Annotated in this window: 48 protein-coding genes and 1 pseudogene (1 of these 49 cut by a window edge); 26 read left to right on the top strand and 23 right to left on the bottom strand. The window is 67.6% G+C overall.

Going from position 1 to position 56,707, the window contains the following annotated elements; translation table 11 throughout:
- The 8 genes from PHP91_RS07420 to PHP91_RS07385 form a co-directional block, all read right to left on the bottom strand.
- Window positions 1-475, bottom strand: partial view of a hypothetical protein gene (locus tag PHP91_RS07420; RefSeq protein WP_300139128.1) — the start only. 1,001 nt of this gene lie to the left of the window's left edge; the window shows 475 of its 1,476 coding nt (coding positions 1-475); it begins with the start codon at window positions 473-475; its stop codon lies off the left edge, out of view.
- 72 nt (window positions 476-547) lie between these two features.
- Window positions 548-943 (bottom strand): cytochrome c3 family protein, encoded by a 396-nt coding sequence (locus PHP91_RS07415; protein ID WP_300139126.1) that lies wholly within the window; start codon window positions 941-943, stop codon window positions 548-550.
- Window positions 944-1,085: 142 nt separating this feature from the next.
- The gene (gene cobJ, locus PHP91_RS07410) at window positions 1,086-1,856 is read right to left on the bottom strand and encodes a precorrin-3B C(17)-methyltransferase (RefSeq protein ID WP_300139124.1); all 771 of its coding nucleotides are present in this window, start codon (window positions 1,854-1,856) and stop codon (window positions 1,086-1,088) included.
- Complete coding sequence (locus tag PHP91_RS07405; RefSeq protein ID WP_300139122.1) at window positions 1,857-2,891, bottom strand: cobalt-precorrin 5A hydrolase; 1,035 nt, start codon at window positions 2,889-2,891, stop codon at window positions 1,857-1,859.
- Window positions 2,892-2,945: 54 nt separating this feature from the next.
- Complete coding sequence (cbiD, locus tag PHP91_RS07400) at window positions 2,946-4,067, bottom strand: cobalt-precorrin-5B (C(1))-methyltransferase CbiD (protein ID WP_300139120.1); 1,122 nt, start codon at window positions 4,065-4,067, stop codon at window positions 2,946-2,948.
- Window positions 4,064-5,575 (bottom strand): SDR family oxidoreductase, encoded by a 1,512-nt coding sequence (locus PHP91_RS07395; protein WP_300139119.1) that lies wholly within the window; start codon window positions 5,573-5,575, stop codon window positions 4,064-4,066. The genes cbiD and PHP91_RS07395 overlap by 4 nt, the downstream gene beginning before the upstream one ends.
- Before the next feature lie 32 nt (window positions 5,576-5,607).
- Window positions 5,608-5,865: a hypothetical protein gene (locus PHP91_RS07390; protein ID WP_300139117.1), complete on the bottom strand. Its 258-nt coding sequence runs from the start codon at window positions 5,863-5,865 to the stop codon at window positions 5,608-5,610.
- A 19-nt stretch (window positions 5,866-5,884) separates the two neighbouring features.
- On the bottom strand, window positions 5,885-6,877 hold the full coding sequence (locus PHP91_RS07385; RefSeq protein ID WP_300139115.1) for an NAD(P)H-dependent glycerol-3-phosphate dehydrogenase: 993 nt from the start codon (window positions 6,875-6,877) through the stop codon (window positions 5,885-5,887).
- Window positions 6,878-7,009: 132 nt separating this feature from the next.
- On the opposite strand from PHP91_RS07385, the gene PHP91_RS07380 reads away from it, so the two are divergent.
- The 3 genes from PHP91_RS07380 to PHP91_RS07370 all read left to right on the top strand — a co-directional run bounded on the left by PHP91_RS07380 (window position 7,010) and on the right by PHP91_RS07370 (window position 11,408).
- Window positions 7,010-7,486, top strand: coding sequence for an Lrp/AsnC family transcriptional regulator (locus tag PHP91_RS07380; protein ID WP_300139113.1), 477 nt, complete (start codon window positions 7,010-7,012; stop codon window positions 7,484-7,486).
- 13 nt (window positions 7,487-7,499) lie between these two features.
- The gene (hemL, locus tag PHP91_RS07375) at window positions 7,500-8,759 is read left to right on the top strand and encodes a glutamate-1-semialdehyde 2,1-aminomutase (protein WP_300139111.1); all 1,260 of its coding nucleotides are present in this window, start codon (window positions 7,500-7,502) and stop codon (window positions 8,757-8,759) included.
- 216 nt (window positions 8,760-8,975) lie between these two features.
- Complete coding sequence (locus tag PHP91_RS07370) at window positions 8,976-11,408, top strand: hypothetical protein (RefSeq protein WP_300139108.1); 2,433 nt, start codon at window positions 8,976-8,978, stop codon at window positions 11,406-11,408.
- Between the two features lie 74 nt (window positions 11,409-11,482).
- Here the strand turns inward: PHP91_RS07370 and PHP91_RS07365 are convergent, their stop codons facing one another.
- From PHP91_RS07365 to PHP91_RS07355, 3 genes are all read right to left on the bottom strand, one after another.
- Window positions 11,483-22,030, bottom strand: coding sequence for a FecR domain-containing protein (locus PHP91_RS07365; protein WP_300139105.1), 10,548 nt, complete (start codon window positions 22,028-22,030; stop codon window positions 11,483-11,485).
- Window positions 22,031-22,144: 114 nt separating this feature from the next.
- Window positions 22,145-22,552, bottom strand: a complete 408-nt coding sequence (locus PHP91_RS07360) for a hypothetical protein (RefSeq protein WP_300139103.1) — start codon at window positions 22,550-22,552, stop codon at window positions 22,145-22,147.
- Window positions 22,549-23,826: a terminase family protein gene (locus tag PHP91_RS07355; RefSeq protein WP_300139100.1), complete on the bottom strand. Its 1,278-nt coding sequence runs from the start codon at window positions 23,824-23,826 to the stop codon at window positions 22,549-22,551. The genes PHP91_RS07360 and PHP91_RS07355 overlap by 4 nt, the downstream gene beginning before the upstream one ends.
- 53 nt (window positions 23,827-23,879) lie before the next feature.
- Here PHP91_RS07355 and PHP91_RS07350 point away from each other — a divergent pair, with 53 nt between their 5' ends.
- Window positions 23,880-24,962, top strand: a complete 1,083-nt coding sequence (locus PHP91_RS07350) for a tetratricopeptide repeat protein (RefSeq protein ID WP_300139097.1) — start codon at window positions 23,880-23,882, stop codon at window positions 24,960-24,962.
- 2 nt (window positions 24,963-24,964) lie between these two features.
- Here PHP91_RS07350 and PHP91_RS07345 read toward each other — a convergent pair whose 3' ends face one another.
- Window positions 24,965-25,180 (bottom strand): hypothetical protein, encoded by a 216-nt coding sequence (locus PHP91_RS07345; protein ID WP_300139094.1) that lies wholly within the window; start codon window positions 25,178-25,180, stop codon window positions 24,965-24,967.
- Entirely contained in the window at window positions 25,177-25,581 is a 405-nt protein-coding gene (locus tag PHP91_RS07340; protein WP_300139091.1) for a hypothetical protein, read from the bottom strand. The genes PHP91_RS07345 and PHP91_RS07340 overlap by 4 nt, the downstream gene beginning before the upstream one ends.
- A gap of 269 nt (window positions 25,582-25,850) precedes the next feature.
- Here PHP91_RS07340 and PHP91_RS07335 point away from each other — a divergent pair, with 269 nt between their 5' ends.
- The 6 genes from PHP91_RS07335 to PHP91_RS07310 all read left to right on the top strand — a co-directional run bounded on the left by PHP91_RS07335 (window position 25,851) and on the right by PHP91_RS07310 (window position 32,663).
- Window positions 25,851-27,839, top strand: a complete 1,989-nt coding sequence (locus PHP91_RS07335) for a methyl-accepting chemotaxis protein (RefSeq protein ID WP_300139088.1) — start codon at window positions 25,851-25,853, stop codon at window positions 27,837-27,839.
- 88 nt (window positions 27,840-27,927) lie between these two features.
- Window positions 27,928-28,623, top strand: coding sequence for an Mbeg1-like protein (locus PHP91_RS07330; protein WP_300139085.1), 696 nt, complete (start codon window positions 27,928-27,930; stop codon window positions 28,621-28,623).
- A 1-nt stretch (window position 28,624) separates the two neighbouring features.
- Window positions 28,625-29,683, top strand: coding sequence for a hypothetical protein (locus tag PHP91_RS07325; RefSeq protein ID WP_300139082.1), 1,059 nt, complete (start codon window positions 28,625-28,627; stop codon window positions 29,681-29,683).
- Window positions 29,684-29,820: 137 nt separating this feature from the next.
- A complete protein-coding gene (locus tag PHP91_RS07320; protein WP_300139079.1) occupies window positions 29,821-30,393 on the top strand; it encodes a flavin reductase family protein in 573 nt (190 codons plus the stop codon).
- A 7-nt stretch (window positions 30,394-30,400) separates the two neighbouring features.
- A complete protein-coding gene (locus tag PHP91_RS07315) occupies window positions 30,401-31,777 on the top strand; it encodes an NlpC/P60 family N-terminal domain-containing protein (RefSeq protein ID WP_300139076.1) in 1,377 nt (458 codons plus the stop codon).
- A gap of 109 nt (window positions 31,778-31,886) precedes the next feature.
- On the top strand, window positions 31,887-32,663 hold the full coding sequence (locus PHP91_RS07310; protein ID WP_300139073.1) for a hypothetical protein: 777 nt from the start codon (window positions 31,887-31,889) through the stop codon (window positions 32,661-32,663).
- A gap of 41 nt (window positions 32,664-32,704) precedes the next feature.
- Here the strand turns inward: PHP91_RS07310 and PHP91_RS07305 are convergent, their stop codons facing one another.
- Both PHP91_RS07305 and PHP91_RS07300 read right to left on the bottom strand, forming a co-directional pair.
- Window positions 32,705-32,911 (bottom strand): helix-turn-helix domain-containing protein, encoded by a 207-nt coding sequence (locus PHP91_RS07305; protein ID WP_300139071.1) that lies wholly within the window; start codon window positions 32,909-32,911, stop codon window positions 32,705-32,707.
- Window positions 32,890-33,324, bottom strand: a complete 435-nt coding sequence (locus tag PHP91_RS07300; RefSeq protein WP_300139068.1) for a DUF5675 family protein — start codon at window positions 33,322-33,324, stop codon at window positions 32,890-32,892. Before PHP91_RS07300 ends, PHP91_RS07305 begins: the two co-directional genes overlap by 22 nt.
- A 151-nt stretch (window positions 33,325-33,475) precedes the next feature.
- Between PHP91_RS07300 and PHP91_RS07295 the strand changes: the two genes are divergently transcribed.
- The 9 genes from PHP91_RS07295 to PHP91_RS07255 all read left to right on the top strand — a co-directional run bounded on the left by PHP91_RS07295 (window position 33,476) and on the right by PHP91_RS07255 (window position 39,548).
- Window positions 33,476-34,213 (top strand): S24/S26 family peptidase, encoded by a 738-nt coding sequence (locus PHP91_RS07295; RefSeq protein ID WP_300139065.1) that lies wholly within the window; start codon window positions 33,476-33,478, stop codon window positions 34,211-34,213.
- 33 nt (window positions 34,214-34,246) lie between these two features.
- Window positions 34,247-35,215, top strand: coding sequence for a HEAT repeat domain-containing protein (locus PHP91_RS07290; RefSeq protein WP_300139062.1), 969 nt, complete (start codon window positions 34,247-34,249; stop codon window positions 35,213-35,215).
- A 177-nt stretch (window positions 35,216-35,392) separates the two neighbouring features.
- On the top strand, window positions 35,393-35,794 hold the full coding sequence (locus tag PHP91_RS07285; protein ID WP_300139059.1) for a hypothetical protein: 402 nt from the start codon (window positions 35,393-35,395) through the stop codon (window positions 35,792-35,794).
- Window positions 35,795-36,099: 305 nt separating this feature from the next.
- Window positions 36,100-36,285, top strand: a complete 186-nt coding sequence (locus PHP91_RS07280) for a hypothetical protein (protein WP_300139056.1) — start codon at window positions 36,100-36,102, stop codon at window positions 36,283-36,285.
- Between the two features lie 177 nt (window positions 36,286-36,462).
- On the top strand, window positions 36,463-37,392 hold the full coding sequence (locus PHP91_RS07275) for an RHS repeat-associated core domain-containing protein (protein WP_300139053.1): 930 nt from the start codon (window positions 36,463-36,465) through the stop codon (window positions 37,390-37,392).
- A 52-nt stretch (window positions 37,393-37,444) separates the two neighbouring features.
- Window positions 37,445-37,795, top strand: coding sequence for a hypothetical protein (locus PHP91_RS07270; protein WP_300139047.1), 351 nt, complete (start codon window positions 37,445-37,447; stop codon window positions 37,793-37,795).
- A gap of 18 nt (window positions 37,796-37,813) precedes the next feature.
- The gene (locus tag PHP91_RS07265) at window positions 37,814-38,446 is read left to right on the top strand and encodes an RHS repeat-associated core domain-containing protein (protein WP_300139050.1); all 633 of its coding nucleotides are present in this window, start codon (window positions 37,814-37,816) and stop codon (window positions 38,444-38,446) included.
- A gap of 52 nt (window positions 38,447-38,498) precedes the next feature.
- Window positions 38,499-38,849 carry a hypothetical protein gene (locus PHP91_RS07260; RefSeq protein ID WP_300139047.1) on the top strand — a complete coding sequence of 117 codons (351 nt, stop codon included), beginning with the start codon at window positions 38,499-38,501 and terminating at the stop codon, window positions 38,847-38,849.
- Between the two features lie 18 nt (window positions 38,850-38,867).
- Window positions 38,868-39,548, top strand: a complete 681-nt coding sequence (locus tag PHP91_RS07255) for an RHS repeat-associated core domain-containing protein (protein WP_300139044.1) — start codon at window positions 38,868-38,870, stop codon at window positions 39,546-39,548.
- A 295-nt stretch (window positions 39,549-39,843) separates the two neighbouring features.
- Here the strand turns inward: PHP91_RS07255 and PHP91_RS07250 are convergent, their stop codons facing one another.
- From PHP91_RS07250 to PHP91_RS07240, 3 genes are all read right to left on the bottom strand, one after another.
- A complete protein-coding gene (locus PHP91_RS07250; RefSeq protein WP_300139041.1) occupies window positions 39,844-41,181 on the bottom strand; it encodes a histone deacetylase in 1,338 nt (445 codons plus the stop codon).
- A gap of 3 nt (window positions 41,182-41,184) precedes the next feature.
- Complete coding sequence (locus PHP91_RS07245) at window positions 41,185-42,885, bottom strand: hydantoinase/oxoprolinase family protein (RefSeq protein WP_300139038.1); 1,701 nt, start codon at window positions 42,883-42,885, stop codon at window positions 41,185-41,187.
- Window positions 42,886-43,063: 178 nt separating this feature from the next.
- Window positions 43,064-43,960, bottom strand: a complete 897-nt coding sequence (locus tag PHP91_RS07240) for a hypothetical protein (protein ID WP_300139036.1) — start codon at window positions 43,958-43,960, stop codon at window positions 43,064-43,066.
- Between the two features lie 165 nt (window positions 43,961-44,125).
- On the opposite strand from PHP91_RS07240, the gene PHP91_RS07235 reads away from it, so the two are divergent.
- Together PHP91_RS07235 and PHP91_RS07230 are read left to right on the top strand one after the other, a co-directional pair.
- Entirely contained in the window at window positions 44,126-46,606 is a 2,481-nt protein-coding gene (locus PHP91_RS07235) for a heavy metal translocating P-type ATPase (protein WP_300139034.1), read from the top strand.
- Between the two features lie 24 nt (window positions 46,607-46,630).
- On the top strand, window positions 46,631-46,828 hold the full coding sequence (locus PHP91_RS07230) for a cation transporter (RefSeq protein WP_300139032.1): 198 nt from the start codon (window positions 46,631-46,633) through the stop codon (window positions 46,826-46,828).
- An 89-nt stretch (window positions 46,829-46,917) separates the two neighbouring features.
- Here PHP91_RS07230 and PHP91_RS07225 read toward each other — a convergent pair whose 3' ends face one another.
- Window positions 46,918-47,340: a hypothetical protein gene (locus PHP91_RS07225; RefSeq protein ID WP_300139029.1), complete on the bottom strand. Its 423-nt coding sequence runs from the start codon at window positions 47,338-47,340 to the stop codon at window positions 46,918-46,920.
- Window positions 47,341-47,680: 340 nt separating this feature from the next.
- On the opposite strand from PHP91_RS07225, the gene PHP91_RS07220 reads away from it, so the two are divergent.
- Window positions 47,681-48,529 (top strand): sulfide/dihydroorotate dehydrogenase-like FAD/NAD-binding protein, encoded by an 849-nt coding sequence (locus PHP91_RS07220; protein ID WP_300139027.1) that lies wholly within the window; start codon window positions 47,681-47,683, stop codon window positions 48,527-48,529.
- Window positions 48,519-49,934: an NADPH-dependent glutamate synthase gene (gene gltA / locus PHP91_RS07215; protein ID WP_300139025.1), complete on the top strand. Its 1,416-nt coding sequence runs from the start codon at window positions 48,519-48,521 to the stop codon at window positions 49,932-49,934. The genes PHP91_RS07220 and gltA overlap by 11 nt, the downstream gene beginning before the upstream one ends.
- A 76-nt stretch (window positions 49,935-50,010) precedes the next feature.
- Here the strand turns inward: gltA and PHP91_RS07210 are convergent, their stop codons facing one another.
- From PHP91_RS07210 to PHP91_RS07195, 4 genes are all read right to left on the bottom strand, one after another.
- A complete protein-coding gene (locus PHP91_RS07210) occupies window positions 50,011-51,327 on the bottom strand; it encodes a TAXI family TRAP transporter solute-binding subunit (protein ID WP_300139022.1) in 1,317 nt (438 codons plus the stop codon).
- A gap of 7 nt (window positions 51,328-51,334) precedes the next feature.
- Window positions 51,335-52,108 (bottom strand): tetratricopeptide repeat protein, encoded by a 774-nt coding sequence (locus tag PHP91_RS07205; RefSeq protein ID WP_300139019.1) that lies wholly within the window; start codon window positions 52,106-52,108, stop codon window positions 51,335-51,337.
- A 167-nt stretch (window positions 52,109-52,275) separates the two neighbouring features.
- Complete coding sequence (locus PHP91_RS07200; protein ID WP_300139016.1) at window positions 52,276-53,592, bottom strand: malic enzyme-like NAD(P)-binding protein; 1,317 nt, start codon at window positions 53,590-53,592, stop codon at window positions 52,276-52,278.
- A 204-nt stretch (window positions 53,593-53,796) separates the two neighbouring features.
- On the bottom strand, window positions 53,797-54,840 hold the full coding sequence (locus PHP91_RS07195; protein ID WP_300139013.1) for a TAXI family TRAP transporter solute-binding subunit: 1,044 nt from the start codon (window positions 54,838-54,840) through the stop codon (window positions 53,797-53,799).
- Between the two features lie 293 nt (window positions 54,841-55,133).
- Here PHP91_RS07195 and PHP91_RS07190 point away from each other — a divergent pair, with 293 nt between their 5' ends.
- From PHP91_RS07190 to PHP91_RS07180, 3 genes and pseudogenes are all read left to right on the top strand, one after another.
- Window positions 55,134-55,886 carry an RNA methyltransferase gene (locus PHP91_RS07190; protein WP_300139010.1) on the top strand — a complete coding sequence of 251 codons (753 nt, stop codon included), beginning with the start codon at window positions 55,134-55,136 and terminating at the stop codon, window positions 55,884-55,886.
- A 13-nt stretch (window positions 55,887-55,899) separates the two neighbouring features.
- Window positions 55,900-56,382, top strand: coding sequence for an NAD(P)H-dependent oxidoreductase (locus PHP91_RS07185; RefSeq protein ID WP_300139007.1), 483 nt, complete (start codon window positions 55,900-55,902; stop codon window positions 56,380-56,382).
- A pseudogene (locus tag PHP91_RS07180) lies at window positions 56,343-56,707 on the top strand (IS110 family transposase); the annotation flags it as partial. The gene PHP91_RS07185 and the pseudogene PHP91_RS07180, both read left to right, overlap by 40 nt.

Here is a 56,707-nt window from a genome sequence, read left to right as displayed (position 1 = left end):
CGTCGGCCGTCGCATCGGGCTCGGGCAGGAGCTCGTTGTCCTCGGCGATGTCGTCCACCATGGCGGCGACCTCGTCGGCGTCCGGCTCCACGGCGGGTTCTTCGGCCACCACGTCGTCCAGGATCAGCAGGTCGTCGTCCGCCTCGCCCCCGATCTCGTCGTCGAGCGTCAGCAGGTCGTCGTCGGCCGCCTCATCCGCGGCCTCGTCGTCCAGAACCAGCAGGTCGTCATCCTGCGCGCCCCCGTCATCGGCCATGAGGTCGTCCAGAACGATGGGCTCGTCCGCGACGTCGTCCGATTCGTCGGCGGCCGCCTGCTCCTCCTCCAGATCGTCGGAGAAGAGGTCTTCGAGCTCCTGCTCGAAATCGGCGTCGAGATTGTCGGTGTCCAGCGCCTCGTTTTCAGGGGCTTCGCTGAACAGGTCGTTGACATCGACGGTATCGTCTTTGGGCGGAGGCGGCGGGGCCGGGGTCATGGATTCCTCCCTGGAAGCGGTTGGAAAAAAGGGGGGCTGTGTGACAGCCCCCCCTCGAATCACCCTATGGAACTACTTCTTGGGGTGGCAGTCCTTGCAGCCCTTGGGACCCTTGCCCTTGGCCTTGTGGCAGCCCAGGCAGGAGTTGGCGGCATCCTTGTTGTGCCAAGCCTGGTAGAAGCCCTTGGGATCCTTCTTGGCGGCGGCGGCGGCGTCAGCATGGCAGCCTTCGGCCACACAGCCCTTGATGGCGGCCTTGTCCTTGGCCTTGTGGTGGCAGACCAGACAGTCGGCAACGGCTTCGTGCTTCTTGTGCGGGAAGGTCACCGCGGTCTTGGTGGCCTTGGCGCCGGCGGGCACGGCCAGCGTCATGGTGTCAGCCGGGGCGTTGCCGGCGATGACGGACGGCAGCGCGAAAGCACAGACCAGAGCCGCGACCATCAGGCCAATCATCAGAGATTTTTTCATGAACCTACTTCCTCCTGTTGCAAAAAAATGAACAATCACACTCTCTACTTATGCGGGATAAATAAGTATCCCCCCCCTGTCAAGCAGGGGGTGGCATCGTAGACGCTTGCTTTTACCTGAAAAAGCCCTTCCTAGGCAAGGATTATTCCTGGGAGCCCGGGTCTGCGGCGAGGTCGTACTTGCGGTCGTAACCGCGCGGGGTCAGTAGAAAATCACCCGCCCGGCGGGTGGCGGAATTGCCGATGACCAGCACGGTCTGCATGTCCACGACGCCCGGGTCCACCCCACCCAGGGTGGTCAGGGTTACGGCCTGGCCCGTGCGGTAGGCCCGCTCCACGATGCCCACAGGCGTCTCCGGGGCTCGGTGTTCGCCGACAACGGCCAGGGCGCGCGCCAAGTGGTCCCGCCGCTTCTTCGAGCGGGGGTTGTAGACCGCGAGGACGAAATCGGCCTCGGCCGCCAGCCTGAGCCGCTTCTCGATGACCTCCCAGGGCGTGAGCAGGTCGCTCAGGCTCACGGAGGCGAAATCGTGCATCAGCGGCGCGCCGAGCAGGGCCGAGGCGGCCACGAAGGCGGGCACGCCCGGCACCACGGCGAAGGGCACGGCCCCGAGCAGCCCCTCGGCCTCCAGGACCTCCAGGAGCAGCCCGGCCATGGCGTAGACGCCCGCGTCGCCGCTGCAGACCATGACGGTGCGGCGGCCCTCCCGGGCGCATGCCACGGCCCGGCGCACCCGCTCCACCTCGCCGGTCATGCCGGTGGAGATGACGGTCTTGCCCTCAAGCAGCACCGGGTCCACCAGCTCCACATAGCCCTTGTATCCGGCCACCACCTCGGCCGCCTCGATGGCCTCGCGGGCCGCCGGGGCGAGCAGCGAGTGATCGCCGGGGCCGAGGCTCACGGCTGTCAGCATCTATGCCTGCCTTTTCACCTTGGCCACGGCCAGGGTCACGGTTTCGGTCTTGGTCTTGAGCACCAGCAGCTCCCCGCCGTCGGACAGGAGCAGGGCCGCCGCCTCGGAGACCGAGCCGACGCCCATGTGCTGGCGTACAATGGATGACGGACTGGGCACGTTCACGGAGTCCAGCCGCTCCGGGGAAAAGAAGACGGGGGTCACGCCCAGGCGGGCGGCGGCCTCCAGGATGCCCGGCTCGTTCGCCTTGACCTCGGCGCTGCCAAGCCCGCCCACGGCCGACAGGGGGAAGTGGTTGTTCCGCATCACGGTCTGGATATGGCTGAAGATCTCGTCCACCCCGGTCCCCCGGCGGCAGCCCACGCCGAGCATCAGCGCCCTCGGATAGAGGCGCAGGGCCCCGTCGTCCGGGCAATCCTCGCGCACCGAGACCCAGACGCCGGGCTCGCCCGGCCACCAGTCCGCCGAGGAATCCACGGTCGCGGCCCAGTGCTCGCCCCTGGCGCCCAGCCAGTTGTCGGGATCGAAGACCTGCACGGCCCGGCCGTCCAGGATGGCCCCGTTGACCGTCTTGACCCGGTCCAGGTTGCCGATGGACAGCCCTCGTGCCACGGCCAGCATGTCCAGGGAGGGCAGTCCGGCCGAATCCGTGGCCGTGGTGATGACGGCCTGGCCCCCGACGATGTTCGCGCAGCGCTCGGCCAGCTCGTTGCCCCCGCCCAGGTGGCCGGAAAGCAGGCTGATGGCGAACCGGCCGTACTGGTCCAGGCAGACCACGGCCGGGTCCACGTCCTTGCCCCGCAGGTGGGGCGCGATGCACCGGACCGCGATGCCGGAGGCGGCCACGAAGACATGGGCGCGGTAACGGGGAAAGGTTTCGGCCACCAGTTCGGAAAGGGAGTCGAAGGCGTGGGCGGCCATGTCGCCACGGAAGCGGCGCGGGGCGAAAACCTCGCCCCCGAGGCGCTGGGCGAGGCGCACGGCGAGTTCGAGCCCCCGGCGGGTCAGGGCGTAGCAGGCGACGGTTGCTGACATGGTACCCCCGTTGGTACCAGTTCCCGGCCCGATGCGGAAGAGGAAAAAGGCGGGCTATCCCAGCCGGGCGCCGTCGAAGTCGAAGACCGCGTAGCCCACGGCCAGAGCGGGGCCGCCGAAGGCGTTGGCGGACTCCCTGGCGCGCTCCACCAGGAGGCGGACCAGGGCGGGCCGGGCCGGGTCGTCGGCCAGGAGGTCCAGGACCTGGCGGGCGGTGTTGGCCCCGCGCGTCGCCTCGACGCGGCGCGGGTCGCAGCCCGCCTCGGCGCACCAGTCGGCCAGCCGGGCGAAATCCACGGGGTCGGACTTGGCGTGGGTGTACTCCATGCCCTGGGCCTGCTTGGCCAGCTTGCCGAAGAACAGGGACCAGGTGACGCGGGCGAAGCCCCGGCGGGCCGCCGCGCGCAGGGAAAAGGCGAAGAAGTCCGCCGCCTGGACCAGGGCCTGGGGCGGGGTTCCGGGATGCGCGTCCAGGAAGAGCCGCTCGGACCGGCGGCCCGTGGTCAGGACCACGTGGTCGAGCCCCAGGGCCAGGGCCACGTCCATGCCTTCCTCGATGGTGGCGGTCCAGGCGTCGTGCGAATAGGGCCGGACGATGCCCTGGGTGCCCAGGATGGAGATGCCGCCCAGGATGCCCAGGCGCGGGTTCATGGTCTTTTTCGCGATGGCCTCTCCCTCCGGGACCTCGACCAGCACGCGGACCCGGCCCGAGCCGAGCCCGGACGCGGCCATGCGCACCCCGGCCTCGATCTGGCGCAGGGGGTCCGGGTTGATGGCCGCCGCGCCCACGGGCACCGGCAGCCCCGGCAGGGTGGCCCGCCCCACGCCCCGGCCGCCGTCGACGGCGACCGCGAGCGGCCCGTCGCCGGGCTCCAGGGCAACCAGCGCCTGAATCTCGCAGCCGTGGGTGGCGTCCGGGTCGTCGCCGCCGTCCTTGAGGACCGTTGCGCGCACCGCCGCTCCCTCGCGCTCGATGCGGGCCACGGGCACGGTCAGGACGCCGCCCGCGGGGAGGGGAGCGGACATGGCGGCCCGCCGCTCGCCCGTGAGCAGGCAGCGCAGCGCGGCCATGGCCGCGGCCGTGGCGCAGGTGCCGGTGGTCCGCCCGGCGCGCAGCTCGCGGGTCGTCTCCCCGGCCAGCACGTCGGTGACGTTTTCAGTAGTATTTCCGGTCACTTCTTTGACTCGATCCGCTCCGGCGGCTCGTAGAGGAAAGTGCCCGCCCGGCGGGAGATGTTCTCGATCATGTTGCTGAAAAGCAGGAGATGGAAGGGGTACATGGCCTTCCAGTAGAGGATGCCGAAAAGCCCCTTGGGCAGGAACTTGGCGGTCATGGACAGATCCACGGCGTTGTCCCACTGGGACTTGAGCCTGAACTCCAGCAACGCCTCGCCCGGCAGCCGCATCTCGGCCAGCAGGAGCAGCCTGCGGCCGGGATCGCTGGCGATGACGCGCCAGAAGTCCAGGGCGTCGCCCACCCTGGGCACGCCGTCGCCGTGGGGCCGCCCGCGCCGGGTGCCGGGCCCGGCCAGGAGCCGGTCGATGAAGCCCCGGAGCTGCCACAGGGGATCGCCGTAGTACCACCCCCTCTCGCCGCCGATTCGGGCCACGGTCTGCCAGACCTGCTCGGGATCGCCCTGGAGCCGGGCGCGGTAGCCCATCTCGTAGCGCGTGCCGCCCGCATAGTCCGGGTCGTTCACCCCGGCCCACTCCGGCATGCAGGCGCTGCCCACGTCGAAGAGGCAGGTCTCCACCTGCTGCTGGGCGGTCTTGTCCACGGCGCGGCGGATGGCCTCGCGGCAGGTCAGGAGCTTCTGGGGCACCAGCTCGCGGATGGCGTTGTCGCGGCAGACCACCTCGTTGCGCAGCCCCTCCACCAGGGAGCGGACCAGAGACATGGGCACGGGCGTGAACATGGACACCCAGAACGAGGAGAGCCGGGGCGTCAGAAAGGGCGCGGGGATGATCCGCCGCCGGGGCAGCCCGGCCACCTCGGCGTAGAGGTGGAAAAGCTCGGTGTAGGACAGGACGTCCGGGCCGCCGATGTCCAGGGTCAGCCCGGCGGTGGCGTCGTTCTCCAGGCAGCCCGCCAGGTAGCCAAGGACGTTGCGGATGGCGATGGGCTGGGTCCGGGTGCGCACCCACTCGGGCGTGAGCATGACCGGCAGCCGGTCGCCCAGGTAGCGGATGAGTTCAAATGAGGAGGAACCCGCGCCGATGATCTGGGCGGCGCGCAGGGTGGTCACCCGCGCCGGGGAAAGGGCCAGGATGCGGGCCACCTCGGCACGGGAGCGCAAATGCTTGGAGAGCGGCCGGTCCTTGTGGTCCTCGCCCAGGCCGCCCAGGTAGATGATCCGCTCCAGGCCGGAGCCCGAGGCGGCGCGGACCATGTTGTAGGCCGCGTCCCGCTCCTCGGCCGCGAAGTCGCGGCTGGGGCGGCTCATGGAGTGGACCAGGTAGAAGGCCGCCCGGCATCCCTTTGCGGCGGCCAGCAGGGAGGCCGCGTCGTGCATGTCCGCGCGCACGACCTCGACCATGGGGTTGTCGGCCCAGGGGCGCGAGCGGATTTTCTCCACGCTGCGCCCGGCCGCGCGGACCCGATGGCCCCGCTCCAGCAGGAGCGGCACCAGCCGTCCACCCACGTAGCCGGTGGAGCCGAGCACGAGCACGGGCCGTTCGTCCATGGGATCATCCCTCCCCTGAGGCCGCAGGGCCGTTAATGCCTGCCGAAACGGATTTCGGCCTCCTTGCGCGCCCAGCCCCGGTCCTCCATGCACTGGTCGTAGACCTCAAGCTGGCGGCGCTTGTCCAGGGGGAACCGCTCGCCGGCCTTGACGTCGCAGTCCAGGGAGTCCTGCTTGAACTTGGCCTCGGACTGGCGCTTGTCCCCGGATTCGGGGTTGGACCACTGCTTGGAGCAGCTCGCGGCCAGCAGCAGGGAGAGCAGGAGGCAGATCAGGAGAAACGGGCGCATGGCGGCTCCTCGGGGTTGGCTATTCGTCCTTGAGGTCCCGGCTCATCAGGTCCTTGACGGCCCGGGCCGGGTCCTTGTCCTCATACAGGATACTATAGACCTGCTCGGTGATGGGCAACTCCACTTCGAGCTTCTGCGAAAGATTATAAAGGGCGCGGGTGGTCTTGACGCCCTCGGCCACGGCCCGCATCTCGCCGATGATGGCGTCGAGCTTCATGCCGGAACCGAGCTTGAGGCCCACCTGGCGGTTGCGCGACAGGTCGCCCGTGCAGGTCAGGACCAGGTCGCCCATGCCGGAAAGGCCCATGAAGGTCCGCTGCTGGCCGCCCATGGCCATGCCCAGGCGGGACATCTCGGACAGCCCGCGCGTGATCAGCGCGGCCCGGGCGTCGTGGCCGAAGCCCAGGCCGTCGGCGATGCCCGCCGCGATGGCGATGACGTTCTTGACCGCGCCGCCCAGCTCCACGCCCCGGTAGTCCGGGGTGAAGTAGACCCGGAAGAACGGGGTGGAGAACGCGGCCTGGAGCTCGCGCCCAAGCTCGTGGTCCTCGCAGCCCAGGGACACGGAAGTGGGCATCTCCCGGCTGACCTCGGCCGCGAAGGACGGGCCGGAAAGCGAGGCGTAGCGCGGCCGCTTGCCCTCCAGGGCCTCGGCCACCACCCGGCTCATGGGGGCCAGGGAGTCCAGCTCGATGCCCTTGGAGGCGCAGACCATGACCGGCCGGTCGGGCAGCGCGTCGCGAAAGCCCGCCAGGGCGGGCCGGATGAACTGGCTGGGGATGACCAGCAGGAAATAGTCGGCCCCGGCAAAGGCCCTGGCCGGGTCGCTCTCGGCCCGGAGCCGGTCGGTCAGGGTCACGCCCGGCAGGAAGGCGGCGTTCTCGTGGCGCTCGTTGACGTCCGCCACGACATCCGCCTCGCGCGCCCAGAGCACGGTCTCGATCTCGGTCTTGGCCAGCATGTCGGCCAGGGTGGTGCCCCAGGCTCCGGCCCCGAGTACGGCTATTTTCATGGATCTCTCCTTGGATGTTGCATTGGGGACGCAACGTTACGTGCCGCGCCCTCCGCTGGCAAGGGTCAATGCGCCGGATTCGGGACGCGCACCGGTTGCATCCCGCCTCCCGGAACGGTATAGACCACAGCCATGGCCATACAATTCACCGAGACCGAACAGAAGATCCTGGCGCTGGCGGGCACCGACCTGCCGGATACCGAGCGGCCGTTCCTGACCATCGCCGAGGCGGCGGGCGTGGACGAGCAGACCGTCATCGACCTCATCGCGGACCTCAAGCGGCGCAAGATCATCCGCCGCTTCGGGGCCACGCTCCGGCACCAGAAGGCGGGCTACGGCCACAACGCCATGGTGGCCTGGCGCGTGCCGACCGAGCGGCGCGACGAGGTGGGCGAGATATTCAGCTCCCGGCCTGAGATTTCCCACTGCTACATCCGCCGCACCTATCCGGAGTGGACCTACAACTTCTACACCATGATTCACGGCGAGCGCCCCGGCCACGCCGAGGAGGTGGTGGCCGTGCTGGAGAAGCTGACCGGCCTGACCGACAACTGCGTGCTCAACTCCCTCAAGGAACTCAAGAAGACCTCCATGGTCTACTTCAAATAAAAGGACATCACCCATGGATTCGAAAGCCCTCTACGCCAAGGCCCAGACCCTCATGCCCGGCGGCGTCAACTCGCCCCTGCGCGCCTGCCGCTACGTCAACAGCGAGCCCGTGTTCATCGAAAACGCCAAGGGCGCGTACCTCTACGACGTGGAGGGCCGCAAGTACGTGGACTACGTCTACTCCTGGGGCCCGCAGATCCTGGGCCACCAGGACCCGGCCGTGTCCGCCGCCGCCCACGCGGCCATCGACCACGGCTCCAGCTACGGCGCGCCCTGCCTGGGCGAGGTCACCCTGGCCGAGGCCATCACGAAGCTCGTCCCGTCCATGGAGATGCTGCGCATGGTCTCCTCGGGCACCGAGGCCACCATGTCCGCCCTGCGGCTGGCGCGCGGCTGCACCGGGCGCAAGAAGTTCGTCAAGTTCATCGGCAACTACCACGGCCATGCCGACGCCTTCCTGGCCGCCGCGGGCTCCGCCGCCGCCACCGTGCCCGGCACGCCCGGCGTGCCCGAGGAAGTGACCATGCACACCCTGCTCGCCCAGTACAACGACCTGGACGCGGTGCGCGCCCACTTCGAGGCCTGCGGCGACGAGATCGCCTGCGTCATCGTGGAGCCCGTGGCGGGCAACATGGGGCTGGTCCTGCCCAGGGACGGCTTCCTCCAGGGCCTCCGGGACCTGTGCACGAAGTACGGGGCCCTGCTCATCTTCGACGAGGTCATCACCGGCTTCCGCGTGGCCCCCGGCGGGGCGCAGCAGCGCTTCGGCATCACCCCGGACCTGACCACCATGGGCAAGATCATCGGCGGCGGCTTCCCGGTGGGCTGCTACGGCGGCAGGCGCGAGATCATGGAGCACATGGCCCCGGTGGGCGGCGTGTTCCAGGCCGGGACCCTCTCCGGCAACCCCGTGGCCATGGCCGCCGGGCTGGCCACCCTGAACCGGCTGGCCGAGTGCGACTACGACGCCCTGGAGGCCAAAACCAAGGCCCTCACCGACGAACTGGCCGCCATCCTCGCGTCCAAGGGCCACCCGGTCTGCGTCCAGCAGATCGCCTCGGCCTTCACCCTCTATTTCACCGACCAGCCGGTCACCGACATGGCCAGCTCGGCCAAGGCGGACCAGAAGACCTTCGCCACGTACTGGCGGCAGATGATGGACCAGGGCATCTACCTGGCCCCGGCCGGGTTCGAGTGCGCCTTCACCTCCTTCGCCCACGCGGACGAGGACTTCGAGAAGACCATCGAGGCGGCGAAGAACGTCAAGTTCTAACCTGCCGGGATCATTCGATTCCGAATCGGGGAGGCCGTCCGGACGGGCGGCCTCCCTTTTTTGCGCCGCCCGGCCCGCCGCTCCGCCAAGCGGTCGGCCGGGGACCGGGAATCCCGGACTTGACGCGGTTTTTTGCGGGCGTATACTATACGTGCGCCAATTGCCCCCGCGGCATCGCGCCGACCAAGGACGGTCGGCTTGGCAGGGAGTTTCCCAGTGTCCACCAGCTTCACCGACTTCATCGTGGCCGGTCCTCCCGGCCAGGTGACGGCGGGCCCGCCCGGCTCCTTCATGGCCGGCGGCCCTGGACACGTCATAACCGGCGAGCCCGGTCACGTCCCCATCGACACCACCCCGGCCCATGTGCCCATCGACACGTCTCCGGCGCGCATTCCCTATGCCCCGGCCGCTGGCCTGAGCAGCCAGGGCGGGTCCCTGGCCGGTCCCGGCTACACCGGCGGCGGGGGCGGCGGTGGCGGCGGTGGCGGCGGCTCCGGCTCCGGCGTGGGCGGCGGCGCGGGCATGATCGGCGGCGGGGGCGGCGGCATCTCGGCGGGCGGCGGAGGCGGCTCCGGCGCGGGCATGATCGAGGGCGGCGGCTCCGGCTCCTCCGGCAATACGGGCGGCGGCGCATCGGCCATCCAGGGCGGCGGCGCGGGCTCCTCCCTGGCGGGCGGCGCGGGCGCGCCCTCGGTCAACAGCGGCGGAGGCGGCGGGGACAGGAGTTCGGGCGGCGGCTCCGCAGGCCAGAGCGGCGGGGGCGGCGCGATCTCCCCCAGCACCGGCGGGGGCTCCACCGGGAGCGGCGGCGGAAGCGGCCCCAACGAGCAATCCCTCATCAAGCCCGACAAGAGCACCGGCGACGTGCCCATCGCGCCGCCCATGGGCATCCAGCCCATCTCCCCTGCCGGGCACGTGCCCTTCGTTCCGGGCGTGGGCGTCTCCATGCCCACCCTGACCGGCGTGGTGCCCATCCCGCCCGCGGGCAAGGTCCAGGCCTTCCGCTCTACCCATCCCCACGGCACCTTTTTCGGCCACACCCAGAACTGGCCCAGCGACACCTTCAACCACCTGGTCCACTCCACCGCCTTCACCCCGGCCAGGCAGCAGACGCCCCCGTGGATTCCCACGGCGGACGGCTACGTGGAGCCCTTCCGCCGCCCCGAGATCAACGTGGACTACCCGGACGCGCCCGCCAGGCAGTTCGACTACGCGCCGCGCAACACCTACAACATCGACATGAGCGCCACCCAGGAGGTCAACAGCTCCCTGACCTATCCCTCGAACGTGGACAAGCACATCGACCAGTCCATGGAGATGATCGCCTACAACAACCGCACCCAGTCGAGCCAGTTCTCCATGGACAACTCCTCCAGCCACAGCCAGACCCTGAGCTACGACCGCACCCTGGAGAACTCGCAGTCCGACAGCCAGACCACCAACCTGCAGACCGTGGTCCGCGAGGAGCGGACCGTGACCAACGCCCAGGAGACCAGCAACACGGTCAACCTGCCCGAGCGCACCAGCGTCGCCAACGACAACGGCGTCACCGAGAACCATGCCGTGGACGCCCGGACCTCCGTCAGCGAGGAGCACCCCGTGGACGCGAGCGAGACGCGCAACCAGTCCGTGGAGAACGTGGAGCGGTCGAACACCACCGTGGTCAACGACAACTCGGTCAACCGGACCGAGGACTACTCCCAGGACTACCGCCAGGAAAACGAAATCAACTTCTCGAACGAGGACCGCTCCGTGCACGAGCAGACCTTCGTGCGTGAAAGCAACGTGGACAACTCGCGCGACGCGGAGCTGTCCATGAGCGACACCTGGGTCAACCAGAGCGACAACTCCGTGACCTGGAACGCCGACTACGCCTTCCCCACCGAGAACCTGAACCTGGCCACCTACACCACGGTCTCGGACAACGACGTCAGCCAGGAGTCCACCCACACCCTGAATTTCGACGGCTCCCAGAGCTACTTCAGCCAGGCCTCCTACTCCACCACCCTGGAGAACAACACCGAATTCCGGTACGTGGACCAGGACCTGAGCCGCTCCACCCAGGTGGAGAACCACACCACCAACGTCAGCGACGAGACCAACCTCTCGTTCTCGGACACGCACTCGGTCCAGAACAACTTCGACCAGTCGCGGATCATCGACCAGTCCTCCACCTACAACTTCCGCCAGGAGGACAACTCGGTCCACACCAGCCAGACCAACCACACCACCAACCTTGTGGAGAACACCGCGCTCTCGTTCTCGGACACCCGGGCCGTGGAGAACAACTTCGACCAGTCGCGGATCATCGACCAGTCCACCACCTTCACCACGGTGAACCAGGACCAGAGCAAGGTCACCTACGTGGACGACAGCGACACCAACCTGGTGGAGAACCGCTCCGTGACCTTCGCCACCACCCAGGAGCGGTACGTGGACAACGACAACTCCACCCGCATCAACCTGGACAACGACTTCAACCACGTCACCCAGGACAACTCGGTGACCAACATCGTGGACGGCCGCGAGATCAACTTCATCACCGTGGAGCAGGTGACCAACGTCTTCGACAACGCCCGCAACGTCAGCATCGAGGCTCTCCAGGCCCCGGAGCGGACCGGCGGGACCATCATCGTGGGCCACGCCTAGACCCGAAGCGAAAAAGAAAAGGCGCGCCTCCCCGGCCGGGGAGGCGCGCCCTTTTTGTTCGGAATGCGCCGCGCCTAGAAGGCGGGCACGTCGACCACCTCGACACAGGCGGCGGTCAGGTCGTTGTCCTGCACTATGCCGCCGTTCATCTCCGTGACGGTGGCGAGAATCTGCTCGTTGCCGCCCACCGTCGCGCAGTCCGGGTCATAGTAGAGGATGCCGGTGCTCGCCCCGGTGGCGCTCACGTAGACCAGCCCCGCGCCGGTGGCGCCCGAGATGGAGCCGGTATAGGTGGCGCTTTCCACATTGTGGAACTTGGACGGATCGAAGCCGTCGGGCAGCAGGCTCGCGAAGTGGCTGCTGGAGCTGTTGATGCCGAGGATGTCCTCCCCGGCGTCGAAGTCGTTGAAGGCCTGGGCGTCGGCGGAGGTGCCGTAGATGGCGAAGGTGTCGCTGCCCGAGCCGCCGCAGAGGATGTTCGCCCCGTTCTGGCCGCCGTAGATGAAGTCGTCGCCCGCCAGGCCGGAGATGAAGTTGGACGAGTTGTTGCCGCCCAGGATGTCGCCGTAGGCCGATCCGAAGACGTTCTCCACGTTCTGGATGACCTCGATGTGGCCCTCGCCGTCGATGGCGCTCTGGCCGCCCTGCAGGCCGCCCAAGCCGCCCGCGCCGTAAAGGTCCACGGTGACGCCGTCGTCGTCGTGGCAGAAGGACACCGTATCCTCGCCGTCTCCGCCGTAAAAGGAATCAGCGCCCTTGCCGCCGATGAGCAAGTCCATGCCCGTGCCGCCGATCAGGGCGTCGTCCCCGTCGTAGCCGAAGAGGACGTTGAAGTTGCCGTCGGGCGCGGAGAGCTCGTCGTTGCCGATGGTTCCGGCGGTGGCGGTGTTGCCCATCTGGCCGGTAATGGTTCCGCCCTCGGAGAAGACGGTGCCGAAGATGATCTCCGAGCCCAGGGACGAGGTGGCGATGATCCCGTCGTCGCCGGCGGCGGTGACGTCCGCGTCGTGCCACAGGGAGTGGGTGGTGAAGTCGTAGACCAGCCCGGTCACGGCGGAGCCGCCGTCCTGACCGGTGTAGGACGAGGTCTCCAGCCAGAGGTAGTCCTGGGAGCCCAGGTCGCCGGAGAGCCAGATGTAGTCATGATCGAGGTCGAAGTCGGTGATGGTCTCGCCGTCGGCCGACATCTGCACGGCCGAGCCGTACTGGTACAGGAACTGGTCGGCCCCCTCGCCGCCGGTCAGGGTGTCGTCGCCGTCCCCGCCCCAGAGGGTGTCGTTGCCCGAGCCGCCGATCAGGACGTCGTCGCCGTATTCGCCGCCGAGGAAGTCGTTGCCCTCGCCGCCCTCCAGGTGGTCGGCCACGTCGCCCGCCAGGAGCGTGCCGTCGCCGCCCCAGAGCGTGTCGTCGCCGTCGCCGCCCAGGAGGGAGTCGGCCCCCAGGCCGCCCATGAGACTGTCGTCGCCCTCGTAGCCGATGAGGGTGTCGTCGTAGGAGGCGCCGGTCAGGGTGTCGTCGTTGGCCGTGCCCTCGATGAGCTGGCCGACGCCGCCCGCCCCGCCTGCGCCGTCCACGATGGTCCCGTCTTCCAGGATCAGGTCATCCAGGACCAGGGAATTCGAGCCCAGGTTGGCGACTACGCCTTCCCCGGCGGAGTCGGCCACCGTGGCGTCGGCGTCGTACCAGAGCTTGTGGTTGGCGCTGTCCCAGACCACGGCTCCGCTGTTGTTGGACGCTCCGGCGATGACGCCGTCGTAGTTGTCCTCCATGTACCAGGTCAGGTTGCCGAAGTCGGCATTGAACCAGATGGAGTCCGTACCGCTGATGAAGTCGGTGATCTGGTCGCCGCTCGCGCCGGTGACCAGCACGTCCGAGGAGGACATGTAGCCGAAGGAGTCGGCCCCCTCGCCGCCGGTCAGGGTGTCGTCGCCCATGTAGCCGATGAGTATTTCCGCCGCCACGCTGGCCGCGATGATCTCGCCCGCGAGCGTGTCGTTGGCGCCGGTCAGGCGCAGGGTGTCGTTGCCGTAGGAGTTCCAGCCGCCATAGGTCCAGGCCGACGTGTTCACGGTCTGGCCTGCGCCCACCGCCACGGTCAGGGAGACGCCGGAACCGGAATCCGAAAGGGAGGCGACCTCCCAGGCCTGGTTCGTGGCCACGGACCCGTTGAGGGTGGTGTCGGTCCCGGCCTCGATGGTCAGGTATTCCACGTCGGTCGCGGAAACCAGGCCGGAGAGGTCCACGGAGGTGCGGATCTCGTCGCCCGCGCCCTCCTCGCCCTCAACCACGGCCCCGGAGGGCGAGTCGTTGAAGAAGAAGGTGTCGTCGCCCGCCCCGCCGGTCAGGGTGTCCGCGCCGCCCATGCCGTTGATGGAGTCGTCGCCCGCCAGGCCGTCCAGGAGGTCGTTGCCGACCGAGCCGTTCAGGGTGTCGGCGAACTTGGAGCCGGAGACGCCCTCGATGCCGGAGAGGCTGTCGGTGTCGCCCCAGCCGTCCACCACCGTGCCCGCGCCCAGGTTCGCGACGACGCCGGAGATGTCGTCGCAGTAGTCGGCCCAGTCGGTGCCGCCGCCGCCGATGATGGTGTCCGCGCCCTTCCAGCCGGAGAAGCCGTTGTCGTCGTCGTTGCCGGTGTAGGCGTCGTTGCCCCGGGAGCCTTCGATCCACTCGATGTCGGTCAGGGTGTCGGTCCAGCCGGTCCCGGACACGTTCCACTGGCTGTTGATGTCGTCCCAGTTTACGGTCACGCCGGAGAGCAGGTGCCAGTAGGACACGGAGTCCTCGTCCTCGCCGCCGCCCCCGCCGTCGATCAGGTCCGAGCCTTGGTCGGGCGCGAATTCCTGGTCGCCGGCGTCGCCGGTCATGGTGTCGCCCAGGGTGGAGCCCCAGACCATGTCGATGTCGGTCAGGGTGTCGATATCGCCGCCCACCGTCACGGTGCCGGAGGTGCCGGTCATGTTCACGTTGATGCCCACGCTCGACTCGTAGTAGGCCGCGATGTCGTAGCCGGTGTCCGTGAACGTGTCGTGGACCGAGCCGCCGTCGATGAGGTCGTTGCCCCCGCCGTCGATGAAGATGTTCACCCAGGAGTCGTCGCCGGTCAGGGTGTCGTTGAACGCGGTGCCCCAGACGCCCTCGACGTTGGTCAGGGTGTCGTCGCCCCCCCCGCCGGTGACCAGCCCGGTGGCCAGGTCGGCGTTGATGCCCGCCGATTCGTTCGCGTACTTGGCCACATCCAGCTCGCGCAGGGCCTGGGAGTTGTCCCCGCCGTCGATCAGGTCGTCGCCCGTGCCTCCTTCCAGGGAATCCTGGCCCGCGCCGCCCGACAGGGTGTCGTTGTTGGACCCTCCCCGCAGGGAGTCGCCCGCGTCAGAGCCCAGGATGTTCTGGTGGATGTTGGCGATGAAGTTGCCGTCCCAGGTCAGGCTGTTGGTCCCGGTCAGGCCCGTGGCGTCCACGGTCAGGGTGGAGAGGTAGTCGGAAAGGTTGTCGTGGCCGGACAGGGTGGTGGCCGCGTCGCCCAGGGTGATGTGCTCCACGCCGGTGACGTTTTGCAGCGAGTTCGAATCGCCGGAGTAGAGGAAGCCCAGCGAGTCGTCGCCGTCGCCGCCCGCCAGGGTGTCTTCGGAGTCCAGGTAGCCCTGCATGACAAGGCTGTCGTCCCCGTCGCCCGCCGAAAAGTAGTTGTCGCTGTCGTCCGCGCCAGCCAGGGTGTCGCCGAAATCGGAGCCTATGACCGCCTCGAACCCGGTCAGGGAGTCGCCGAGAGCCCAGCCTGCCGAGCCGACGCCAGCGTCCAGGTCCACCGCCACGCCCGTGGTGGAGCTGGCGTAGTTCACGGTGTCGACGCCCATACCGCCATCGAGGCTGTCCAGGGAGGCCGAGGCCAGGACCAGGTCGTCGCCGTCGTCCGCGTCGGCCGCGACCACGTCGATGCCTGTGTCCCAGTTCCCGCCGAAGCTCAAGGCCGAAAGGTTGATGACGTCGTCGCCGGTGGTGCCCGCGATGTGCAGGGTCTGGATGCCTGAGCTGGCCGCGGCGGTGGCGTCCACGGTCCAGGAGGCGAGGTCGGCCACGTTGAAGGAGGCGAAGGAGTCGCCCAGTTCATAGGCGAAGGTCAGGTCCTCGATCCCGGTGATGGAGAGGGCCCCGGTAAAGACCTCTTCAGCGAGGCTCATGTAGATGGTGTCCGCGCCGTCGCCGCCGTCAAGGGAGCTGCCGGAGCCCATGGCCCCGCTGAAGTGGAAGAGATCGTTGCCCAGGCCGCCGGACAGGGAGTCGACGCCTCCGTTGCCGGTGATGGTGTCGTCGCCCGATCCGCCGAACAGGGACTCGTCGCCGCTGGTGCCGGTCAGCGAGTCGCCGCCCGAGCCGCCGATGACGGCCTCGAAATCCCCGGCCGAAAGGTTGTCGCCCGCCGCGTCGCCGCCCGAGGCGGTCTTCGTGGACAGGTCCACGACCACGCCCACGGTGTCCGACGCGTAGGACAGGACGTCCGATCCCGCGCCGCCGGACAGGGTGTCCGCGCCCGCGCCGCCCTCGATGGTGTCGTTCCCGTCGCCGCCTGAGATGCAGTCGTTTCCTTCCCCGCCGTAGATCAGGTCCGCGCCGGAGGAGGAGGTCCCGCCGTCGCCGTAGATGGTGTCGTCGCCCGCGCCGCCGTGGATGGTGTCGTTGCCGGAAAGGCCGGACGAACCCTCGCCGTAGATCAGGTCGTCGCCGTCGCCGCCCTCGATGGAGTCGTTGCCGTACTGCCCCTTGATGGTGTCGTTGCCGTCGCCGCCCAGCATGACGTCGTTGCCGTCGAAGGTGCTCAGCGACGCGCCGGTGATGGAATCGTCGCCGTCGCCGCCCACGAGCGTGTCGCTCGCGAACCCGCCGTTCAGGGTGTCGTTGCCGTCGCCGCCCATGAGGCAGTCGGTGCCGCCGGAGCCGGTCAGGGAGTCTCCGGCCAGGCCGCCGGTCATGACCAGGTCGTTGCCCGTGGCGTTGGAGCCGTCGAAGTTCAGGCTGCTGTAGGCGGTCAGGGCCGAACCGTCGATGGTCAGGGTGGAGCCGGAGTCCGCCATGTCGCCCGACAGGACGATGGTGGTGGCGGCGTCCGTGAAGATGACGTTCTCGATGGAGGAGACGTTGTTCAGGGCCGTGGAGGACCCGTTGTCGGTCATGACCAGGGTGTCGTCGCCCGCGCCGCCGGCGACCGCCGCGACATGGGTGCCGTTGCTCATGTTCACGCCCATGGTCAGGAGGTCGTCGCCGCCGTCCAGGCTCACGGCCAGGGTCTGGGAGAAGCCCGAAAGGTCGAGGGACGAGAAATTCAGGACGTCGTCGCCCGAGGTGCCCGCCACTTGAAGCTGGGCGGACTGGGAGTCGCTGGTGACCACGAAGGAAGCGCCGTCCAGCAGCGTCCTGGCGAAGCTGACCGAGCCGGACTGGAAGTGCAGCGTCTCGATATTGCTGATGAAAGCTCCGGTGAGGTCCAGATCGGCATAGAGCTCCAGGGTGTCCGCGCCGTCGCCGCCGTCGATGACGGCCACGTCGGAGTTGCCCGCGACCCGCAAGGTGTCGTCGCCCGCGCCGCCCTCCAGGGTGTCCACCCCCTGGGTGCTGACAAGGGAGTCGGCCCCGGCCCCGCCCGACAGGCTGTCGTCCACGGTGGAACCCTGAATGACGTCTCCGTCGGCGCTGCCAGCGACCTTGACGTAGTCCTGGCCCGAGACGAATCCGGACATGTCGCCCAGATAGAGTTCCGAGGCGGCCTGGAGGTTGATCTCCAGCACCTCGGCGGTCCCCGCGCCGTTGGCGCTCACGGACCAGCCCGGGTCGTACTCGTTCTCGGTGAAGGAGGCCGTGGCCCCGGATTCGATCCGGACCTGGCCCACGCTCGAAATGAGCGCGCCGGAGAAGTCCGTGGAGGTCTGGACCACGATGACGTCCGTGGAGCCCGAGTCGCCGCCGTGGATTACCTCGCCCGCCTCCACGTCGCCGGTGTTGAACAGAAAATGGTTGGTGTTGTTGTAGCCGCCGGCCAGGGTGTCCCGGCCCGCCCCGCCGTCGATGGTCATGACCCCGGAGGAGTCGCCCGTGACCGAGAGGGAGTCGTCGCCCGCCCCGCCGTCCAGGATGGCCGAGGCGTTGCCCGTGGCCGAGGCGATCAGGGTGTCGTCGCCCGCCCCGCCGACCAGGGTGTCGTTGCCGCCCCCGCCGGTCAGGGCGTCGTTGCCGTCGCCGCCGTCGATGTATTCGACGCCGGAGGAGCCGGTGATGGAGTCCGCGCCCCCCAGGCCCCGGAGGATGAAGTCGTCGTCCGCGTCCCAGCTCATCCGGTCCATGGACGCACCGCTCATGTCGAAGGTGTCCGCGCCCGAGCCGCCCTCCACCAGCACGGTCTCCGTGGTGCCCGCCGAGCCGCCGCTCAGCGTGGACAGCCCGGTGATGAAGTCGACCATGCCCATGTCGAAGGTGGCGGTCTGGCCGTCGCCGATTATCAGGGACTCGATGCCCTCGATGTCGCCCATGGGGTTGAAGTCCGTGCTGGTCTGGACCACCACGGAATCCGTGCCCGCATCCGTGCCGTCCACGCCGCCGTAGACGGCCTCGCCGCTCTCGACGTCGCCGTTGAAGACGAAGGTGTCGTCCCCGTCGCCGCCGTACTGGAGGTCCGCTCCGGCGCCGCCCTCGATCCAGTCGCCGCCCGCGCCGCCCCAGAGTTCGTCGTTGTCCGCGCCGCCCGTCAGGGTGTCGTTGCCCGCCATGCCCTTCAGGGTGTCGTCGCCCGCGCCGCCCGCAAGGACGTCGTTGTCCGCGCCGCCCGTCAGCGAGTCGCCGCCCGCGCCGCCCGTCACCTCCAGGGAGTAGCTGGAGGCGGCCTGCCCGTCCAGGATCAGGGTGTGGCAACAGGTGATGGCCGAGCCGTCGAAGGCGACGGAGCCGGAGCCGACGAAGCCGGCCGTGAGGACCGCCTCGGTGTCCGCGTCGCCGAGCACGACGTTTTCCACGCCCTGGACAGCCAGCAGGTCGTCCGTGCCCGAGCCGTTGTCGGTGAAGGACAGGGTGTCGTCGCCCGCGCCGCCGACCACGGCCACCTGAGCGGACATGTTCCCGCCCATGGCCAGGGACGCGCCCGCATCGGAGAGGTTGACGGTCAGGGAGCCGGTGAAGGCGGAGAGGTTCAGTCCGGAGAGGTCCGTGGACTGCGCCCCGGCGGGCTTGGCCAGAACCAGGCCGCCGTCGTGCTCCAGGGCATAGCCGGCCCCGTCGAGCTGGGACGCGGCCATGGTCGTGGAGGCGGCGGTGTCGAAATACAGGACCTCCACCGTGGTGATGGCCAGGGAGGAGGCGTTCTGGGTCCCCTGGAAGAACAGCTTGTCCGTGCCCGTCCCGCCGTCCACGGAGACGGTGCTTGCGCCCACGTACACGGTGTCGTCGCCGTCGCCGCCGGTGACGGTGTCCTCGCCGGAGCTGGTGATGGCGTCCGCGCCCGTGCCGCCGTCGATGAGGTTGGCTCCCGAGCCGCCGTCGATGACGTCGTTGCCCGAGCCGCCGTCGATAGTGTCGTCGCCGCCCCCGCCGGAGATGCTGTCGCCGCCCGCGCCGCCGTCGAAGATCTCGGCCATGGCGCCGCCGGTCAGGTTGTCGCCGCCGATGCCGCCGTCCAGGACGATGCGGTCCTCGCCCGCGTTCCAGTGCGAGAAGGTCGCGCCGGAGCTGTCGAGGGCCCCGCCCAGGGTCGAGTTCACGTCGAGCTGGAAGGTCTCCACCGTGCCGGAGGAAACGTTGCCGGACACGGCCCAGGACGTGAAGGCGGAGTTGCTCTCGTCAAAGATGCCCGTGGCCGAAGCGCCCAGGGACACGGCCTCCACGTTGGAGATGGACGCGCCCGTGAAGTCCACGATCTCGCCGCCGCCCACCCTGATCTCGTCCTGGTCGGCCTCGCCGTCGATGACCTCGCCGCTCCCGGAGTCCAGGGAGCTGAAGAAGAAGGTGTCGTTGCCCGCGCCGCCCTCCAGGGTGTCCGCGCCGAACCCGCCGTCGATATAGTCCGCGCCCGCGTCGCCCTGCAGGGAGTCCGCGCCCAGGCCGCCGTCCAGGCTGTCGCTGTCGCCCCCGCCGCGCAGGGTGTCGTTGCCCAGGCCGCCGGTCATGGTCTCGGAATAGTTCGAGCCGACGATGGAGTCCGCGCCCGCGCTGCCGGTGACGTCGAAATAGTTGACCGCGCTCAGGGAGGCGAGATTGAGGGTCACGGAGGTGGCGGCCGCGCCGTCCACCGTCACGTAGCCGCCCGCGTCCGCCACGCCGCCCGCGCCCACGGTCACGTTGGTGGCCGCGGCCCCGAGGACGATGGCTTCCACTCCGGCGACCCCGTCGAGGTCGTTGACCCCGGTGTCGTTGTCCGTGAAATAGAGGGTGTCCAGTCCGGCCCCGCCGTCGATGGAGTCCGTGGCGTCCAGGTGGGTCCCCATGTACAGGGCGTCGTTGTCGGCCCCGCCCAGGAGGGTGTCGGCCCCGGCCCCGCCGGACAGGGTGTCGTCCCCGCCCGAGCCGCTCAGGCAGTCGTCGCCCAAGCCGCCGAACAGGGTGTCGCCCAGTTCCCCGCCCGCCAGGGAGTCGCTCCCGTCGCCGCCCAGCAGGTAGAAATGCGAGTCCGTGTCGGCCGCGGCCGAGAAGGTGACCCCGGCCGACTGGGAGCCGTCCAGGTACAGCGTCTCGCCAGCGTCCGCGAGGGAGCTGGTCACGTTGGAGAGCGCGGCTGCGGCCGTCCCGGTGACGATGGTCTCGATGGAGGTGACGTTTTGCAGGTCGCTGTCGCCGTCGAGCCGCAGGGTGTCCGAGCCCGCTCCGCCGGAAATATGATCGTCAGACTGCACCGCGCCCAGGGTGTAGGTGGAGGTTTCCGTGCAGTAGTCGCCCACGGCCAGCAGGTCGTCGCCCGCCCCGCCCGCCAGGGTGTTGGCCCCGGCCCCGCCGTAGATGTCGTTGTCCGCGGCGTCGCCCGTGATCCGGTTGGAGGGGGTGACGAGGGTCTGCTCTTCGCTGTCCAGGTAGGGCGCGGCCCCGATGACGGTCTGGATGGCGTAGACCACCGTGTCGGAGGAGACCAGTTGGTGGACCTCGGCGTCGTCCGTGTTGCCCTCGGACTCGTAATAGGCGACGTCGCGCGGGGCGACGCCACCGCCTTCGAGGTCGACCACCAGGCCGTCGCCCCACTCGGAAAGATTCAGTTCGGTGACCAGGATGGTCTGGGGCTGATCGTCGTCGTCCGGGTCGGGATCGTCAGGACCAGCGGGGGGAGTGTCCCCGCCCGTGCCGTCGCCCGCGCCGTCGCCCGTGCCGTCGCCGGCTCCGGAGAGGGGGGCCGTCCCGGCGGGAGGCGTCGTTCCCGTGGGGTTCCCGCCCGTGGGAGATTCCGGATTCACGCCGCCCTGAGGCTGGCCGGCGTTGTCGTTGCCGTTCTGGTTGTCGCCGTTGTCGCCGTTGTCGCCGTTGTCGCCGTCGTCGCCGTTGTCGCCGTCGTCGCCGTTGTCCCCGTTGTCCTGAGGGGCGTTGACGGGGCCGGACATGTGGGACGCCTGGGAGGCCGCCGCCGTGGTGGCCGCCGCCTCCGCCGCTGCGCGGGCCGACGCCGCTTCGGCCGAAGCCTGGGCCGCCGCTTCCGCCGCCGCCTGGGCCGCAGCCTGGGCCGCCTCGGCCTGGGCCGCCGCCTGGGCCGCCGCTTCCGCCGCCGCCTGGGCCGCCGCCTGGGCAGCCGCCGCCTGGGCCGCCGCCTCGGCCGCCGCCTGCTGGGCCGCCGCATCCTGGGCGGCCGCCTGGGCCGCCGCCTCCGCCGCCGCCTGGGCCGCCGCAGCTTCCGCCGCCGCCTGCTGGGCCGCCGCCTCGGCCGCGTCGGCCGTGGCCTGGGCGTCCTGGGCCTCTTCGGCCGCCTGGGCGGCCTCTTCCGCCTTTTCTTCGGCGTCCTGTTCCTTGGCCGCCGCCTCGCGCGCCGCGTTCTCGGCGTCCTGCTCCGCGCCCTGAGCGTCGAAGCTGGGGGCGCCCTGCATCAGCGACTGGGAGGAAAGCTGCTCGAAGGTGGCCAACTGGGACTGCGAGGCCTGGAAGGTGGGGCTGAGCCCGCCGCGCGTGGCCGCCACGCCCACGCCGTCCTGGGAGACCACCCGGATGGGGCCGCCGGACGTGGGCCGGATGACCACGGGACGGTCCACGAAATCGACCACCGCATGCATCTCGCGGCCGCCGGGCATGACCGTGTGGCCTGTAGTGGTGCCCCGGATGCCGATGGTGGCCATGGGCGTCTCCAGCTTGAACCCCTCGGGGTTCATGTCCACGATCTCGCCCGTCACCGAGCGGAAGGTGCCCTGGAGCAGCTTCACGGCCATCTCGCCCGTGGACTGGTCCGGGTCGAACACGTAGGTGTCGAGCACGGTGGTGGAGTTCGGGCCCTGGGAAAGCAGGGCGCCGTCCTGGAACTTTATCTCGACCGCGGAGCCTGGCCCCGTGGTCTTGATGACGTCGTCGGCGTAGACGGGGCTCTCGGCCTGGAGGGCGCGGACGCCGTCGGCTCCCTCGGCGGTGGCGGAGCCGTAGCTGACGGTAACGACGCCAATGGGCTGGGCGGTATCGGGCATGGGGGGGTCCTTTGATGTAATACCTCTAGTACGTCGGATATCAAACATCCGATCCCGAGGCAACAGCGAAGATTAATTTTTCTCAAGCGCATCGCACAGAACAATGCTCTGATATCACACACCTTCCTCACCCCGGCACGCCGATTGATCGTCTTTTTGCCGTCCCCCCAGGTCCAGGGCCACGGTCTGGAGGACCATGCGCTCCCCGAACCCGAAAAGCCTGGCGAAGCGGAACAGCTCCGGGCTGAACCGGCCCTCCCCGTCGATGCGCACGCCGAGGATGCGCTCCTTGCCCAGGCGCAGGGCCTCGGCCTTGAGCCATTCCAGGTCCTCGCGGACGTGGCGCCGGACCGACGGCCCCCAGCGCCGCAGGGTGAGGTGAAGCTCCAGGTCCCGCCCGCTTTCGGCGATGGCGGCCCAGCCGTAGGGCTCGCCCTGGCAGTGCAGGGCGAGCCAGCGGTAGCGGCCGTCCGGGAAGTGGGCCAGGGCCTCGGGCTTCCCGGTGGTTTCGCGAACGCTCATCTGTTCCTCCCGAAGGGATGGTAGTCGTTGTCGGCCGTGGCCGGGCGCGGACCGGTCCCGGGCTGGCGGAAGCCCACGGCGAAATACCGGAAGGCGTCCACCGCGTGACTGGTCCAGTCGTGCAGGGGGTGGGCCGCGAAGTCGCCCATGCGCTCGTTGAAGGTCCGCCGGTAGTGGCGCAGGGCCTCGATGCCCGGCGCGCACCGCCGCTCGTCGAACCAGCAGGCCGGGAGCAGGGCGCGCACCGCGTTGATGCCGTCCTGGACCGGGATGTTGGGCGCGATGACGAAGCGAATGCCCAGCGACCGCGCGATCTCCAGCCGGGACTTGCCCGTGCCCAGCTCGCGCACGCGGATGTCGTGGGGCGCGATGTGCGAGCCGTACTTGTAGCCGCGCTCGTCCAGGACCCGGGCGTAGTGGTCGAGCCCCATGCCCGTGGCCTCGTAGTAGTCCACCACCGCGTACCGCCCGCCGGGCCTGGCCTGGACGAACCAGATGGCCGTGGAGTCGCTCATGCCCAGGTCCCAGGCCGTGTGGACCGGCAGGGTCCGGTCGGCCGGGACATCGGTGACGCGCCCCTCCTTGTCCGCCTCGCCCATGAGGCTGCCGAAGTACGCGCCCCGGATGGCCGCGGTGAACGAGCACTCGAACTCCTGCTCGTACTCCTCGGGCGACATCTCCCGCGACGCGGCCTTCAGCTCGTCCGGGTCGATGATCCCGGTCTCGGAGGCGCGGTACATGGCCGTGAACCAGTCCGGATCGGCCCGGCCGCTCTCCCAGATGCGCCACAGCGCGTTCTTGCCCTGGGGCGTGCCGATGAACAGGGCCCAGCCCAGCCGGTCGGACAGGGCTGGCCGGATGACCTCGGTCCAGACCCGGTAGGGCATCTGGGCAACCTCGTCGAAGACCACGCCGTCCAGGTACATGCCGCGCAGCGAGTCCGGGTTCTCCGCCCCGAAGAGACGGATGCGCGCGCCGTTGGCGAAGTCCGCCCGCAGCTCGGTCTCGTTGAACTTCGCGTCGCACGCGTCCGTGCCCAGGCCGCAGTAGCGCTTGAGCTCGTCCCAGACCACGGTCTTGGCCTGTTTGTAGAGCGGAGCGATGTAGGCCCCGCGCCAGTCGGGCAGTTTGGTTTCCCTGGCCGCCCGGATCAGCCGGTTCACCGACAGCACGGTCTTGCCGAACCGGCGGTGACATACCAGGACCGAAAACCGGGCCATCCCGGCCTCTATTTCGGCCTGGTGTTTCCTTGGTATGTAGAGTTCGCTTGTCACTTCATTTTATTCCTTTTGTTGACGGGTCGGACCTCCGGGGGTATCCTGGTGCCATGAGCAAGACCGCCCCGATTGTTTGTCTGTGCCTCCTGCTCGCCCTGGCCGGGTGCCTGGGCTCCGCCAAGACGCCCGCGGGCGCGCGGCCGGGCCTCGCCGCACAGGACCTGGAGCAGCAGAAGCGCGAAGCCATGGCCGCCGACGCCCTGGACAAGGCCGTGCAGCTCTACCACGACGGCGAATACCTGGACGACGAAGCCGCCCTCTCCTACCTCGACGAGGCGGTGGAGCTGGACCCGAACCTGGCGGCCGCCCGTTACCAGCGGGCGCTCCTGCTCATGGAGAAAAACCGCTGGGACGAGGCCCAGACCGACATCGACAGGGTCCTCAGGCTCGACCCGAACCACATCAAGGGCCGGTTCACGCGAGGGCTGATCCGGTATCACAACGGCGACTACGCCGACGCGGTGGCGGACTTCTCCCGCGTGCTGGAGCAGGACGACACCATCTCCGAGGCCTATGCCTACCGGGGCGGCTGCTACAACCGGACCCGACGCTACGAGGATGCCGTGGCCGACTTCGGCCGCGCCCTTGCCCTCAATCCGGCCAACCGCGACGCGTACTACGGCCGGGGCATGGCCCAGGCCGCCCTGGGCCGGGACCCGGAGGCCGTCCACGACCTGACCCAGGCCCTGAGCCTGGACTCCCAGTCCGTGGACCTGCTCCTGGCCAGGGGCTCGCTCTACATGCGCATGTCCAAGTACGCGGAGGCGGCGTCCGACTTCCGGCGCGCCTCGGAGTTCTCCCCCACGGACTCGACCTTTCCGGCCCTGCTGGCCAACGCGCTGGCCGGGACCGAGGACTATGCCGGAGCCGCGGCCGCAGCCGCCAAGGCGCTGACCCTGGCCAAGGCCGAGGGGGACGCCAAGGCCCAGGCCGCCTATGCCGACATGATCCGGGACTACAGGGCCAAGGCCGCAGCCGCAGCCAAGAGCCCCAAGCCCAAACCGACCGCGTCCGCGCCCGCCAAGCCCGAGCCCAAACCCGCGCCCCCCGCCGGGGAGCCCGGGCCGGACGCCCCCGGACCGGCTGGCGGGGACGAAGGGCGCCGGCCGCCTCCTCCGCCCGCCCGGCCCTAGGCTCAGCGCCCGAACGCGTCCATGACCAGCCGGGCGCCCATGCCCGCCATGCCGACCACGCATCCCCAGACCATCCGCTCCAGGGAGCGGATTTTCACGTCGTGGCCCACGCAGCTCCGCGCCTCGTTGATCTCGCGGATGTCCTCCTGGATGGCCTTGACGCGCTCGTCGATGCGCACCAGCATGTCGTGCAGGTCCTCGCGGTCCAGGGCGCTCATCGAGGTCCTCCGGCCGCATCCCTGAGCCCCCGGATGGCCGAGGGCAGGTAGTCGCCGATCTTCTTCACCCCGAGCACGGCCGCCACCACCCAGAAGGTGATCTGGAGAAACCAGTCGGGCAGGTTCTCCCAGGCACGGATGACCTCCGCCGCCCCCTCGGGGTCCACGCCGCTCCAGATGAAGAAACCGATCCAGGCGAAGAAGAGCACGTCGTCCTTCCAGCCCGCGTTCTCCAACTGCTTCATCTCCCACTCGTGGTTGAACTCGCTGTCGCTCTGCGCGAGCCGCATTCGGTTCTCCATGACCGCCTTCTTCAGCTCCTGCTTCTGCCGCATGTGGCCCGTGACGCCCTCCACCACCGTGGTCAGGAATCCGGCCATCGCTCCGATTATAGCCAACATTTGATTATTCCTTCATTATTCCGCTTTCGCGGGCTGTCCCCTCCAGGCGTGGGCGCAGTATACCCCCGGTTTTCGGCCCAGGGGAAAACGGCAGCGAGAGGGGGCAAAACGGGTAAAAAAAGGGGTACATGGCAGCTTGACAGGGGCCGGCAGGGACGCCGCCGGGGCGGAGAATATAATTGTACCAAGCTGCCTGATTGGACAGGATGCCTGCCTAGGGGAAGGAAAGGCGACGCCCGGAAGGCGCCGAGGCGACCATGGAGGATGTCATGCGTTGGAAGGATTGCAGGCTCTGCGTCAAATTCGGCATAGGGTTCGGATCGGTGCTGTTGCTGCTGGTCGCACTGGGCGGCTGGTCCATCATGGGCATCAAGGGCATCGTGGGCAACGCGCGCGAGGTCATCGAGGGCAACAGGCTCAGGGGCAATTTCACCCAACGGGTGGTGGACCACCTCAAATGGGCGGAGAAGGTCAACGAGCTGCTGACCGACACGCACGTCAACACCCTGACCGTCCAGACGGACCCCCGCCAATGCGCCTTCGGCAAATGGTATTACAGCGACGCCCGCACCAGGGCCGAAACGCTGGTCCCCGCCATCAAGCCGCTGCTGGCCGAAATCGAGAAATTTCACAATGATCTGCACGCCTCCGCCGTGACCATCGGCCAGGAGTACGCCCCGGCAGACGTGGCCCTGGGCGGCTTCCTGCGCGACAAGAAGCTCGATCATCTGATCTGGATAGGCAAGGTCAAGGACGCCCTCCTCGCCCCGGACGCGCGCACCACGGGCGTCCAGGCCGACCCGCACCAGTGCGGCCTGGGCAAATGGCTATACTCCGACGACACCAGGGGGCGCATGGAGGCCGACCCCGAGTTCGCCACCAAGGTCCGCGCCATTTACGAGCCCCACGCGGCCCTGCACGCGTCCGCCCTGGTCATCGACCGCGAACTCGCCGCCGACCGGGACGCGGCCGTCATGACCTTCGAGGGCGACACCAATCCCCTGGCCGAGCGCACCCTGTCGGCCATCGACGGCGTCATCGCCCTCAACGACGGACGGCAGGAGGGCTTTGACACGGCCCGCCACACCTACGCCACCGTGACCATGCCCGCCCTGAACAAGGTGCAGAAAATCCTCAATGAAATCATGGCGCAGATCACCACGCACATCATGACCGACCAGCAGATGCTCCACTCGGCCTCCACCACCCTGGCCTGGGTGGTCGCCTTCGCCATCGCCGCCATCCTCGTCGGCTCCCTGCTCGCCTGGATCATCGCCCGGGGCATCATCGGCCCGCTCAGGAAGGGCATGGAATTCGCCCAGACCGTGTCCACCGGCGACCTGACCGCCTCGGTGGACCTGAGCCAGTCGGACGAAGTGGGCCAGCTCGCCGCCTCCCTGACCTCCATGGCCGACGCCCTGGGCAAGGTGGTGGGCGACGTGAATTCGGCCACGGACGTGGTTTCCTCCGGGTCCGAGGAACTCTCCGCCTCGTCCCAGGGCCTCTCGCAGTCCGTCACCGAGCAGGCCGCCGCCATCGAACAGGTCTCCGCCTCCATGGAGGAGATGGCCGCGGGCATCCGCACCAACGCGGACAACGCCCGCCTGACCGAGGATATCGCCGCGGCGGCGGCAAAGGGCGCGGGCGACAGCGGCCAGGCCGTGAGCGAGGCCGTACACGCCCTCAAGTCCATCGCCGAACGCATCACCATCATCCAGGACATCGCGCGCCAGACCAACCTCCTCGCCCTGAACGCGGCCATCGAGGCCGCCCGCGCGGGCGAGCACGGCAAGGGCTTCGCCGTGGTGGCCGCCGAGGTGCGCCAACTGGCCGAACGCTCCGGCAAGGCCGCCGAGGAGATCGGCGAGATTTCGGACCAGTCCGTGGCCGTGGCCGACCGCGCGGGCAAGATGCTCGACGAACTGGTGCCGCAGATCAGCCGGACCGCCGAACTGGTCCAGGAAATCACCGCCGCCTGCCTGGAGCAGGACAAGGGCATCGCCGAGATATCCTCGGCCGTGGGCCAGCTCGACTCCGTCATCCAGACCAACGCCTCGGCATCCGAGGAAATGGCCTCCACCGCAGAGGAGCTCTCCGGCCAGGCCCAGCTCCTGGCCCAGGCCATGACCTTTTTCAAGGTCGGCCAGGGCGCGCCCGCCCGGCGGGCCCGGCCCCGGCAGGAAGCCCTGCCCGCCGGGAAGCCCCGAAGCACGATCAAACCCATCGGCGACAACGGCGCGGAGTTCGAGCGGTTCTGACCAACCGGACCGCGCCCGGCCCCGCGGCCGGGCCGGACCGTTTGCCTCGGGCCGGGACACGGGCTACACTGCCCGGCAAGGAGTTCCCATGTCCCGAACCATCCTCCCGCTGCTCATCGCCGCCGCGCTCCTGGCCCTGCCCCGGAACGCGACGGCCGTTTCCTTCGAAAAGGCCCTCGTCCACCCGGACCGCTCGGCCAAATACCTGATCTACCTGCACGGGGCCGCCGTCGAGACCCAGGGCAAGAACGCCTCCAGCCCGCGCTACGGCGTCTACCGCTATGACGACATCGTCAAATACTTCGAGGACCGGGACCTGACCGTCATCGAAGAGGTGCGCGGCCAGGTGAATCCCCACCGCTACGCGGACCGCGTGGCCGCGGAAGTGCGCGGGCTCATGGCCAAGGGCGTCCCGGCCGCCAACATCACCGTGGCCGGATTCTCCAAGGGCGGCCACATCGCCCTGCTCGCCGCCTCCAGCCTGAACCTGCCCGACGCGCGCTTCGCCATCCTGGCCGGATGCGGCCGGGGCCTGACCGCCGCCCCCTACCAGCAGTTCCTCAAGCACAAACGCGGCGCGCGCCTCGCCGGTCACATCCTCTCGGTATACGCCGTCGGCGACCTGGAGGCGGGCTCCTGCGCCCAGGCCTGCGGCCAGCACCGGGGGCCGGGCCTGCGCTTCAACGAACTTCCCCTGCGCAGCAACCGGGGCCACGGCCTCTTCTACGTCCCCCTGCCCCAATGGGCCGAACCCGTGGCCGCCTTCGCACTGGGCGGCGACTAACATGCTCCCCCTGGAAGCCCCCCTCACCCCGGACCCGGCCTGGACCGCCTTCCTCGCCGCCCGCGCCCACGCCCTGGACGCCCTGCACCTCGGCCCCGGCCACCCAGCCCTTTCCGACGCACGGCGCCGCACGGCACACACCGGCCAGGCCGCCGTCCACGCCGCCATCAACGCCCTGCCCGACACCGACGTCTTCCTCCTGCTCAACGCCCGCCTGCACGCGCCCGACGCCTACCTCTCCCCCTCCGCCCTCAACACCATCGCCGACGCCCTGGACCAGTTCGCCGAACACCCCAACGTGCGCGGTCTCGTCTTCGCCGACCCCTACCTCCTCCAGGCCCTGTCCGACGCACGGCCCGCCACCGCCCGCCGCCTGGAAGCCGTGCCCAGCGTCAACGCGCGCCTCGACTCCGCCCCCGCCGCCCTGGCCGTGCTCGCCCTCATCGACGCCACCGCCTTCAAACCGCCCTCCCGCCTGGTCCTCGACCGCGCCCTCAACCGCGACATGGCCCGCCTCGCCGAGACCTCCGCCGCCCTGCGCGCCGCCCGCCCCGGCCTCAAGCTCCTGCTCATCGCCAACGAAGGCTGCCTGCTCCACTGCCCCTTCAAGCCCGCCCACGACGCCCACATCGCCCTGGCCAACACCCGCCTCTGCCCGGACCGCACCTTCGCCATGAACCGCGACCTCGGCTGCCTCCGCCGCTTCCTCGACAACCCCGCCGCCGTCCTCGCCTCCCCCTTCATCCGGCCCGAAGACGCCGACCGGTACGCCCCGCACGTCGACGCCCTCAAACTCTGCGGACGCAACCTCGGCGCGCCCTTCCTTCAACAGGCCCTCGCCGCCTACCTGGCCGAATCCCACCCCGGCAACCTCCTCCAACTCCTCGATACCCTGAGCGACCTCGCTCCACACCTCCACGTCCCCGCCAACGCCCTGCCCCCCGACTTCATCGACCACGTCACCACCTGCGACAAGAACTGCAGCGCCTGCCAATGGTGCGCCCAGGTCATGGCCCGCATCGCCGTGCGACGCGATCCGGGACTGGAGAGGCTGCGGTAGCGAGAGGCAGGCATGGGAAATGCCTCCGGAGGCATTCCCCGCCCCCCTTCTCCGGCGAACCATCCGGGGCCGTTTCTTTTTCGGCGTGATTGCCGTAGGCTGTGCGTCATGGAACAACTATTCAAGGAGAGCGTGTCATGAAGAAGTCGCTTGGCGCCAAGACGTTGGCGCAGCCCGCCCCGGTGTGGGCCATTTCCGCATATGACGAGAACGGCAAGCCCAACGCGATGATTGCGGCGTGGGGCGGCATTTGCAGTTCCCAGCCGCCGTGCATGACCGTTTCGGTTCGTCCGTCGCGGCACACGTATGCGGGCATCTTGAAGAACAAGGCGTTCACGATTTCGGTGTGCCCGGAGTGGCTGGCGGCCGAGTCCGACTATCTGGGCATGGTGTCGGGCCGCAAGGTGGACAAGTTCTCCGCCACCGGGCTGACGACGGTGGCGAGCGACGTTGTGCAGGCCCCGTACATCGACGAATTCCCGCTCATTGTGGAATGCGAGCTGATCCACTCCTACGAGTTGGGCGCGCACACCATGCTGGTGGGCGAGATCAAGGACGTGAAGTGCGACGAGGACAAGCTGGCGGACGGCAATCCCGATCCGGAGAAGGTCCGGCCGCTGATTTTTGCGCCCGGCAGCCGGGGCTATTACGGCCTGGGCCAACTGGTGGGCAAGGGTTTCGACATCGGCAAGAAGTTCATGAAGGAGTAGTCCGTTGATGCGCAGGCCGTCCGTGCGCCCGTTCCGCCTGGCCGGGTCGCTTGTGGTTGTCGGTTGCCTGTTCGTACTGGCCGCCTGTGCGGCGCGCACGGACGGGCCGGTGGGGGACCTGGTCGAGCTGCCCCAGGACGCCGGGGCGTATCACGGCTTGGCTCCGGACGCGCCCCTGTTGGGTGCGGACGTGCAGCAGGGGGCCTACGCCCGGTTCCTGGCCGCGCACTTCGCGCCCTGGGAGCGCAGCCGTCCGGTGACCACGGTGCAGGACGCGTTCTGGGGGCTGGACCGGTTTTCGGGCAAGGTCCTGTACGGCGAGAACACGCTGGCGCGCGATCCGGGGTGGCTTGCCCGCATGCGCGCGGCCTCGCGGATGGACGACTATCCTTCGATGAGCCGCCGGGCCGTGGCCGTGACCGACACGGGAATGCGCGCCCTGCCGTCGTCCGAGCCCGTGTTCTATCAGTGGGGCACGCCGGGCGAGGGGTACCCCTTCGACTACATGCAGAATTCCCTGGTCCTGGCCGGGACGCCGCTTTATGCCGACCATTTGAGCGCGGACGGACAGTGGGTGCTGGTGGAGTCGCGCTACACCTATGGCTGGGTGCCGGTGCGCGACGTGGCCTGGGTGGACGACGCCTTTGCCGAGGCCTATCGCACCGGAGTGTATGCGGCCGTGACCCGCGACCGCGAGCCGGTGCGCGACGAGGACGGCCGGTTCCTGTTCGACGGCGAGGTGGGCATGGTCCTGCCGGTGCTGGAGGCGGGAACGGAGGGATTGGTGGTGGCCGCCCCGGCGCGGGACGACCGGGGGAACGCGGTGCTGCACCGCGCCCGGCTGGGACGGGACGTCGCCGCGATCATGCCGCTGGCGCCGACCCCGGCCAACTTCGCGCGGCTGGCCAACGCCATGCTCGGACGCCCCTACGGCTGGGGCGGGCTGTACGGCGACCGCGACTGCTCGGCCCTGACCATGGACCTGATGGCGCCGTTCGGCATCTTCCTGCCGCGCAACTCCAGCCAGCAGGCCAGGGCGGGCGTGGCCATTCCCCTGGAGGGCCTGACGCGCGCGGTCAAGAAGCAAATTATCCTCGATTACGCCACCCCGTTTTTGACCCTGGTGCGCAAGCCCGGCCACATCATGCTCTACATCGGCCGACATGACGGCCGGCCCGTGGTCCTGCACGCCCTGTGGGGGCTCAGGACGGGCAGCAAGGGGGCCTATGGGCGCAAGGTCGTGGGCGGGGCGGTTATCACCACCCTGGAGCCCGGCCTGGAGCGGTCCGACCTGGCCCGGCCCGGCGGCATCCTGCTGGAGACCGTGGGGTCCATCGTGGTCCTGCCCGGTCCGGGGCCCGCGCCGTCAAAACCCCGGCCCTGAGCCCGGCCCCGCGCGGCCGGAGCGTGCCGGGCGTTTCGCAGCCCCCTCGATTTCCGGCGCAATCGCGTCCGGGCACGGGGAATGCAAAGCGCAGGACATGCTAAGCGCCGTGCGCCGAAACTGCCTGGGCCTCCTGGCCCTGCCCCTGCTGTCGGGCTGCCTGCTCATCAACGCCTTCCTTGGCGTGGCCGGGCTGGTGGGCACTGGCCCCATCCAGTACGCCTCCTCGGCCTATTCCGTGGGCGAATACGCCTACCAGTACGCGGTGAACGACAAGACCCCGGACGAGGTCATCGAGGAAAATCTGGCGATCTTCATCGGCCCGTTCGACGACCCGGACGCGTCGGCCGAGGCCACGCGACTGGCTTCGGCCGTCTCGGGCGGGAATGCAAAGACGACAGAAACGGCACTTGGGACTGAACCGCCGGGCTCCATGCCGACACCGATCAAAGCGCCGACTGCCGAAACAGCGGCTTCAGCACCTGCCGGACCGCCGCATCCGGCCATTGTCCCGGCACCGGCGGCCCCCCCGATTGTTTTGGCCGGACGCGCCGCGCCCCGGCGGATTGTCGCGACCCGCGCCGCGCCCGGACGATCGGGCCGGCCGACAGCCCCGGAGTCCGCCCCCCCGCCGTCCCGGACCGCCATCGCCCGGCCCGTCCCGGCGGACATCGCCCCGGCGGCCGGGAAGGCCGACCCGGTCCTGGCCCGCATCCAACGGCTGGAGCGCTGCCTGGCCGAGGCGGAACGCATCTCCCTGGCGCGCCCCGAGGGCGGCCTGCTCCTGCCCGCGGCCACGGACGACGCCGGACGGACCGTCCCGGAAATAAGCGGGGGCTGGTCCATCCGGCATCCGGTCATGTCCTTCGGCCCGGATGCGGGCTGAGCCCGTCCGGGCGCGGCGGGGACCGATCCCGCCGCGAGGCCTTATCCCATGTAATCGCCTATGTGCTTGTCCCGCTGCTGGCGCACCCAGCGGCGCAGGTCGTCTGGCAGGGCGCGCCAGGTCCCCCGGGTCTCCCGCTTCCACGCGGGCAGCCCGTGCTCGCGCACCAGCTCGTGCATGTGCCGGGGGTTCTCCCCCACCGCCTCGCAGATCTCGCGCGCTCCCTTCAGGCAGAAACCGTCGGACATACGTCGCCTCCGTCCAGGTCGCGAACGACCAGCCCCAGGAAATCGCAGTCCCGGCACCGATCCAGGAACCGGGCCACGGTGTCGGCCGAGCGCAGGACGCCCCGTTTGCCCGCCACGCTGCCATACTCGCGGCCCAGGAGCACGCAGCCCCGCGTGTCGGACGCCACGTTGCCCGCGTGCAGCAGGATGTGGCTGCGGCCGGGCACGCCCTCCACCTCGAAGCTCGGACCGAAATGCGGGGAATCCACCCTGCGGCAGCAGTAGCTCCCGGCCGGGATGCACGACACGTCCGGCAGGTTGCCCCGGTCCGGCGGCTCCAGGGTGACGCAGAAGACGCGGCCGTCCAGCCGCAGGACCCCGAAGGTGCCCTCCTCGCCCTTTTCCACTCGGATGAGCTCCATTGTCTCAACCATACGCTCCTCCATGATGCCGAAGTGTCGGCAACGAACCGCTTCATAGACATATGACTATACAATAGTCAACAATTATTGTCATCTTACTTTAGACATTTGTCAAAATCCGTGTATAACCATCCTTAACTCCAAGCTTTCAAAGGAGCGGACAATGGGTTTCACCGACGACGTGCGCCGGGCGCTTAACGAACGCATCGGCCGGGGCAAGCGCTACCCCAACAACAAGCGCATGGCGGACGAACTGGGCATCGACCCCTCGCAGCTCGGTCGGTTTCTGAAACGGGAGCGCGGCCTCAACGCCGACTCCCTGGGCCAGATCCTGGACCGGCTGGGAGCCAGCGTCACCTTTGGCGACGACCCGGCCGAGGCGAGCCGCGAGGTGCGCTTCTGCCCGCCAGGGGAAGCCGGGGGGGGGCCGGAGCTGCGGCCCGACGACTACCTGGCCGTGCCCCTGGCCGACCCGATACTGGCCGCCGGGCAGGGCTCTGTGCCCGAGGACCGGGTCAAGGGCTGGGTGCTGGTCTGGCGTCACCAGGAACCCCTGCGTTTCCGCACCAACCTCGTGGGTGTGGAGCTCGGCAAGGCCGAGACCGCCATGGCCCCCACCCTGCACCCCGGCGACATCGTCCTCGTGGACCGCGACGACCGCGACCCCGCGCCCGCGGGGCGAACCATGCTCGTGCGCGAGCCCGGCCCGGAGGGCGCGACCCTGGTCCGCCGCGTGGCCACCCGGCGCGTCGAGGGCGACCTGGAACTCATCTTCTATTCCGACAACAGCCGCGAATTCCCGCCCGCCACCTATCGCCTGCAACGCGACTACGGCGGCGACATAGCCCGCGCCATCGGCGGCAACGTGGCCTGGGCCTGGAGCGACATGGGGCTTAAGTAGCCATATGTCACAAACTCTATTTTGAGGTTAGCTATGAGACACTTCTTGTTGTTGGGCAACATGCTGCTCCTCCTGGCCGCCCTGACCCCGGCCCCGGCCCTCGCCTTCGACGCGCCGGCCCAACCGGCCACAGCCGAAATCGCCGCCCGCCTGGGCGGACCGGACCCGGCGGCCCGCCAGGCCGCCGCCGCCGAACTGCGCCAGCTTGGCCAGGCCCCCCTGGCCGCCCTGCTCGACCGGCTGCACAACGGCTCCCCCGCCGAACGCCGGGGCAGCGCCGTCGGCCTCGCCCTGCTGCCCATGCCCGGCTACGCCGCCGACGGCCTGCTCGCCGCCCTCGCCGACCCCGAACCCGCCGTGCGCGGACTGGCCGCCCACGCCCTGGCCGTCATCGGCGCGCCCGCCGCCCGCCAGGCCGCCGCCCTCCTCGCCTCGGCCGAGGAACCCGTGCGCACCGGCGCGGCCTACACTCTCATGCTCATGCAAGGCCAGGCCGTCCCCGCCCTGGCCGACCTCCTCGCCACCCCGGACCCCACCCTGCGCGCCAAGGCCGCCTGGCTCCTCGGCCGGCTCGGCCCCCTGGCCATGCCCGCCATGCCCGCCCTTGTCCGCGCCCTGGACTGCCCGGACGTCCGCGCCATGCACGTCATCGCCGAAGCCATCGACCTCGTCGGCCCCAATCCGGCCCTCCTCCTCTTCCATACCCTCCAGATCGGCCAGCACGGGAACCACCCCGTCGCCCGGCTCGGACTCGACGCCATCCCCACCCTCGTCCGGATGCTCACCCGACCCGGCACCCTCACCGGCCAGGCCGCCTTCCGCGCCCTCGCCTCCCTCGGCCCCGACGCCGCCCCCGCCCTCGAACGGGCCGTCGCCTCCGGCTCGCCCGGACAACGCGTCGCCGCAGCGCTCCTCCTGGTCGAAATCAACCCCGACCACGTCACCCGGCTGCCCGACGACATCCGGGAAACCCTCGCCGGAGCCGGAACCGGACGCGAATAGCGCGCACACGGGGAAGAATGTCACCTGCGGCCCTCCAGAAACGGAGGTCGAAGAAGTGGGGAGGGTGTCGCCTGGTGGCGCACAGGGCATCCGGCATTGACCCGGACAGGTCCGCCGGGTTACCCGGTGTGGATGGCCCGGTTCGGGCCGCACCGAGCAAATCAGCAAGGAGACGGCATGTCCAAACTCATTTATGGCCTTTTGACCGCGGATTTGATCGTGGACCGCGATTCGGGCAGCACTTCTTACATCCGCACCGTGGAGCACGCGGTGGTGCCGGAGCTTCCGGCGGTGTTGCCGCCCATCTTTTTCGCCAGCCTGTGGGACCTGGAGGGGGCGAAGAGCCAGCCGTTCACGGTTTCGTTGCGCCTGGTCGGTCCGGGCGGCAAGTCCGTCACCCTGGGCGTGCAGGAAGTGACGCCGGGTGAGACGCTGCTGCACAAGATGAACTTCCAGTTGCCCGGCCTGCGGGTCGAGACCGAGGGTCGGCACACGGTGGTGGCGGCGGTGAAGGACGGCGACGACTGGATGCCCGTTGCCGAGCTGCCGCTTTTCGTGTTTTTGGCCGCCAAGGCCTGACCGTTTTCTTCGGTTTTTTTTGCAAGGCGCTCCGGACCGTCGGGTTCGGGGCGCTTTTTCGTCTGCGCCCGCCGGCCGGGAAAAACGGCAACCCCCTGTGGAGAATGCGCTATTCCCCAAGCTGGCAAACAAGGATTGCAGGACCAAAAACTATTAATATTATTTGAGCATTTTTACAAAGTAAAATAGGGTATTACGTACTAAATTCGTCAAATTTTCCTGGACTTCTCCACAGGTTTTCCATAGCTTCGCTACGTTGACTTGATAAATATAGAATATTCGACATATCTGCCACGAGGAATGGGATGCACGGTCTTTTTCTGTTGTTGCCGACCAAGGGGAAGCGGCTGCCCACCAGCCGGGAATTGCGGGCGGCGGGGTTTGTCGTGTCCACGGCCATGGCGACCGAGGCCGATCAGGCCGTGGCGCTGGATTCGGGGAGCTTTCCGCAGCCGCCCGAGCAGGACGCGCAGGACCGCAAAAGCGACTAGGCGGGGTCCGCGCAACATGCCGTCAAGCGCCCAAGTCATACCATTTTTACCCGTTTTGCCGCTTCTCATTGCCGTTTTCCCCTGGGCCGAAAACCGGGGTTATGCTCGCCGGGATTTCCGGGGATGGCTCCCGAAAACAAAACCAGAGGAGCATAAGCAAATGCAAGAGCCGTATCATTGCGGCTTGAGGCGCGGCCCGGATGGCCGCATCGTGGAGAAAACCGAAACCGTGGCGGGCAGTACACGCTCTACGAATATGGCCCGGACTACCGGCTCCTGAAGGCCGAGAAGCGCGGAACCGGCGAGGTCTTCGAGTTCACCCACGACGACCAGGGCCACCGGGCGGTCAAGTATTGCAACGGCCGGGCCGTGGAGGCCTACCGCTGGCTCGACCTTCTGCGCCTTGACGGCTTTCACGACGGTCAGTCCGGCTACCGCTTCGCCTACCGCGACGGTGAGCGCACGCCCTACGCCATGCGGAGCGAGGACGGGGCCGTGGCCTCCCTCTTCTACGATCAGGTAGGCTCCCTTCGCGTGGTTGCCAATGTTGACGGCGAGGTGATAAAGGAGGTTCTGTACGACCCCTTCGGCGGAATCATCGAGGACACCAACCCCGGCCTCCGCATCCCCATCGGCTTCGCCGGAGGGCTGCACGACCGCGACCTGGGCTTCGTGAGGTTCGGCTGGCGCGACTACGACACCTTCACCGACAGGTGGACCGCCCCGGACCCGCTCGGCGACAAGGGCGGCGACCCGGATTGGTATGGCTACTGCTTTGATGACCCGGTCAATGGGAATGATCCGCTGGGGCTATGGACGAACGAATATGGCGAGAAGATTCCCAAAGGGCGTATCATTACCGAGTATGTTCCTGGCTGGGATATGTTTTTTGGAGGAATTGGAACAAGCAAAAAAGTTAAACAACAGCTTCGTGCCCAAAAGAATGAATATATAGATGAAAATGATTGGAAAATGAGAAATGAACTAGATAATGAAGCAAATAATTATAACGCGCTTAAAGGGATTTACGATACTATGACGACAAATGAGGATAGGGAAATATACGAAAAACGCATAAATAAAGCAAAAGAACGAATTGGGAAGTAAGATAACATTACAGGAGCAGGTAAATTCCTGCTCCTGTAAATGGAGGTTTAATATGTCATTTAAAAAGGAAAAGTTACAACGAATACAATTGATGGCGCTGATTTTTGCTGTATTTGCATTCATGGTGCCATCAATATATGCATTAATAAATGCATGGATCAGATCAACGGCAACCATTCCAATAGACTATTTGTGTATTATTGCCATGTTTACTTTAATCAGCTTTACAGCTTTGCGCGGATGGCTGATTCCATTCTATGTGTTGATTATAACTATGGCTGGATTGGGTGTGGCGCTGCTTGTTGAGTATGGTGCATATCGGTATCAATCGATTGTTGGATTTATATGGATATTTTTTTCATTGTTTGTTTTCTTCGTAAAGATGATGTCCAGGCGGTCATAGTATCTGTTGTGCGCTGCCTTGAACGGCTTTCGGGCATCCAATGTGTGGATTGCGGTATTCCCTCGTAACGCATTACTGAGGGAAGTTTTTTTCCGGGGCGGTCATGTTTTTCTGCCCGTTGAGCCCTTTGACGACATTTCCCGGAAGCCGGGTTTCGGCCCCCTCCGCTTCCCCATCGGCTTCGCCGGAGGGTTGCACGACCGCGATCTGGGGTTCGTAAGGTTCGGCTGGCGCGACTACGACACCTTCACCGACAGGTGGACCGCCCCGGACCCGCTCGGCGACAAGGGCGGCGACCCGGATTGGTATGGCTACTGCTTTGATGACCCGGTCAATGGGAATGATCCGCTGGGGCTATGGACGAACGAATATGGCGAGAAGATTCCCAAAGGGCGTATCATTACCGAGTATGTTCCTGGCTGGGATATGTTTTTTGGAGGAATTGGAACAAGCAAAAAAGTTAAACAACAGCTTCGTGCCCAAAAGAATGAATATATAGATGAAAATGATTGGAAAATGAGAAATGAACTAGATAATGAAGCAAATAATTATAACGCGCTTAAAGGGATTTACGATACTATGACGACAAATGAGGATAGGGAAATATACGAAAAACGCATAAATAAAGCAAAAGAACGAATTGGGAAGTAAGATAACATTACAGGAGCAGGTAAATTCCTGCTCCTGTAAATGGAGGTTTAATATGTCATTTAAAAAGGAAAAGTTACAACGAATACAATTGATGGCGCTGATTTTTGCTGTATTTGCATTCATGGTGCCATCAATATATGCATTAATAAATGCATGGATCAGATCAACGGCAACCATTCCAATAGACTATTTGTGTATTATTGCCATGTTTACTTTAATCAGCTTTACAGCTTTGCGCGGATGGCTGATTCCATTCTATGTGTTGATTATAACTATGGCTGGATTGGGTGTGGCGCTGCTTGTTGAGTATGGTGCATATCGGTATCAATCGATTGTTGGATTTATATGGATATTTTTTTCATTGTTTGTTTTCTTCGTAAAGATGATGTCCAGGCGGTCATAGTATCTGTTGTGCGCTGCCTTGAACGGCTTTCGGGCATCCAATGTGTGGATTGCGGTATTCCCTCGTAACGCATTACTGAGGGAAGTTTTTTTCCGGGGCGGTCATGTTTTTCTGCCCGTTGAGCCCTTTGACGACATTTCCCGGAAGCCGGGTTTCGGCCCCCTCCGCATCCCCATCGGCTTCGCCGGAGGGTTGCACGACCGCGATCTGGGGTTCGTAAGGTTCGGCTGGCGGGACTACGACACGTTTACCGACAGGTGGACCGCGCCCGACCCGTTGGGCGACAAGGGCGGCGATCCGGATTGGTATGGCTACTGCTTTGATGACCCGGTCAATGGGAATGATCCGCTAGGGCTTTTTGCTGGTATGCTTGCGCCGCTTATTCAGCAGGCCGCAGAGGGATCCGCTGATTTTATGCGAAACTACGGTGACATGGAGGAAGCGAACACTATCGGCGCCGACAAGTATTTCCACTGCAAGGCCAATTATGAAGCCTCACAACACGGGCCTGGAGGCAAGGCGGCGGCTTGGGGACTCAGTGAACTGCAAGAATTGTTCGGTCAAATGAAAGGCGATCCTATATCCGGCAAAGAAGCGGATCAGAGAGCAAACCGGACCGGGCGGAACGCCTCGCATTTAAATTCCTGTGGAGAGGCATGTGACAAATACAGACCGTCATCCCTCGATAAACGGTGGTAAAAAGTTCATCCTGATCGGGATTGCCATTTGCGCAATCGCAATAACAGTTGCGCTCTCCTGGACATGGATTGAAAGGCAAGTCCTGATTGATACTTGTCTCGACCGGGGCGGGAAATGGGATTACGATGCAAACAAATGCATTGGATCAGAAGATGGCTCCTAAAGAGATGCCCCCGGAACCATTGGGTCCCGGGGGTTTTCGTTATTCCTCGGCGTAGTTGAAGACAAGTTCGAACGACAAGGCCGACGCGCGGCATCCCGCGCGTCGGCCCTTTCATTTTCTTGCCGCCGCCCGCTAGAAGCCGAAGCGGAGGTACTCCTTGTCCAGCCGGTTGATGAACTGGACATAGCGGTAGTTGCTGCCCTTGAGCTGGGCCTCCTCCACCAGTTGATATCCCCTGGCGCGGCAGTCCGGGCAGGCGTCGGGCGGGACCTCCACCCCCAGGCAGAGGGGGCCGGAGTCGGCGCGGGTCTCGACCTTGCGCAGCCCCCGGCACTTCTTGCACAGGTGCACGCTCTCCTGCTGGGTCTCGCTGATGCCGTCGGTGTCGTAGTAAATCTGCCGGTTGCGCAGGTACTTGTCGCCCGAGATCACGCCCAGGCGCGGGTCCCCGCCCGGCTTGAGGGGCGGCGGGTTGAAGTAGAGCGCGGGCAACTGGCGGCAGAGCTCCTCGATGTATTCGCCCGTCCGCTTGTCCTGGCGAATCTGCTCCGGGTTGTAGTTGGGCTCGCGGATGTGGGAGTAGTCCACCCCGGCCATGGACAGGCACAGCCCGAGGTTGACGTAGGGCAGCGCGCCCTGGATGGAGTAGCCGCCCTCCAGCACCGCGATGTCCGGGTGGATCATCTCGCTTAGCCGCGCATACCCCTGGGCCGAGAAGTTCATGTTGGTGATGGGGTCGGTGAAGTGGTTGTCCTGGCCCGCCGAGTTGATGACCAGGTCGGGCTTGAAGTCCTCCAGGATGGGCAGGACCACGCGCTCGATGGCCATCAGGAATCCCTCGTCCGAGGTGTTGGGCGGCAGCGGGATGTTCAGGGTGCGGCCGCGCGCGTTCGGCCCGCCCAGCTCGTTGGGGAACCCGGAGCCGGGGTACAGGGTGCGGCCGTCCTGGTGGATGGAGATGAACAGGGTGTCCGGGTCGTGCCAGTAGACGTCCTGGGTGCCGTCGCCGTGGTGGCAGTCGGTGTCCACGATGGCCACGCGCTTGTGGCCGTATTTCTCGCGGATGTGCTCGATCATCACGGCTTCGATGTTGATGTTGCAGAACCCGCGCGAGCCGTGGACCACCTTCATGGCGTGGTGGCCCGGCGGCCGGACCATGGCGAAGGCGCACTCGCGCTCGCCGGTCATGACCAGGTCGCCCGCCTTCATGGCCCCGCCCGCCGAGATCAGGTGCGAGCGCGTGGCCACGGCGCTGACCTCGGGGAAGCAGAAATGGACGCGCTCCACGTCCTCCTCGGCGGCCACGTCGGGCTTGTATTCGCCCACGCCCTCGATGTCGAAGATGCCTTCCTCGCGCAATTGGTCCTGGGTGTAGAGCAGCCGCTCCTGGCGCTCGGGGTGGGTGGGCGAGATGGCCCAGTCGAAGGCCGGGAAAAAGATGATCCCGAGTTTGCGGTTGGCTTTGAGCATGGCCTATCTCCCCCCCAGGGTGGCGACCACGCCCGGCCGCACCTGGCATTTGACCCGGATGTTGCGCCCCACCTGGTCCATGCCCTCCACCATGTTGAAGCTGGAAGCGTGGGTGATCTGCGCGTCCTCGGCCGCAAGCGGCACGCCCATGGAGTCGAGGTGCATGATGAGCTGGTTGACCGCGTCGTTTTTCGCGTCCTTCAGATCGTAGCCGGAGGGCACGTTCTCGCGGTAGGAGAGGGACGGGATGAACAGGACGTGGCGCTGAGTGTCGGCGAAGAGCTCCAGCTCCCAGGTGGTCCGGGTCAGGGCCGCGCCGATGGCGTTGGCCACGCCGAAGTGGGCGGGCACCTCGGTGGAGAGCTGGAAGCGCTGGAAGATCGGCATCTTCATGGCCTCGGCCGGGCCGCCCATGAGGTAGATCTTCTTGGGCACCACCCGCTTGTCCTCCACCAGTTCGTGGATGGTGTAGACCGGCTTGGAGTTGATCTCCTCCACCAGCTCGCGCGTGGCCTGGAAGATGGTCTTGGCGGCCGCGTCCACGGCCGTCCGGGCCAGGTCCCCGGCGTCCAGGCCGCTATTGCCCGCCAGCTCCTCCACGGCCCGGCGCGAGGCCGCCACGTCGCCCACGGCGCAGCCGCCGGTGACGTTGAGGGCGTCGGTCAGGGCCATGCGCTCCCCGCCCAGGCAGACGGGCGGGCCCAGCCGGTTCGGCCCCACACGGACCTCGCCGCCGGACACGGTCACGGCCGAGTCGCCGCCCACGCCGATGGACAGGACCTTGAGCGCCGAGACCGAAGTCGGGTGCGAGCCGATGTGGATGCCCTCGCGCTCGATGAGCGGCGCGCCGTCGGCGAAGACCGCGATGTCCGTGGTGGTGCCGCCGATGTCCAGGATGATGGAGTCGTGAAAGATGTCGGTCAGCGCGATGATGCCCATGACCGAGGCGGCCGGGCCGGAAAAGATGGACTGCACCGGCAGGCTGCGCGACTGCGGCAGCGGCATGGTCCCGCCGTCCGCCTTGAGCATGTTGACCCGGACGTGGCCCAGGCCCATGGCCGCGAGCGACTTTTCCACGGCCGTGGCGAACTCGTTGTATATGCGCCAGACCGCGCAGTTGTAATAGGCCGTGGCCACCCGGCGCGGAAAGTTCAGGGCCGCGCCCAGCCGGTGCCCCAGGGTGACGAAGTCGGCGTGCTCGCAGCCGCCTCCCTCGCGGCCCTGGCAGACGGTGCGGCGGATCATGTTCTCGTGGCGCGGGTTGCGCGTGGAGAACTTGCTCACCGCCGCGAAGACCCGGACGCCGTGCCCGCGGCAGGCGTCCACGGCCTCGGCCAACTGGCGCGAGGACAGGGCCCGCACTTCGTTGCCCCGGTGGTCGATGGAGCCGTCGATGACGTGGTAGTCCCGGCAGATCATGAAGCTGTGCGGGTCGATGCCCGGCCCGGACGAGACGATGACGCCCACGTCCTCGGTCTTGCCCTGGACAATGGCGTTGGTGGAAAGCGTGGTGGAGAGATTGAGCTGGCGCACCTTGGCCCGGTCCACCTTGCCGAGCAGGTCCTCCAGCGCGCCGGTGACCGAAAAGAGCAGGTCGTCGTGGCGGGTGGGCACCTTGCAGGACGCCACCACCTCCGCCCCGGCGGTCGTGTCCACGGCCACCCCGTCCGTGTGGGTCCCGCCCACGTCTATTCCTAGCAGCATGACGACTCCGGATTTTTGCAATTGCAAGGGAGAATTACCACCTTGCGCAGCGGGTCGCAACAGGCAATCCGGTGAACGGCGGCTATCCGGCGGGGAACGGTCGGCCCCCCGGTGCGCGAAAAAGAAAAAGCCGCATCCCGGAGGACGCGGCTCACGCGCTTGCCCGCTCCAGGCCCGGCTACACGACCATGTCCGCGAACCGCGCCTCGGCCGGGGCCGCGTACTGCGAATAGGCGGCCACCGCGTTCTCAATGGAAGCCCGCGCCGGGTTGAATTGCATGTCCAGCTTGGCGGCCAGGTCGGTCAGCCCGGCGGTCTCCTCCAGGTCGTCCTTGAGCTGCTCCAGCAACTGCTCGGTGAGCGAGGGAGCGTCGCCCGCGCCAGCGTCCGCATCCTGCACGGCACGGGAGAAGAACCGCGCGGTCAGGCTCGCGTTCTCCGACGTCCCTTCCGCGCTTCCCGAGCCTGTGGGCGCTGAATCCGAGGCGTAGAAAATCTCGTTCTTGCCGTTGTCGAAAAACGCGTTCAGCTCCGCGTTGACGCCGGAGTTGAAGGTGGCGATGGCGTTGTCGCCCGCCGCGATGCCGAAGTTGCGGTCGATGAACTGGAGCGTGCTCAGCAGCCCGTCGCCGACGGTCTCCTCGGTCACCGCGCCGTCGGTGGAGGACAGGAGCATGGCCGAGGCCGCCGCGCCCGCCTCGTCGCCGAACCGGCCGCGCACCCAGTCCAGGGCCGAGGCCAGCGAGTCGCGCAGCCCCGAGGCGTCCTTCGTCTCCCCGTTCCCGTCCGTCAGGTCGCCCATGCGGCGGACGATCTCGTCCGCCACGGTCTGGCCCAGGGTGGACGGCCCCCGGCCCGAAAGCCGCGTGGCGGCCTGGGAGGTCTCGATCACGGTCTCCATGGCGGCCTGGGCCGTGGTCCGGCCCGCCACGCTCAACCCGTCGCCGAGGCGCGACCCCGCCGACCCCGCCAGCAGCGAGGCGGCGTCGCCCAGGTTCTTGCCCTGGGTTTTCTGCGCCTGAAGCTTCTGCATGAAGCCGTGGTTGAGATGGCTGCCCTGGATTATCATGCCCATCTTATCGGCCGCCCGAAATCTTTCTTTATGGTTCCCGAACAAATCAAAAGGAAACGGTTTCTCTCAATGTCCCGGCCGGCCATCGATAAGGATTCTCAACACCGCTTGCCAAGCGGCCGCAAAGTGCGCATGTTACGGCGGCAACCTTTTACCTATGGCGGCAGCATGGAGAAGATTCAGGCACAGATCAAAGGAATGCATTGCGCGGCCTGCTCCGGGCGCATCGAGCGCGTGGTGGGCGGCATGGACGGGGTCGGGTCTGTTTCGGTGAACCTGGCCTCGGAGACCATGGACCTCGCCTGGGACCCGGCCGCGGTCACCCTGGACGCGATCGGCGCGCGCATCCATGACCTCGGGTTCGAGGCGGTCTTTCCCGCGGCCTGCGACCTGGAGGAGATGCGCCTGTCCCTGGGCGGAATGCACTGCGCGGCCTGCTCGGCGCGCATCGAGCGCGTCACCGGCCACATGGACGGCGTCCAGTCGGCCGAGGTCAGCCTGGCCGCGGGCGAGGGGACCTTCGTCTTCGACCCGGCCAAGGTCTCGCGCCGGGCCATCCGCCAGGCCATCAGCGACGCGGGATTCACCTCCGAGGTGGTCACCGGCGCGGGCTCGCGCTTCGAGGAGCACCGCCGGGAGGCCGAGGCCGACCTCGCCGCGCGCCGGCGCGAGCTCATCCCCGCCTTTCTCTTCGCCGCGCCGCTCCTGGTCCTCTCCATGGGCCACATGTGGGGGATGCCCCTCCCGGCCTGGCTCGACCCCATGCACGCGCCGCTGACCTTCGCCCTGGTCCAGCTCGCCCTGACCCTGCCCGTGGTCTGGTCCGGCCGCAACTTCTACCTCCAGGGCGTCCCGGCCCTGCTGCGCGGCGGGCCGAACATGGATTCCCTGGTGGCCATGGGCACGGGCGCGGCCCTGCTCTACTCGCTGTGGAACACCCTCGCCATGCTGGCGGGCGGCGACGCCGCGCGCCTGGCCATGGACCTCTACTACGAGTCCGCCGCCGTGCTCATCGCCATGATCTCGCTCGGCAAGTACTTCGAGGCCAGGAGCCGGCTCAAGACCTCGGACGCCATCCGCGCGCTCATGGAGCTGGCCCCGGACACCGCCACCCTGCTGCGCGACGGCGGGCAGGTCCCCATCCCGCTGGACGAGGTGGAGCCGGGCGACCGGCTGCTGGTCAAGCCCGGCGAGCGCATCCCGGTGGACGGCGTCGTGGCCGAAGGGCGGTCCAGCGTGGACGAGTCCATGCTCACCGGCGAGCCCATGCCCGTGGGCAAGTCCGCGGGCGACAAGGTGGCGGGCGGAACCCTGAACACCCACGGGGCCCTGACCATCGAGGCCGAGCGCGTGGGCCAGGACACCGTGCTGGCGCGCATCATCCGGCTGGTTCAGGAGGCCCAGGGCTCCAAGGCCCCCATCGCCAACCTGGCCGACACCATCAGCTACTATTTCGTGCCCACGGTCATGGCCGTCGCCCTGGTCTCCGGCCTGGCCTGGTACTTCGTCGGCCAGGCGGGCTTCCCCTTCTCCCTGCGCATCTTCGTGGCCGTCATGGTCATCGCCTGCCCCTGCGCCATGGGGCTGGCCACGCCGGTCTCCATCATGGTCGGCACCGGCCGGGGCGCGCAGCTCGGCGTGCTCATCAAGTCCGGCCGCGCCCTCCAGGAGGCGGGCGACATCGACACCGTGGTCTTCGACAAGACCGGCACCCTGACCCACGGCCGCCCCGAGCTGGCCGACATCACCATGATCCGGGGCACCACGGCCCGGACCGAGGCCCTCTACCTGGCCGCCGCCGCCGAATCCATGAGCGAGCACCCCCTGGCCCAGGCCATCGTCCGCCAGGCCAGGGAAAAAGGACTGGAACCGCCCCAGCCCGAGCAGTTCGAGGCCATCCCCGGCAAGGGCATCAAGGCCACGGTCAACCGGCGCGAGATCGCCATCGGCAACTGGGCGTTCATGAACGAGCTCGGCTTCGACTTCGGCATGGACAACCTCGCGCCCGAGGCCGTGAAGCACTACGAGAGCCAGGGGGCCACGGTGGTCTATTTCGCCAGCGACAACAAGCTCAACGCCCTGTTCGCCATCGGCGACAACCTGCGCGAGGAGACCCCCCAGGTGGTGGCGGACCTCAAGCGGGCCGGGCTGACCCCGGTCATGCTCACCGGCGACAGCGAGGTCAACGCGCGGGTCATGGCCGAGCGCGCGGGCATCGAGACGGTCATCGCGGGCGTCCTGCCCGAGGACAAGGCCGGGGAGATCGCCCGGCTCCAGGCCGAAGGCCGCAAGGTCGCCATGGTCGGCGACGGCATCAACGACGCCCCGGCCCTGGCGGGCGCGAACATCGGCGTGGCCATGGGCGGCGGCATCGACGTGGCCGTGGAGTCCGGCGACGTGGTGCTCATGAAGTCCGACCTGCGCGCCCTGGAGACCGCGTTCAAGCTCTCGCGCGCCACCATGGCCAACATCAGGCAGAACCTTTTCTGGGCCTTCGCCTTCAACGTCATCGGCATCCCGGTGGCCGCGGGCGCGCTCCACGTCTTCGGCGGCCCCACCCTCAACCCGATGATCGCGGGCACGGCCATGGCCATGAGCTCCGTCACCGTGGTCAGCAACGCCCTGCGCCTCAGATTCTTCAAAGGATAGGAACCAACCAAAAGGAGAGCCACTATGCCCGTCGTCAAAGTCAAAGGCATGAGCTGCCAGCACTGCGCCAAGTCCGTCACCGAAACCATGCAGAAACTCGGGGCCACCGGGGTCAAGGTCGACCTGCTCACCGGCGACGTCACCTACGCCGAATCCGCCCCCATCGCCGCCGCCGACATCAAGGCCGCCATCACCAGGATCGGCTTCGAAGTCGTCGGCTGACCGGCATCCGCGACAGACCGCGAAAGGCCGTCCCCAGGGGCGGCCTTTTCGCTTTGGGAAAGCGCCTCCGGAGCCCTGACCGGCGGCGTCTAGACGACGCCCGCGAGCATGGAGCCGGGGAGCGGGAGGGCTTCCTCGGCGGACTTGGCGTAGGCGGAGAGGGCGGACTTGATGCGGTGCAGTGGCGCGGCGGCCGAAGCCGCGCCGGAGTTGTTGCCGGAGAGGTCGCGATAGGTGGCGCCCTCGGCCCCGACCTGGGCGCGCAGGGAGCCGACCTGCCGTTCGGCGGCGAAGGCGCGGGCCTGCTGGTTTTGCTCCCGGGCGGTGCGGGAGAGGGAGGGGTCGAGCACGGTCCGCTCGGACTCGTAGTCGAGCCCGAAATTGCCCAGGCGGAAGCCGAACGAAGTCGTGGTCACGCTGGCCTGCGGCGCAGTGCGGCCCACGGCGGCGGTTCGTTCCGTCAGCGCGTCGGTGCGGCGGTATTGCCCGGATGCGAAAGAGTTGATCCTCACGCGTCCTCCCCACATGGTGTCGCCCGCCCTTTTTTGCATAAAAAAGGGCCGTGGCGCATCGTGCAGCCCGGCCGTCCCTGAGACTTGCGTCTCGATCACTCCAGAGGGACCCGTGGTTTTCCGCTTCCCGTCCGTGGGAATTGGCAACTTCGGTCATTCAGTCCGTTTAATACCCTACGCATCTTCATCCCTTTTGACAAGCCCCGCCCCGGCGGGCTACTACCTAAGGCCCTGTCGCCGAATTTCTTTCGGCATCCGAGGGGGAGAGAGCGTCCGAACACTTCAATGAGAGGCCGCCCGGACCGGCCGCGCGCCCGGACCCGGACGGCGGAGGATTCCGATGGGTTACAAGATCGTCAAGAAAGCGGAGCTGATTCCGGGCCAGACCACGATGATGGTCATCGAGGCTCCGCAGGTCGCCAAGAAGGCCAAGCCCGGCAACTTCGTCATGCTGCGCGTCTCCGAGACCGGGGAGCGCATCCCCCTGACCATCGCGGACTGCGACAGGGAAGCGGGCACCGTCACCATCGTCTACCTGGTCGTGGGCAAGACCACGGCCGAGATGAACACCCTGAAGGAGGGCGGGGAGTTCCTGGACGTCTGCGGCCCGCTGGGACGGCCCACCCACATCGAGAAGTCCGGCACCGTGGTCTGCGTGGGCGGCGGCACGGGCATCGCGGCCATGCACCACATCGCCAAGGGGCACGTGGAGGCGGGCAACCGCGTCATCGCCATCGTGGGCGCGCGTTCCAAGAACCTGCTGCTCTTCTGCAGCGAGCTTTCCTCCTTCTGCCCGGAGCTGCGCATCGCCACCGACGACGGCAGCGAGGGGCACAAGGGATTCGTCACCGAGGTCCTGCAGGAGATCCTGGAGACCGAGGACGAGATCGCCGAGGTGGTGGCCATAGGCCCGGTGCCGATGATGGAGGCCGTTTGCCGCGTCACCCTGCCCTTCAAGGTCAAGACCACCGTGTCGCTCAACTCGATCATGGTGGACGGCATCGGCATGTGCGGTGCGTGCCGCTGCACCGTGGGCGGCAAGACCCTGTTCGCCTGCGTGGACGGCCCGGAGTTCGACGGCCACAAGGTGGACTTCGCCGAACTTCGGACGCGGCTGTGGCAGTTCAGGGAGCAGGAGGAGGAATCGATGGAAAAATTCTCGCAGGAGTGTCAGTGCCATGGCCGATAAGAAAAGCAAGAAGGTCCGCGGCCGCACGCCCATGCCGCACCAGGAGGCGGCCGAGCGCGCCCATAATTTCGGCGAGGTGGCCCTGGGCTATTCCCGCGAGCAGGCCCTGATCGAGGCCGAGCGCTGCCTCCAGTGCAAGAAGCCCCTGTGCCGGGAGGGCTGTCCGGTGAACATCGACATCAAGGGATTCATCGGCGCGCTGGTGGACGACGACCTGCACGGGGCCTACGACATCATCCGCAAGACCAACTCCCTGCCCGCCGTGTGCGGCCGGGTCTGCCCGCAGGAGAACCAGTGCGAGGGCATGTGCGTACTCGGCAAGAAGCACGAGCCCGTGGCCATCGGCCGCCTGGAGCGCTACGTGGCCGACGCCTTCATGGCCGAGTCCGCCTGCGAGGAGGTCACCGACCTGGACACCTGCGCCCTGACCCGCGCGGACCGCAAGGTCGCGTGCATCGGCTCGGGCCCCGCGTCCCTGACCGTGGCGGGCTACCTGGCCGGGCGCGGACTCAAGGTGGACGTCTACGAGGCCCTGCACGAGCCGGGCGGCGTGCTCATCTACGGCATCCCGGAGTTCCGGCTGCCCAAGACCGTGGTCGCCCGCGAGATCGACGGGCTCAAGAAGCTCGGCGTGACCTTCCACACCAACTGGGTGGGCGGCCGGACCATCACCATCCAGGACCTGTTCGAGCAGGGGTACGACGCCGTGTTCGTCGGCGTGGGCGCGGGGCTGCCGCGCTTCCTGGGCGTGCCGGGCGAGAACCTGGTGGGCGTGTTCTCGGCCAACGAGTACCTGACACGGGTGAACCTGGGCCGGGCCTATGATTTCCCGAACCACGACACCCCGGCTTACCGGGGCCGCCACGTGGTGGTCCTGGGCGCGGGCAACGTGGCCATGGACGCGGCGCGCACGGCCCTGCGCATGGACGCGAAGAGCGTGACCATCGTCTACCGCCGCACCGAGGAGGAAATGCCCGCGCGCAAGGAGGAGATCACCCACGCCGTCGAGGAGGGCGTGCGGCTGAGCTGCCTGTGCGGCCCTGTCCTCTTCCACGGCGACAACCAGGGCCGCCTCAAGGCCATGACCGTGCAGAAGATGCGCCTGGGCGAGCCGGACGATTCCGGCCGCTGCGCCCCGGTCTGCATCGAGGGCGAGACCGAGCAGCTCAAATGCGACATGGCGATCATCGCCGTGGGCACCCGGCCCAACCCCATCCTGCTGGAGGCCACGCCGGAGCTCGAACTGACCAGGTGGGGCTACATCGCCGCCGATCCCGAGACCTGCGAAACGTCCATCCCCAACGTGTTCGCGGGCGGGGACATCGTCACCGGCGCGGCCACGGTCATCTCGGCCATGGGCGCGGGCCGCCGGGCCGCCGCCGAGATCGCGAAGCGGCTGCTCTAGCCGTCCCTTTCCACGTAAAAAAGAAGACGCCGGGCGGAGTTGCCGCCCGGCGTCTTTTCTTGCGTCGGCCGGTCCGCTACTTCAGCGCCGCCAGCTTCGCCTCGACCCGGGAGCGGATGTAGTTGATGTGGATGCGCAGGGAGTAGATGGCGTCGGCGTAGGACAGAGGGACCGAGGTCTCCAGGACCAGCTTGTCCATCTCCTCCAGCCGGGCCAGCAGGGCTTCGGCCTTGTCCCGGGTATCCGCCTCGTAGGCTTCGAGGTCCAGCTTCTTGAGCCGCTTGTACCACTTGAGGATGCGGCGGCGAATCTGCCAGCGGAAGGCGGGCGGCGTGACCTTGAAGAGCGGGAAAAGCAGGGTCAGCAGCGGGATGAGCAGGATCTTGAGCCGCTCCAGGTTCACGGCCAGGGTGTAGGGCAGCCATCGCATGAGCAGGGGCGGACCCTTCTTGTAGAAGTTCTCCGCCTCGCCGGTCAGGGGGAAGAGCAGCCCGTCGGTCTTGGGAAACGCGCCGGGCTGGGCGAAGATGTCGCCCTCGCGGTGAATCTCCCGCGCGGCCAGCAGGAAGAGGTATTCGATGGCCGGGTGCAGCCCGTCGCGCACCACCAGGTTGGCCGTGGGCGCGAGCAGGTTCACGTCGTGGCGGGGCAGGTCCTCGGCCAGGTTGATGGCCCCCCGGGGCAGCACGAGCCGCGACAGGAAGTGGTGGGACCGGGCATAGGCCTCGGCCCGGCCCAGGGAAAGGAGTTCGACCCGCGCGCCCTCGCGGCTCAGGGTCTCGATGACCCGCGACTGGACGCCCGCCACCACGAAGAGCACGTCCAGCCGCCCCGTGAGCAGGGCGGGCACGGAGGCGTCGGTGTCCTCCTCCACGAACCGGGAGTTCTCCTCGGTCACGCCGTTCTGGCGCAGGAGGCGGCGGATGACGTGGTTGGTGCCGCTGCCCGCCGGGCCGATGGCCACCCGCAGCTTCTCGAGCTCGAAGAGGTTCGCCACCTTGAGCCCCTTGCGATAGAATATCCAGATCGGCTCGAAGTACAGCGAGCCCAGGCTGCGCAGGTCCGGGTACTCGGCCGGGGCGGCGATGCCCCCCTGCATGAAGGCGGCGTCCACCCCGGAGTCCGGGGTGGCCATGCGCCCCAGGTTGTCCATGGACCCCTTGGTCTCCAGGATCTTCAGGGTGATGCCCTCCCTGGCGAAGAACTCGGCGTAGCGGGTCGCGTACTTGAAGTACGCCCCGTTGCGCCCGCCCGCCGCGATGGTCACGGTGGAGGGCGGCGCGGGCTCCACATACTGCCAGGCAAGCCAAAGCGCCCCGGCCAGGACGGCGGCGGCCCCGCCGTAGACCGCCAGGGACATGACGAAATGGGATTTGAGATATCTGAGCAGCATGTCCGCCCTACCTGCCCTTGAGGCCGGTCAGCCACCGGTTGGCGCGGTCGGCCGCCTCGCCCTTCTGGGCCGAGGTCATGGTCCGGGTGACCTGCCCGAGCAAGTATCCGGCCTTCGGCACGCCCTGCCCGGCCGCGATGGCGAACCACTTGCAGGCCTCCACCCGGTCCTTTTCCCCGCCCGTACCGGTCATCTGCATCTCGCCCAGCAGGACCATGGCCTCGAAGTTGCCCTGGTCCGCCGCCAGCCCGAAGAGCCGCCGGGCCTCGGCCGCGTCGCGGGCCAGGAAGTCGCCGGTCAGGTAGAGCACTCCCAGGTTCAGGCGGCTCGGGGCGTCGCCGTTGTCCGCCGCCCGCCGAAGCCAGGAGAGGGAAATCTTGGCGTCCTTTTGCACGCCGATGCCCTTGCCGTAGAGCATGGCCAGCACGCCCTGGGCCTGGGCTACGTCCGCCTCGGCCGCGGCCTCGATGAGCCCTACGCCCCTGGCCTCGTCCCGGGCCACGCCCTGGCCGCCCAGGAGCAGGACGCCCAGGGTGAACTCGGCCTCGGGCTGGCCCTGCCCGGCCGCGCGCTCCAGCCACTCCACGGCCTTGCCCAGGTCGCGCGGCATGCCCTCTCCGCCCTTGAAGTACTGGCGGGCCAGGGCGTACTGAGCCGCCGGGTCTCCCGCGCGGGCGGCGGCCTTCAGCGCCCCGCCGATCTCGGGCATGGAAAAGGTGAGCGGGACGGCCAGCACGGCCAGGAACAGCAGACAGGCGAAGGCGGTCTTGACGGTCTTCATGGGCACTCCGGATGGGGGTTGTCGATTCCCGCACTTTGGCGCGGTTCGCGCAACTTGTAAAGCCTGGCCGTACAGGGGAAAATCCCGTTCCGCCTTTCCGGCCGGGCATGAAAAAGGGGGGCAGGACTATCGTCCGGCCCCCCGTGATGTCGTCCGGGCGGTCGCGCCTAGAGGTCGTACCCGAAGGTGTCGACGACCAGGTTGGTGCGCGCCTTGGAGGCGGCCATGCGCGCCTCCAGGTCCTTCTTGTACTGGTCGAGGTCGAGCCGGACCCTGGCCACGCCCGTGTCCATGGCGGCCTTGGCCACGGCCGGGGCCAGCCAGGTCAGCACGCGCGGGTCGAGCGGCTTGGGGATGATGTAGTCGATGCCGTACTCCAGCCTGTCCACGCCGTAGGCCTCGCAGATTTCCTTGGCCACCGGCTCCTTGGCCAGGGCGGCCAGGGCCTCGGCGCAGGCCATCTTCATCTCCTCGTTGATGGTCGTGGCCCGGCAGTCCAGCGCGCCCCGGAAGATGAACGGGAAGCCGAGGACGTTGTTGACCTGGTTCGGGAAGTCGGAACGGCCGGTGCCCATGATGATGTCCGGGCGCACGTCCTTGACGTCCTGGTAGGGAATCTCCGGGTCGGGGTTGGCGCAGGCGAAGATGATGGCGTTCTTGGCCATGGTCTTGACCATGTCCTGGCTGATGGCGTCCTTGACCGACAGGCCGAGGAACATGTCCGCGCCGTTCATGCACTCGGCCATGGTGGCGGCGGCCTTCTGGGCGTAGGCCCGCTTGTATTCGTTCAGGTCGGTGCGCCCGGCGTGGATCAGGCCGCGCGAGTCGAACATGTAGATGTTCTCGCGCCTGACGCCCATGTGCACGTAGAGGTTGGAGCAGGCCGTGGCGGCCGCGCCGGCGCCCGAGACCACGATCTTGATCTCCCCGATCTTCTTGCCCGAGATCTCCAGGGCGTTCAGGATGCCTGCGGCCGAGATGATGGCCGTGCCGTGCTGGTCGTCATGGAAGACGGGGATGTTCATTTCCTTTTTGAGCCTGGTCTCGATCTCGAAGCATTCCGGGGCCTTGATATCCTCCAGGTTGATGCCGCCGAAGGTGGGCTCCAGCATCTTGCAGAAGGCCACGACCTCGTCCGGGGTCTTGGCCGCGATGTTCAGGTCGTAGACGTCCACGTCGGAGAATATCTTGAACAGGACGCCCTTGCCTTCCATGACCGGCTTGCCCGCCTCGGGCCCGATGTTGCCCAGGCCGAGGACGGCGGTGCCGTTGCTGACCACGGCCACCAGGTTGCCCTTGTTGGTGTACTCGTAGACCTTTTCCGTGTCCGCGTGGATGGCGCGGCAGGCCTCGGCCACGCCGGGGCTGTAGGCCATGGACAGGTCCTTCTGGTTCCGGCACGGCTTGATGGAGATGACCTCCAGCTTGCCCTTGCGTTTCATGGAGTGATACTTGAGCGCCTCTTCCTTGGTGAAAAGAGCCATGACAGGCCTCCCTGGTGTGATTTGGTTGGAATGACCGCAACTGTTCGAACCTTAGTGGTACGAGGGATTTTCCTTTTGCGTCAAGCAGATTTTATCCTTGCACGCCAAGTAGTTCCGGCTATTTTCGCCCCGCTGGTTGAGCGTCCAGTCAAATCAGGAGGTTGCGTGGGCGGCCCAGTTGGCCCGTCCCGCGCCGGGGGCCTCCTATTGCGGCAGGAGGGTGGCCGGGACGGCCAGCCCCTGCTCACGCCAGAAACGGACCGCGCCGGGATGCAGGGGGATGGACACGGACCGGAGGCCGCCCTTGACCGACATGTCCCGCGCGGCCTTGTGGGCCTGGGCCAGGGCCTTGATGCCCGCTCCGGCATAGATGGCCTTCAGGCTGTCATAGACCACGCCCTCGTCCAGGGACGCGCCGGCGCACCACAGGGCCGCGTCCTGGAAGGTATCCACCGGGTCGGCCTGGCCCGCGTAGGAGCCTCCGGGAATCTCGACCTCCACGTAGAACGGGTACTGCCCGTAAAAGCCCGACGCCTTGGCCTCGGCGTGCAGGTCCAGCAGCCGGATGGGCGTCATGGACGCGGCCTCGATGACCGCCGAGTTGGGATAGCCCACCAGGACCCAGAAGGCGTCGATGCGCTTGTCCGCGAAGTCCTGGGCGGCCTGGGAATAGCCCAGGTGGCGGATCTTCATCTTGTCCCACAGCCCGAGATGGCGCAGGAAGCGCTCGGCGGCCAGGGCCGCGCCCGAGCCGGGGTTGCCCACGGCCACGCTGCGGCCCGTGAGGTCGCGCACGGCGTGGATGTCCGAATCCGCCCGCACCACGAGCTGCGCGGGCGCGCCGTAGAGGAAGCCCAGGGCCCGGACCTTGTCGTAGTGCGCCGGGTCGCCGGGCAGCCGGCCCTCCCGGCCCAGGAAGGCGTCGCCGGAATAGACGATGCCCATGTCCACGCCGTTCTTGTTCAGGCTGCGCAGGTTTTCGGCCGAACCGCCGGAGCCGCGCGGGGCGATGTCCAGCCCCTCGTCCGCGGTGGAGACGATACTGGCGATCTTGTTGGCGAAAAAGTTGAAGGTGCCGCCCGTGGGGCCGCCGCCGAAGGCCAGGAACCGCTTGCGCGGCTGCTCCTTCCCGTTCGCGGCGCCCGCCTCCTTGCCCGGTTTGCCCGACGGCTCGGAGGAGCAGCCCGGCAGGGCGGCAAGGACGCAGGCCAAAAGCAGGACGGGGAAAAGTTGCAGCAGCCGTTTCATGGGGCCTCCCTGGCGGGCTGGTGGTTCATGGTCACTATGCCCCACTTGCGGGGTCCCGGACATGATATTTTCGCCGGGGTCGAAAGGAGTAGCAGATCACCCCACGGACGAAAAGAGCGGAAATACAATTTTGTATCATTTGTAGCAAAAGTTGCGACATGCATCCCCCGTCCGGCAACGCCGCCGCGCAATCGCCGCGGACGACCCAGGACGTCGACGACGCCGTCCGCTTTGACATCCGGGCCCGCCCGGCTTACATGGCCCCGGACCGAGCCATTCATCCGGGAGGTGCCATGCTCGACGATCTCCGTGTGGTCCTTTTCAGGCCCAAGTACCCCGAAAACATCGGCAGCGCGGCCCGCGCCTGCCTGAACATGGGCGTGAGCGACCTGGTCCTGGTGGACCCGTACAACTTCGACCTGGACAAGGCCCTGCCCCTGGCCACGGTCCATGCCAAGCACATCCTCGCAGGCGCGCGCATCACCGACACCCTGGCCGAGGCCGTGGCGGGCTGCACCGCCGTGTTCGGCACCACGGCGCGCACCGGCGGCTGGCGCAAGGGCATCATGAGCCCGGCCACCCTGGCGGGCGTGGTGGACGACCGGCTGCGCTCCGGCGGCAGGGTGGCCCTGGTCTTCGGGCCCGAGGACAAGGGGCTGACCAACGAGGAGACGAGCATCTGCTCCGGCCTGATGACCATCCCCACCAGCCGCGAGGGCACGTCGCTGAACCTTGCCCAGGCCGTGGTGGTGGTCCTCTACGAATGTTTCAAGAAGTCGCTGGAGACCCCCTTCCGGCCCGACGGCCCGCCCGAGGAGCGGCCCACCACGGTTAAGGAGCAGGAGGCCCTCTTCGCCAACATGCAGGAGGCCCTGCTCGACATCGACTTCCTCAAGTCCGACAACCCTGACTACTGGATGCTCCCGGTGCGCCGCTTCTTCTCCAAGATCAACCTCAAGCGCAACGAGTTCAACCTGCTCATGGGCGTCTGCCGCCAGATCCAGTGGTTCGTGCGGACCTACGGGCCGGGGAAGGACGCGAAGTAGCCGACCGCCTCGCGTGATACGGTCTCCCCCTCCGGGGCCGGGAACCGACGCGCCCCCGCCCGCCAGCCGTAACCGGGAGCCCCCCAGGCACATCGGGCTCTTCAACGGCAGCCCGCGCAGAAAGGACAACACCGCAACGCGGCTTGAGGCCTGCCGCGAAGGCGCGCAGGACGCCCGGGCCACCGCCGACCCGATCCGCCTCTATTCCCTGGACTACAAGGGGTGCGCCTCCCGCTTCCGGGGCAAGCGCGCGGGCGGCCGGTCATACGGCGTCCGCGCCATGAAGGACGGCCTGAGCCCGCTCCTGCGCGGGCCCGACAAGTACGACGCCATCGTCCTGGGCGCGCCGGTCCACTTCGGCGCGGAGACCGCGATGACGCGCAAAAATACCATGTCGGCACTCCTGAGTTTTGCTGGTAACAACACCAGTGAAACCAAAACGAAAGGGAGGCCGACATGGCGAAGCTCAAGGTATCATCAGTCCATCGGTTTGTAGAAGCTTTTCGTGGTGACGAGATTTGGATCGGCGTTGACGTCCACAAACGCAGCTACAGCGTAGGGCTTCTCAGGCCCGACGGCATGGTGAAGGATTGGACCTGCCCTGCCGACAACCACGCCTTGGTCAGGACCATTTTGTCGCTGCCCGTGCGGCTCGGCGCGGTTTGCTACGAGGCCGGACCTACGGGATTCGGCTTGGCTCGGGCGCTTGAGGCCGAGGGCATTCCCGTCGTCGTCGCAGCGCCGAGCCGGATTCCGCGTCCGGTGGCCGCGACGAACAAAACGGACAGTCTCGATTGCCGCAAGCTGGCCGAATGGGTTGC

This window comes from Pseudodesulfovibrio sp., assembly GCF_028692895.1.
Lineage (GTDB): Bacteria > Desulfobacterota > Desulfovibrionia > Desulfovibrionales > Desulfovibrionaceae > Pseudodesulfovibrio.
Note: the sequence above shows the minus strand (reverse complement) of the source record. Positions and strands in the feature narration are given on the sequence as shown.

What these genes read in the sequence shown, in the direction of transcription:
- PHP91_RS07415 (WP_300139126.1), bottom strand. Translation starts at nt 943, where the DNA reads ATGAAAAAATCTCTGATGATTGGCCTGATGGTCGCGGCTCTGGTCTGT.
- cobJ (WP_300139124.1), bottom strand. Translation starts at nt 1,856, where the DNA reads ATGCTGACAGCCGTGAGCCTCGGCCCCGGCGATCACTCGCTGCTCGCC.
- PHP91_RS07405 (WP_300139122.1), bottom strand. Translation starts at nt 2,891, where the DNA reads ATGTCAGCAACCGTCGCCTGCTACGCCCTGACCCGCCGGGGGCTCGAA.
- PHP91_RS07395 (WP_300139119.1), bottom strand. Translation starts at nt 5,575, where the DNA reads ATGGACGAACGGCCCGTGCTCGTGCTCGGCTCCACCGGCTACGTGGGT.
- PHP91_RS07390 (WP_300139117.1), bottom strand. Translation starts at nt 5,865, where the DNA reads ATGCGCCCGTTTCTCCTGATCTGCCTCCTGCTCTCCCTGCTGCTGGCC.
- PHP91_RS07385 (WP_300139115.1), bottom strand. Translation starts at nt 6,877, where the DNA reads ATGAAAATAGCCGTACTCGGGGCCGGAGCCTGGGGCACCACCCTGGCC.
- PHP91_RS07380 (WP_300139113.1), top strand. Translation starts at nt 7,010, where the DNA reads ATGGCCATACAATTCACCGAGACCGAACAGAAGATCCTGGCGCTGGCG.
- hemL (WP_300139111.1), top strand. Translation starts at nt 7,500, where the DNA reads ATGGATTCGAAAGCCCTCTACGCCAAGGCCCAGACCCTCATGCCCGGC.
- PHP91_RS07365 (WP_300139105.1), bottom strand. Translation starts at nt 22,030, where the DNA reads ATGCCCGATACCGCCCAGCCCATTGGCGTCGTTACCGTCAGCTACGGC.
- PHP91_RS07360 (WP_300139103.1), bottom strand. Translation starts at nt 22,552, where the DNA reads ATGAGCGTTCGCGAAACCACCGGGAAGCCCGAGGCCCTGGCCCACTTC.
- PHP91_RS07350 (WP_300139097.1), top strand. Translation starts at nt 23,880, where the DNA reads ATGAGCAAGACCGCCCCGATTGTTTGTCTGTGCCTCCTGCTCGCCCTG.
- PHP91_RS07345 (WP_300139094.1), bottom strand. Translation starts at nt 25,180, where the DNA reads ATGAGCGCCCTGGACCGCGAGGACCTGCACGACATGCTGGTGCGCATC.
- PHP91_RS07340 (WP_300139091.1), bottom strand. Translation starts at nt 25,581, where the DNA reads ATGTTGGCTATAATCGGAGCGATGGCCGGATTCCTGACCACGGTGGTG.
- PHP91_RS07335 (WP_300139088.1), top strand. Translation starts at nt 25,851, where the DNA reads ATGCGTTGGAAGGATTGCAGGCTCTGCGTCAAATTCGGCATAGGGTTC.
- PHP91_RS07330 (WP_300139085.1), top strand. Translation starts at nt 27,928, where the DNA reads ATGTCCCGAACCATCCTCCCGCTGCTCATCGCCGCCGCGCTCCTGGCC.
- PHP91_RS07325 (WP_300139082.1), top strand. Translation starts at nt 28,625, where the DNA reads ATGCTCCCCCTGGAAGCCCCCCTCACCCCGGACCCGGCCTGGACCGCC.
- PHP91_RS07320 (WP_300139079.1), top strand. Translation starts at nt 29,821, where the DNA reads ATGAAGAAGTCGCTTGGCGCCAAGACGTTGGCGCAGCCCGCCCCGGTG.
- PHP91_RS07315 (WP_300139076.1), top strand. Translation starts at nt 30,401, where the DNA reads ATGCGCAGGCCGTCCGTGCGCCCGTTCCGCCTGGCCGGGTCGCTTGTG.
- PHP91_RS07305 (WP_300139071.1), bottom strand. Translation starts at nt 32,911, where the DNA reads ATGTCCGACGGTTTCTGCCTGAAGGGAGCGCGCGAGATCTGCGAGGCG.
- PHP91_RS07300 (WP_300139068.1), bottom strand. Translation starts at nt 33,324, where the DNA reads ATGGTTGAGACAATGGAGCTCATCCGAGTGGAAAAGGGCGAGGAGGGC.
- PHP91_RS07295 (WP_300139065.1), top strand. Translation starts at nt 33,476, where the DNA reads ATGGGTTTCACCGACGACGTGCGCCGGGCGCTTAACGAACGCATCGGC.
- PHP91_RS07290 (WP_300139062.1), top strand. Translation starts at nt 34,247, where the DNA reads ATGAGACACTTCTTGTTGTTGGGCAACATGCTGCTCCTCCTGGCCGCC.
- PHP91_RS07285 (WP_300139059.1), top strand. Translation starts at nt 35,393, where the DNA reads ATGTCCAAACTCATTTATGGCCTTTTGACCGCGGATTTGATCGTGGAC.
- PHP91_RS07280 (WP_300139056.1), top strand. Translation starts at nt 36,100, where the DNA reads ATGCACGGTCTTTTTCTGTTGTTGCCGACCAAGGGGAAGCGGCTGCCC.
- PHP91_RS07270 (WP_300139047.1), top strand. Translation starts at nt 37,445, where the DNA reads ATGTCATTTAAAAAGGAAAAGTTACAACGAATACAATTGATGGCGCTG.
- PHP91_RS07260 (WP_300139047.1), top strand. Translation starts at nt 38,499, where the DNA reads ATGTCATTTAAAAAGGAAAAGTTACAACGAATACAATTGATGGCGCTG.
- PHP91_RS07250 (WP_300139041.1), bottom strand. Translation starts at nt 41,181, where the DNA reads ATGCTCAAAGCCAACCGCAAACTCGGGATCATCTTTTTCCCGGCCTTC.
- PHP91_RS07245 (WP_300139038.1), bottom strand. Translation starts at nt 42,885, where the DNA reads ATGCTGCTAGGAATAGACGTGGGCGGGACCCACACGGACGGGGTGGCC.
- PHP91_RS07240 (WP_300139036.1), bottom strand. Translation starts at nt 43,960, where the DNA reads ATGGGCATGATAATCCAGGGCAGCCATCTCAACCACGGCTTCATGCAG.
- PHP91_RS07235 (WP_300139034.1), top strand. Translation starts at nt 44,126, where the DNA reads ATGGAGAAGATTCAGGCACAGATCAAAGGAATGCATTGCGCGGCCTGC.
- PHP91_RS07230 (WP_300139032.1), top strand. Translation starts at nt 46,631, where the DNA reads ATGCCCGTCGTCAAAGTCAAAGGCATGAGCTGCCAGCACTGCGCCAAG.
- PHP91_RS07220 (WP_300139027.1), top strand. Translation starts at nt 47,681, where the DNA reads ATGGGTTACAAGATCGTCAAGAAAGCGGAGCTGATTCCGGGCCAGACC.
- gltA (WP_300139025.1), top strand. Translation starts at nt 48,519, where the DNA reads ATGGCCGATAAGAAAAGCAAGAAGGTCCGCGGCCGCACGCCCATGCCG.
- PHP91_RS07210 (WP_300139022.1), bottom strand. Translation starts at nt 51,327, where the DNA reads ATGCTGCTCAGATATCTCAAATCCCATTTCGTCATGTCCCTGGCGGTC.
- PHP91_RS07205 (WP_300139019.1), bottom strand. Translation starts at nt 52,108, where the DNA reads ATGAAGACCGTCAAGACCGCCTTCGCCTGTCTGCTGTTCCTGGCCGTG.
- PHP91_RS07200 (WP_300139016.1), bottom strand. Translation starts at nt 53,592, where the DNA reads ATGGCTCTTTTCACCAAGGAAGAGGCGCTCAAGTATCACTCCATGAAA.
- PHP91_RS07195 (WP_300139013.1), bottom strand. Translation starts at nt 54,840, where the DNA reads ATGAAACGGCTGCTGCAACTTTTCCCCGTCCTGCTTTTGGCCTGCGTC.
- PHP91_RS07190 (WP_300139010.1), top strand. Translation starts at nt 55,134, where the DNA reads ATGCTCGACGATCTCCGTGTGGTCCTTTTCAGGCCCAAGTACCCCGAA.